Annotated in this window: 55 protein-coding genes and 3 pseudogenes (1 of these 58 running past the window's edge); 21 read left to right on the top strand and 37 right to left on the bottom strand. The window is 74.4% G+C overall.

What is annotated here, in order from left to right; genetic code table 11:
• Positions 1-142, bottom strand: a pseudogene (locus ACFZAU_RS33650) (MFS transporter); its annotated part reaches 95 nt to the left of the window's first position; the annotation flags it as partial.
• A gap of 155 nt (positions 143-297) precedes the next feature.
• Here ACFZAU_RS33650 and cpt point away from each other — a divergent pair.
• From cpt to ACFZAU_RS33635, 3 genes are all read left to right on the top strand, one after another.
• On the top strand, positions 298-852 hold the full coding sequence (cpt, locus tag ACFZAU_RS33645; RefSeq protein ID WP_500555317.1) for a chloramphenicol phosphotransferase CPT: 555 nt from the start codon (positions 298-300) through the stop codon (positions 850-852).
• 215 nt (positions 853-1067) lie between these two features.
• The gene (locus tag ACFZAU_RS33640; protein WP_500555316.1) at positions 1068-1679 is read left to right on the top strand and encodes a cysteine dioxygenase; all 612 of its coding nucleotides are present in this window, start codon (positions 1068-1070) and stop codon (positions 1677-1679) included.
• Positions 1676-2098, top strand: a complete 423-nt coding sequence (locus ACFZAU_RS33635; RefSeq protein WP_500555315.1) for a rhodanese-like domain-containing protein — start codon at positions 1676-1678, stop codon at positions 2096-2098. The genes ACFZAU_RS33640 and ACFZAU_RS33635 overlap by 4 nt, the downstream gene beginning before the upstream one ends.
• Here the strand turns inward: ACFZAU_RS33635 and ACFZAU_RS33630 are convergent.
• From ACFZAU_RS33630 to ACFZAU_RS33605, 6 genes are all read right to left on the bottom strand, one after another.
• On the bottom strand, positions 2067-2765 hold the full coding sequence (locus tag ACFZAU_RS33630; RefSeq protein WP_500555314.1) for an alpha/beta fold hydrolase: 699 nt from the start codon (positions 2763-2765) through the stop codon (positions 2067-2069). The two genes, ACFZAU_RS33635 and ACFZAU_RS33630, sit on opposite strands and share 32 nt — an antisense overlap.
• Before the next feature lie 104 nt (positions 2766-2869).
• Positions 2870-3691 (bottom strand): universal stress protein, encoded by an 822-nt coding sequence (locus tag ACFZAU_RS33625; protein WP_499607365.1) that lies wholly within the window; start codon positions 3689-3691, stop codon positions 2870-2872.
• A gap of 82 nt (positions 3692-3773) precedes the next feature.
• Positions 3774-5342 carry an acyl-CoA synthetase gene (locus ACFZAU_RS33620; RefSeq protein ID WP_500555313.1) on the bottom strand — a complete coding sequence of 523 codons (1569 nt, stop codon included), beginning with the start codon at positions 5340-5342 and terminating at the stop codon, positions 3774-3776.
• A 13-nt stretch (positions 5343-5355) separates the two neighbouring features.
• The gene (locus ACFZAU_RS33615; RefSeq protein WP_500555312.1) at positions 5356-6459 is read right to left on the bottom strand and encodes an NAD(P)H-dependent flavin oxidoreductase; all 1104 of its coding nucleotides are present in this window, start codon (positions 6457-6459) and stop codon (positions 5356-5358) included.
• 54 nt (positions 6460-6513) lie between these two features.
• Entirely contained in the window at positions 6514-6798 is a 285-nt protein-coding gene (locus tag ACFZAU_RS33610; protein WP_500555311.1) for a hypothetical protein, read from the bottom strand.
• Positions 6799-7412: 614 nt separating this feature from the next.
• Positions 7413-8330, bottom strand: coding sequence for an SDR family oxidoreductase (locus ACFZAU_RS33605; protein ID WP_500555310.1), 918 nt, complete (start codon positions 8328-8330; stop codon positions 7413-7415).
• Between the two features lie 181 nt (positions 8331-8511).
• Between ACFZAU_RS33605 and ACFZAU_RS33600 the strand changes: the two genes are divergently transcribed.
• Positions 8512-9408, top strand: coding sequence for a LysR family transcriptional regulator (locus ACFZAU_RS33600; RefSeq protein ID WP_500555309.1), 897 nt, complete (start codon positions 8512-8514; stop codon positions 9406-9408).
• 6 nt (positions 9409-9414) lie between these two features.
• Here the strand turns inward: ACFZAU_RS33600 and ACFZAU_RS33595 are convergent, their stop codons facing one another.
• The 6 genes from ACFZAU_RS33595 to ACFZAU_RS33570 form a co-directional block, all read right to left on the bottom strand.
• The gene (locus ACFZAU_RS33595) at positions 9415-11472 is read right to left on the bottom strand and encodes a serine/threonine-protein kinase (protein ID WP_500555308.1); all 2058 of its coding nucleotides are present in this window, start codon (positions 11470-11472) and stop codon (positions 9415-9417) included.
• 81 nt (positions 11473-11553) lie between these two features.
• A complete protein-coding gene (locus tag ACFZAU_RS33590; protein WP_500555307.1) occupies positions 11554-12420 on the bottom strand; it encodes an oxygenase MpaB family protein in 867 nt (288 codons plus the stop codon).
• Between the two features lie 141 nt (positions 12421-12561).
• A complete protein-coding gene (locus ACFZAU_RS33585; RefSeq protein WP_500555306.1) occupies positions 12562-13017 on the bottom strand; it encodes an SPW repeat domain-containing protein in 456 nt (151 codons plus the stop codon).
• Between the two features lie 195 nt (positions 13018-13212).
• Positions 13213-13587: a fluoride efflux transporter CrcB gene (gene crcB, locus ACFZAU_RS33580; RefSeq protein ID WP_500555305.1), complete on the bottom strand. Its 375-nt coding sequence runs from the start codon at positions 13585-13587 to the stop codon at positions 13213-13215.
• Positions 13584-13931, bottom strand: a complete 348-nt coding sequence (locus ACFZAU_RS33575) for a DUF190 domain-containing protein (protein WP_500462998.1) — start codon at positions 13929-13931, stop codon at positions 13584-13586. Before ACFZAU_RS33575 ends, crcB begins: the two co-directional genes overlap by 4 nt.
• Entirely contained in the window at positions 13928-14419 is a 492-nt protein-coding gene (locus ACFZAU_RS33570) for a fluoride efflux transporter FluC (RefSeq protein WP_500555304.1), read from the bottom strand. Before ACFZAU_RS33570 ends, ACFZAU_RS33575 begins: the two co-directional genes overlap by 4 nt.
• A 221-nt stretch (positions 14420-14640) precedes the next feature.
• Between ACFZAU_RS33570 and ACFZAU_RS33565 the strand changes: the two genes are divergently transcribed.
• Positions 14641-15132, top strand: coding sequence for a nucleotidyltransferase domain-containing protein (locus tag ACFZAU_RS33565; protein WP_500555352.1), 492 nt, complete (start codon positions 14641-14643; stop codon positions 15130-15132).
• On the opposite strand, the gene ACFZAU_RS33560 is transcribed toward ACFZAU_RS33565, so the two are convergent.
• From ACFZAU_RS33560 to ACFZAU_RS33540, 5 genes and pseudogenes are all read right to left on the bottom strand, one after another.
• The gene (locus tag ACFZAU_RS33560) at positions 15133-15525 is read right to left on the bottom strand and encodes a VOC family protein (protein WP_500555303.1); all 393 of its coding nucleotides are present in this window, start codon (positions 15523-15525) and stop codon (positions 15133-15135) included.
• Positions 15526-15666: 141 nt separating this feature from the next.
• Positions 15667-16843, bottom strand: a pseudogene (locus ACFZAU_RS33555) (acyl-CoA dehydrogenase family protein).
• 89 nt (positions 16844-16932) lie between these two features.
• The gene (locus ACFZAU_RS33550; RefSeq protein ID WP_500555302.1) at positions 16933-17796 is read right to left on the bottom strand and encodes a 5-oxoprolinase subunit C family protein; all 864 of its coding nucleotides are present in this window, start codon (positions 17794-17796) and stop codon (positions 16933-16935) included.
• Complete coding sequence (locus ACFZAU_RS33545; RefSeq protein ID WP_500555301.1) at positions 17793-18422, bottom strand: 5-oxoprolinase subunit B family protein; 630 nt, start codon at positions 18420-18422, stop codon at positions 17793-17795. Before ACFZAU_RS33545 ends, ACFZAU_RS33550 begins: the two co-directional genes overlap by 4 nt.
• Positions 18419-19183 carry a LamB/YcsF family protein gene (locus ACFZAU_RS33540; RefSeq protein ID WP_500555300.1) on the bottom strand — a complete coding sequence of 255 codons (765 nt, stop codon included), beginning with the start codon at positions 19181-19183 and terminating at the stop codon, positions 18419-18421. Before ACFZAU_RS33540 ends, ACFZAU_RS33545 begins: the two co-directional genes overlap by 4 nt.
• Positions 19184-19399: 216 nt before the next feature.
• On the opposite strand from ACFZAU_RS33540, the gene ACFZAU_RS33535 reads away from it, so the two are divergent.
• From ACFZAU_RS33535 to dhaM, 4 genes are all read left to right on the top strand, one after another.
• Positions 19400-20107: a GntR family transcriptional regulator gene (locus ACFZAU_RS33535; RefSeq protein WP_500555299.1), complete on the top strand. Its 708-nt coding sequence runs from the start codon at positions 19400-19402 to the stop codon at positions 20105-20107.
• 180 nt (positions 20108-20287) lie between these two features.
• Positions 20288-21280: a dihydroxyacetone kinase subunit DhaK gene (gene dhaK, locus ACFZAU_RS33530; RefSeq protein WP_500555298.1), complete on the top strand. Its 993-nt coding sequence runs from the start codon at positions 20288-20290 to the stop codon at positions 21278-21280.
• 22 nt (positions 21281-21302) lie between these two features.
• The gene (gene dhaL, locus ACFZAU_RS33525; RefSeq protein WP_499607409.1) at positions 21303-21974 is read left to right on the top strand and encodes a dihydroxyacetone kinase subunit DhaL; all 672 of its coding nucleotides are present in this window, start codon (positions 21303-21305) and stop codon (positions 21972-21974) included.
• Positions 21971-22369 (top strand): dihydroxyacetone kinase phosphoryl donor subunit DhaM, encoded by a 399-nt coding sequence (gene dhaM / locus ACFZAU_RS33520; protein ID WP_500463008.1) that lies wholly within the window; start codon positions 21971-21973, stop codon positions 22367-22369. Before dhaL ends, dhaM begins: the two co-directional genes overlap by 4 nt.
• Positions 22370-22393: 24 nt before the next feature.
• Here dhaM and ACFZAU_RS33515 read toward each other — a convergent pair whose 3' ends face one another.
• Together ACFZAU_RS33515 and rpmG are read right to left on the bottom strand one after the other, a co-directional pair.
• On the bottom strand, positions 22394-22651 hold the full coding sequence (locus tag ACFZAU_RS33515) for a type B 50S ribosomal protein L31 (RefSeq protein WP_500555297.1): 258 nt from the start codon (positions 22649-22651) through the stop codon (positions 22394-22396).
• Positions 22652-22701: 50 nt separating this feature from the next.
• Positions 22702-22866: a 50S ribosomal protein L33 gene (gene rpmG / locus ACFZAU_RS33510; protein WP_018561168.1), complete on the bottom strand. Its 165-nt coding sequence runs from the start codon at positions 22864-22866 to the stop codon at positions 22702-22704.
• Positions 22867-23017: 151 nt separating this feature from the next.
• Here rpmG and ACFZAU_RS33505 point away from each other — a divergent pair, with 151 nt between their 5' ends.
• Positions 23018-24109, top strand: a complete 1092-nt coding sequence (locus tag ACFZAU_RS33505) for a PP2C family protein-serine/threonine phosphatase (protein ID WP_500555296.1) — start codon at positions 23018-23020, stop codon at positions 24107-24109.
• A gap of 241 nt (positions 24110-24350) precedes the next feature.
• Here the strand turns inward: ACFZAU_RS33505 and ACFZAU_RS33500 are convergent, their stop codons facing one another.
• The 3 genes from ACFZAU_RS33500 to ACFZAU_RS33490 all read right to left on the bottom strand — a co-directional run bounded on the left by ACFZAU_RS33500 (position 24351) and on the right by ACFZAU_RS33490 (position 27701).
• Positions 24351-24893, bottom strand: a complete 543-nt coding sequence (locus ACFZAU_RS33500; protein WP_500555295.1) for a PadR family transcriptional regulator — start codon at positions 24891-24893, stop codon at positions 24351-24353.
• Positions 24894-24975: 82 nt separating this feature from the next.
• Positions 24976-26997, bottom strand: a complete 2022-nt coding sequence (locus ACFZAU_RS33495) for an FAD-dependent oxidoreductase (RefSeq protein WP_500555294.1) — start codon at positions 26995-26997, stop codon at positions 24976-24978.
• 119 nt (positions 26998-27116) lie between these two features.
• The gene (locus ACFZAU_RS33490; protein WP_500555293.1) at positions 27117-27701 is read right to left on the bottom strand and encodes a TIGR03086 family metal-binding protein; all 585 of its coding nucleotides are present in this window, start codon (positions 27699-27701) and stop codon (positions 27117-27119) included.
• A 75-nt stretch (positions 27702-27776) separates the two neighbouring features.
• Here ACFZAU_RS33490 and ACFZAU_RS33485 point away from each other — a divergent pair, with 75 nt between their 5' ends.
• On the top strand, positions 27777-28586 hold the full coding sequence (locus ACFZAU_RS33485) for a DUF6597 domain-containing transcriptional factor (protein ID WP_500555292.1): 810 nt from the start codon (positions 27777-27779) through the stop codon (positions 28584-28586).
• A gap of 78 nt (positions 28587-28664) precedes the next feature.
• Here ACFZAU_RS33485 and ACFZAU_RS33480 read toward each other — a convergent pair whose 3' ends face one another.
• Positions 28665-28904 (bottom strand): hypothetical protein, encoded by a 240-nt coding sequence (locus tag ACFZAU_RS33480; protein WP_500555291.1) that lies wholly within the window; start codon positions 28902-28904, stop codon positions 28665-28667.
• Between the two features lie 219 nt (positions 28905-29123).
• Here ACFZAU_RS33480 and ACFZAU_RS33475 point away from each other — a divergent pair, with 219 nt between their 5' ends.
• Positions 29124-29411 carry a hypothetical protein gene (locus ACFZAU_RS33475; RefSeq protein WP_500555290.1) on the top strand — a complete coding sequence of 96 codons (288 nt, stop codon included), beginning with the start codon at positions 29124-29126 and terminating at the stop codon, positions 29409-29411.
• A gap of 21 nt (positions 29412-29432) precedes the next feature.
• Here the strand turns inward: ACFZAU_RS33475 and meaB are convergent, their stop codons facing one another.
• The 5 genes from meaB to ACFZAU_RS33450 form a co-directional block, all read right to left on the bottom strand.
• Positions 29433-30416: a methylmalonyl Co-A mutase-associated GTPase MeaB gene (meaB, locus tag ACFZAU_RS33470; protein WP_500555289.1), complete on the bottom strand. Its 984-nt coding sequence runs from the start codon at positions 30414-30416 to the stop codon at positions 29433-29435.
• Between the two features lie 4 nt (positions 30417-30420).
• Positions 30421-32622: a methylmalonyl-CoA mutase gene (gene scpA, locus ACFZAU_RS33465; protein ID WP_500555288.1), complete on the bottom strand. Its 2202-nt coding sequence runs from the start codon at positions 32620-32622 to the stop codon at positions 30421-30423.
• The gene (gene mutA, locus ACFZAU_RS33460; RefSeq protein ID WP_500555287.1) at positions 32622-34517 is read right to left on the bottom strand and encodes a methylmalonyl-CoA mutase small subunit; all 1896 of its coding nucleotides are present in this window, start codon (positions 34515-34517) and stop codon (positions 32622-32624) included. The genes scpA and mutA overlap by 1 nt, the downstream gene beginning before the upstream one ends.
• A 162-nt stretch (positions 34518-34679) precedes the next feature.
• Positions 34680-35444: a potassium channel family protein gene (locus tag ACFZAU_RS33455; RefSeq protein ID WP_500555286.1), complete on the bottom strand. Its 765-nt coding sequence runs from the start codon at positions 35442-35444 to the stop codon at positions 34680-34682.
• A 107-nt stretch (positions 35445-35551) separates the two neighbouring features.
• On the bottom strand, positions 35552-36286 hold the full coding sequence (locus ACFZAU_RS33450; RefSeq protein WP_500555285.1) for a hypothetical protein: 735 nt from the start codon (positions 36284-36286) through the stop codon (positions 35552-35554).
• A 422-nt stretch (positions 36287-36708) separates the two neighbouring features.
• Here ACFZAU_RS33450 and ACFZAU_RS33445 point away from each other — a divergent pair, with 422 nt between their 5' ends.
• Entirely contained in the window at positions 36709-38769 is a 2061-nt protein-coding gene (locus ACFZAU_RS33445) for a phosphocholine-specific phospholipase C (RefSeq protein ID WP_500555284.1), read from the top strand.
• Positions 38770-38795: 26 nt separating this feature from the next.
• On the opposite strand, the gene ACFZAU_RS33440 is transcribed toward ACFZAU_RS33445, so the two are convergent.
• Together ACFZAU_RS33440 and ACFZAU_RS33435 are read right to left on the bottom strand one after the other, a co-directional pair.
• Positions 38796-39173: a nuclear transport factor 2 family protein gene (locus tag ACFZAU_RS33440; protein WP_500555283.1), complete on the bottom strand. Its 378-nt coding sequence runs from the start codon at positions 39171-39173 to the stop codon at positions 38796-38798.
• Between the two features lie 2 nt (positions 39174-39175).
• Positions 39176-39637, bottom strand: coding sequence for an Lrp/AsnC family transcriptional regulator (locus ACFZAU_RS33435; protein ID WP_500463021.1), 462 nt, complete (start codon positions 39635-39637; stop codon positions 39176-39178).
• A gap of 93 nt (positions 39638-39730) precedes the next feature.
• Here ACFZAU_RS33435 and ACFZAU_RS33430 point away from each other — a divergent pair, with 93 nt between their 5' ends.
• Both ACFZAU_RS33430 and ACFZAU_RS33425 read left to right on the top strand, forming a co-directional pair.
• A complete protein-coding gene (locus ACFZAU_RS33430) occupies positions 39731-40576 on the top strand; it encodes an LLM class flavin-dependent oxidoreductase (RefSeq protein WP_500555282.1) in 846 nt (281 codons plus the stop codon).
• 2 nt (positions 40577-40578) lie between these two features.
• A complete protein-coding gene (locus tag ACFZAU_RS33425; RefSeq protein ID WP_500555281.1) occupies positions 40579-41013 on the top strand; it encodes a nucleoside deaminase in 435 nt (144 codons plus the stop codon).
• Positions 41014-41037: 24 nt separating this feature from the next.
• Here the strand turns inward: ACFZAU_RS33425 and ACFZAU_RS33420 are convergent, their stop codons facing one another.
• From ACFZAU_RS33420 to ACFZAU_RS33410, 3 genes are read right to left on the bottom strand one after another with little or no spacing between them, the layout of a single operon-like run.
• The gene (locus ACFZAU_RS33420) at positions 41038-42084 is read right to left on the bottom strand and encodes an ABC transporter permease (protein WP_500555280.1); all 1047 of its coding nucleotides are present in this window, start codon (positions 42082-42084) and stop codon (positions 41038-41040) included.
• A gap of 2 nt (positions 42085-42086) precedes the next feature.
• Complete coding sequence (locus tag ACFZAU_RS33415) at positions 42087-43661, bottom strand: sugar ABC transporter ATP-binding protein (protein WP_500555279.1); 1575 nt, start codon at positions 43659-43661, stop codon at positions 42087-42089.
• A gap of 33 nt (positions 43662-43694) precedes the next feature.
• Positions 43695-44747, bottom strand: a complete 1053-nt coding sequence (locus ACFZAU_RS33410; RefSeq protein WP_500555278.1) for a sugar ABC transporter substrate-binding protein — start codon at positions 44745-44747, stop codon at positions 43695-43697.
• Positions 44748-44979: 232 nt separating this feature from the next.
• On the opposite strand from ACFZAU_RS33410, the gene ACFZAU_RS33405 reads away from it, so the two are divergent.
• The 6 genes from ACFZAU_RS33405 to ACFZAU_RS33380 all read left to right on the top strand — a co-directional run bounded on the left by ACFZAU_RS33405 (position 44980) and on the right by ACFZAU_RS33380 (position 50974).
• Entirely contained in the window at positions 44980-46320 is a 1341-nt protein-coding gene (locus ACFZAU_RS33405; protein WP_500555277.1) for an enolase C-terminal domain-like protein, read from the top strand.
• Positions 46317-47084, top strand: a complete 768-nt coding sequence (locus ACFZAU_RS33400) for an SDR family NAD(P)-dependent oxidoreductase (protein WP_500555276.1) — start codon at positions 46317-46319, stop codon at positions 47082-47084. Before ACFZAU_RS33405 ends, ACFZAU_RS33400 begins: the two co-directional genes overlap by 4 nt.
• Positions 47085-47098: 14 nt before the next feature.
• The gene (locus ACFZAU_RS33395; RefSeq protein ID WP_500555275.1) at positions 47099-48091 is read left to right on the top strand and encodes an aldo/keto reductase; all 993 of its coding nucleotides are present in this window, start codon (positions 47099-47101) and stop codon (positions 48089-48091) included.
• Positions 48088-48399 (top strand): L-rhamnose mutarotase, encoded by a 312-nt coding sequence (locus tag ACFZAU_RS33390; protein ID WP_500555274.1) that lies wholly within the window; start codon positions 48088-48090, stop codon positions 48397-48399. The genes ACFZAU_RS33395 and ACFZAU_RS33390 overlap by 4 nt, the downstream gene beginning before the upstream one ends.
• The gene (locus ACFZAU_RS33385; protein ID WP_500555273.1) at positions 48396-49250 is read left to right on the top strand and encodes an amidohydrolase family protein; all 855 of its coding nucleotides are present in this window, start codon (positions 48396-48398) and stop codon (positions 49248-49250) included. The genes ACFZAU_RS33390 and ACFZAU_RS33385 overlap by 4 nt, the downstream gene beginning before the upstream one ends.
• An 80-nt stretch (positions 49251-49330) precedes the next feature.
• The gene (locus ACFZAU_RS33380; RefSeq protein ID WP_500555272.1) at positions 49331-50974 is read left to right on the top strand and encodes a PucR family transcriptional regulator; all 1644 of its coding nucleotides are present in this window, start codon (positions 49331-49333) and stop codon (positions 50972-50974) included.
• Positions 50975-51011: 37 nt separating this feature from the next.
• On the opposite strand, the gene ACFZAU_RS33375 is transcribed toward ACFZAU_RS33380, so the two are convergent.
• From ACFZAU_RS33375 to ACFZAU_RS33365, 3 genes and pseudogenes are all read right to left on the bottom strand, one after another.
• On the bottom strand, positions 51012-52544 hold the full coding sequence (locus ACFZAU_RS33375; RefSeq protein WP_500555271.1) for an NCS1 family nucleobase:cation symporter-1: 1533 nt from the start codon (positions 52542-52544) through the stop codon (positions 51012-51014).
• 67 nt (positions 52545-52611) lie between these two features.
• Positions 52612-53634, bottom strand: a complete 1023-nt coding sequence (locus tag ACFZAU_RS33370) for a TIGR03842 family LLM class F420-dependent oxidoreductase (RefSeq protein ID WP_500555270.1) — start codon at positions 53632-53634, stop codon at positions 52612-52614.
• Positions 53635-53666: 32 nt separating this feature from the next.
• Positions 53667-53885: pseudogene (locus tag ACFZAU_RS33365) on the bottom strand (dihydropyrimidinase); the annotation flags it as partial.

Genomic DNA, 53885 nt, shown 5'->3' with positions numbered 1-53885 from the left:
CGTCCGGTCGGCGACCGCCCCGGCGAGCGGCATCACCAGCACCGACCGCAGCACGGAGGCGGAGACCACGTACGCCAAGTACGCACCGGCGCGGACCGGTATCCCCGAGCGGGTGGACGTGACCGTCGGGACCCGCGGCCGCGTCACGCGCAGACGATCACGGCGCACCCCGAACCCAGGCCTCCCCGCAGGGCAGGCGGCAACACGGCTCCCGCGCCCGGCGGCGCGGCGCTTCGCCCGCCCCGTCGCGGCAGCAATTCGCTCGCGACCGGCCGGGCGGCCGCCTAGCCTGGCGCGGTGGCGTACCAGGTGATCGTGCTCAACGGCGGCTCCAGCTCGGGCAAGTCGGGCATCGCGCGCTGTCTGCAGGCGGTGCTGCTGCCCGAGCCCTGGCTGACGTTCGGCACGGACACCCTGGTCGACGGCCTGCCCGCAGGACTGCGCGGCTCCGGAGCCGGGTCCGGCGCGGGCATCGGCTTCGGCGCGGACGGGAGCGTGTCGGTGGGCGACGCCTTCAAGGCGCTGGACGAGGCCTGGACGTCCGGCATCGCCGCCATGGCGCGCGCCGGGGCCAAGGTGGTGGTCGACGAGGTGTTCCTCGGCGGCGCCGCCTCGCAGGACCGCTGGCGGCGCGCCCTGGACGGCCTGGCGGTGCTGTGGGTGGGCGTCCGCTGCCCGCCCGATGTGGCGGCGGGCCGCGAGACCGCCCGGGGCGACCGGGTGGCGGGCATGGCGGCGGCGCAGGCGGAGGCGGTGCACCGGGGCGTGGTCTACGACCTCGAAGTGGACACGTCACACACCGAGTCGATGGAGTGCGCGCGGATCGTCGCCGCTCGTGTGTCACCCATGTGACGGCTGCGACGGTGGCCGCGACGGAACGGCCGGTCCTGTGCTTTCATGGCGGCATGCGCACGAACATCTGGAACCTGGGCCCCCTGTGGCCGGGACGCCGTGCGCACCACTTCGACCAGAGCTGTCGCCGGGGCTGACCTCACCCGTCCCGGCCACCCCGAGACCTGCCCCCGCCCAGCCGGGGCACGTCGTGTTCCCGCTCTGGAGCCCTTCCCATGGCCCTGCACCACCGGGCGAGCGGTCCCACCCCGCTCGTCCTCCCCCAACTGCGCGCGCTCGTCCTCGGCTACGCCGCCGCCGTCGCGGCCGGTGTCCACCTCCCCGTCCACCTGTCCGACCGCCGCTGGTACACCCGGCTGCACCAGGACCCCTACGTGGACGTCTGGCTGATCACCTGGCCCGGCGACACCTCCACCGAACTCCACGACCACGCGGGCTCGCTCGGCGCCCTGAGCGTCGTCGCCGGCACCCTCACCGAGCACCGCTGGCTCCACGACGGCCGGGGCCACGGCCGCATCGCGACCCGCGGACTCGCCGCGGGCGGCGGCGCGGCCTTCCCGCTCGGTCACGTCCACGACGTCGTCAACGCCTCCGCCGCACCCGCGGTGAGCGTGCACGCGTACTCGCCGCCGCTCACGGCGATGTCGTACTACGCGGTCGACGCCGCGCGCTCCCTGCGGCGCACGCGTACCGTGCTGACGGACGAGCCGGAGCCCTCGACGGTGCCCCGCGCCGTCCCCCTGTCACGCGGCCTGTCCGTGACCGGGTCCGCGTCCACCGCCGCGTCCACGTCCGCGTCCGCCATCTCCCCGGAGGCCGTCCGATGAACCCGCCCACCCCCGCCAGGTCCGGCATCGACCGGATGCTCGACCGCGCCCGGGCCCGGCTGCTGCGGCTCGGGCCCGAGGCCGCGGCGGCCGAGCTCGCCGCGGGTGAGGCGCTGCTGGTCGACATCCGCCCGGCGGCGCAGCGGGCCGCGGAAGGCGGGTTCCCGGACGCGCTGGTGATCGAGCGCAACGTCCTCGAATGGCGCCTGGACCCGCTCAGCGACGCCAGGATCCCTGAGGCCACCGGCCCCGGGGTGCGCTGGATCGTGGCGTGCTCCGAGGGCTACACCTCCAGCCTCGCCGCGGCCTCCCTGCTCGACGTCGGCCTGACCCGCGCCACCGACCTGGAGGGCGGTTTCCAGGCGTGGCTGCGGGCCGGGCTGCCGGTCAGCGACGGGGCGCCGGAAGGAAGGCGCTGACCTCGGCGAGGAAGTCCGCCGGGCGTTCCCGGTGGACGAGGTGCCCGGCCTCGACGGTCACCAGCCGCGCCGCCGGCACCCGGGCCGCGACGGCCGCGATCCCGTCCTGCGGGACGTGGCTGCCCGCCCCGCCGGCGAGGACGAGGGTGGGGCAGCCGATCGTCGCCAGCAGGTCCCACCAGCCCGGGTCGGGGGCGTTGCGCCAGCGGTTGACGGCCGCGATGACCCGCCAGTCGCAGGACTCGTCCCCCGCCGGGCCGGACGGCACGGCCCGCGGCGGCACCTCCGGGTCCGGCGGCACGGGCTCCTCCAGGACGAGCGCGGTCAGCCGCGGCGACCGCTGCGCGGCCACCAGGTAGGCGACGACCGCGCCCATCGAGTGCCCGGCCAGCGCCACCGGCCCGGGGCCGAGCGCGTCCAGGAACGCTGCGACGTCGTCGCGCATCGCCTCGAAGGCGTACTCGCCCGGCCAGTCGCTCGCCCCGTGGCCGCGCAGGTCGGGGGCGTACACCCGGTGGGTCGCGGCGAGGGCGGGCGCGACCGGCTGCCAGTCGGCGCCGTCCGAGCCGCGTCCGTGGAGCAGGACGAGCGGCGGCGCGTCCGGCTCGCCCCAGGTGCGGTAGGCCATCCGGATGCCGTTCACGTGCACGGTGCTGAGATCGCTCACCCGGGCGACGCTACCCGCCGGCGCGTACGTCACCCGCCCGGTCGTCGCCCGTTCCGCTGAGGGCCGATTCGTTTCGCCGTCGGCTGAGGCGGTCCGCGCCGGCGTCAGTGCGGGACGACGGCCACCGGGCAGGCCGCGTGGTGCAGCACCGCGTGCGCCACGGGGCCGAGGTGCGGGCCGACGCCGCCGGGCCGGTTGCGGCACCGCCCGACGACCAGCAGCGAGGCCCCGGCCGCCGCGTCCACCAGCGGCTGTGCGGCGTTGCCCGCGGCGACCTCCTCGGTGATCTCCACGCCGGGCGCCTCCTCACGCCACGGGAGCAGGGCGGCCTGCACCGCGTGCCGCTCCGCGGCGCAGATCTCCGCGCCGCACGTGGGGTCCATGGCCGCGGGGACGTACCCGTACGTCGGCGGGTACGACCACGCGTGGACGACCCGCAACTGCGCCCCGCGCCGCCGCGCGTCCTCCACCGCGAAGGCGATCACCTCGTCGGCGCCCTTCCGCAAGCTGAACCCGAGCACCACCGGCCGCCGGTCGTCACCGGGCTCCTCCTCCTGACCGGTGCGGACGACCACGACGGGACCCTCGGCGCGGGCCAGCGTCGTCTGCCCCACCGAGCCGAGGAGGAAGCCGCTGAGCCCGCTCAGCCCCTGCGAGCCGAGCGCCAGCAGTTCGCTGCGTCCCGCCTCAGCGACCAGTAGTTCGGCCGGCGGGGCGTCGGCCACGTCGGTCGTCACGGGCAGTTCCGGGCTGCGCTCGGCGAGCTCCCGTGCGGCGTCGCGCACGAGCGCGTCGCCGTAGGGGTGTCCCCCGGCGTGCACCAGGCGCAGCGGCACGGACCGCCGCAGCGCCTCGCCCGCCGCCCAGTGCATGGCGGCGCGGCTCTCCGGCGAGCCGTCCAGGCCCACGGTGACGGGTCGGGTCATCGGATGTGCCTCCCTCGCCTCGCCTCCACAGTAGGCGCCGCCGCCCCGCCCGGCGCCCCGGCGGGGCCGGGCGGCCGCGCCGTCACACGGGCCGTGCGCGGCCCTCCCAGTACGTGTCGCGGAGCCGGCGCTTGTAGAGCTTGCCGTTGGGGTCGCGGGGCATCTCGGCGACGAAGTCCACCGACCGCGGGCGCTTGTACCCCGCCAGGCGCTCCTCGCAGTGGGCCAGGAGGGCGGCGGCCAGTTCCGGCCCCGGTGCGTGGCCGGGGGCGGGCTCCACGACGGCCTTGACCTGCTCGCCCCAGTCGTCGTGCGGGATGCCGAAGGCGGCGGCGTCGGCGACCGCGGGGTGGCTGAGGAGGGCGGCCTCGATCTCGGCGGGGTAGACGTTGACCCCGCCGGAGATGATCATGTCGATCTTGCGGTCGCGGAGGTAGAGGTAGCCGTCCTCGTCCAGGTAGCCCAGGTCCCCGACGGTGAAGAAGTCGCCGATGCGGCTCGCCCGGGTCTTGTCCTGGTCCTTGTGGTAGCGGAAGCCGGGGGTGTTCATCTTGATGTAGACGGTGCCGAGTTCGCCGGGCGGCAGGGGCTCGCCGTCGTCGTCGTGGACGGCGATCTCGCTGATCGGCCACGCCTTGCCGACCGTGCCGGGCCTCTTCAGCCACTCGGCAGCGGAGGCGAAGGTGCCGCCGCCCTCGCTGGCCGCGTAGTACTCCTCGACGCACGGCCCCCACCACTCCAGCATGGCCCGCTTGACGTGCTCGGGGCAGGGCGCGGCGCCGTGGATGGCGTGCCGCATCGAGGAGACGTCGTGACGGCGCCTGACCTCCTCCGGGAGGGCCAGCAGCCGGTGGAACTGCGTGGGCACCATGTGGGTGTGCGTGCAGCGGTGGACGTCGATCAGCCGCAGCATCTCCTCGGGCGTCCATTTGTCCATCAGGACGACCGGGTGGCCGACGTGCAGGGCGGCGCCGGCGAACTGCAGCACCGCGGTGTGGTAGAGCGGCGAGCAGACGAGGTGGACGTTGCCGTCGAAGGGGCGGATGCCGAAGATGCCGAGGAAGCCGCCGAGGTACGTCTCCTCCGGCGGCCTGCCGGACAGGGCGCGCCGGATGCCGCGGGGGCGGCCGGTGATGCCCGAGGTGTAGTTCATGACCCAGCCGGTGGTGCGCTCCTGCGGCGGGGTGCCGGGCAGGCCGGCCGTGAGCTCCGCGTACGGGCGGAAGCCCTCGATGCCCCCGGCGCCGACGGCGTAGCGGTGCGTCCCGGGCAGGCCCGCCTCGTCGGCGGCGGCCCGGGCCTGCTCGGCGAAGCGTTCGTGGGCGACGAGCACCTTGGCGCCGGAGTCGGCGACGATCCAGGCGATCTCGGGTCCCACCAGGTGGTGGTTGACCGGGACGAGGTAGAACCCGGCCTGGAAGGCGGCGAGGTAGGCCGTGAAGAACTCGGCGCCGTTGGGCAGCACGACGGCGAAGGCGTCCCCCGTCCGCAGTCCGGCCGCGCGCAGGCCGTGGACGAGGCGGTTGCTCTCCTCGTGCAAGCGCCGCGCGCTCCACCGGTCGCCGTAGGGAGCGGTGAGCACGACGCGTTCCGGGTCGGCGCCGGCCTGGGCCCAGAATCCATTGGGGGCGCCCGATGCGGTCGAGGTCATGGGGGCCGCCTCCTCAACCGCGTCCGGCGATGCGGTTCATGCGGTCCAGGGCCCGCTCGAAGCCCCGGGTCAGGTCGTCGAAGACGGCCTGGACGCTGCGCACCTCGCGCATCTGGCCGACGATCTGGCCGACCGGCGTGCCGAGCAGCGGCTCCACCTCGTACTTCTGGATCCGGGTGATCGCGTCGGCGACCAGCAGGCCCTGCAGGGGCATCGGCAGCGCTGCGGGGCCGGCCGGGTCGTCCCAGGCGTCGGTCCACTCGGTGCGCAGCTGGCGGGCCGGTTTGCCGGTCAGGGCGCGCGAGCGGACGGTGTCGCCGGAGCCGGCCGCGAGAAGCTTGCGGACCAGGGCGGAGGAGGGCAGTTCGGCCTCCGTGGTGGTCAGCCACACCGAGCCGAGCCACACGCCCTGGGCGCCCAGCGCCAGTCCTGCGGCGGCCTGTTCTCCGGTGCCGATGCCTCCGGCGGCGAGCACGGGCAGCGGGTCGACGGCACGGACGACCTCGGGCACGAGCACCATGCCGCCGATCTCGCCGGTGTGCCCGCCGGCCTCGTAGCCCTGTGCGACGACGATGTCGATGCCCGCCTCCTGGTGGTGGCGGGCGTGCCGGGCGCTGCCGGCGAGAGCGGCGACGGGGACGCCCCGCTCGTGGGCGCGCCCCACGACGTCCGGGGGCGGGGAGCCGAGCGCGTTGGCGAGCAGGCCGATCGGGAAGTCGAAGGCGACGTCGAGCTGCGAGCGGGCCACCTGCTCCATCCAGCCCGTGATGCGCCAGCCCGTGGCATCGCCCGGCTCCAGCTCCGGCACCCCGTACTTGGCCAGCACCTCCCGGACGTAGTCCCGGTGCCCCCCGGGGATCATCGCCTCGACGTCCGCCTCGCTGACGCCCTCCACCTTCTTGGCCGGCATGACGACGTCCAGCCCGTAGGGGCGGCCGTCGGCGTGCGCCTCCAGCCACTCCAGGCTCCGGGCCAGCTCGTCGGGCGCGGTGTAGCGCACCGCGCCGAGGACCCCCATGCCGCCGGCCCGGCTGATCGCGGCCGCGACGGCGGGGAACGGCGTGAAGCCGAAGATGGCGTGCTCGATGCCCAGCCTCTTGCTCAGCTCCGTCTCCATGGGGGCAGGATGCCCGAGCGGACCTGCCGGGGGAAGAGATTTTCTGATGCTACGTCAGATTTTGACGAAGTCTCCGGCCCGCCGTCGGCCGTCGCGCAGGTCCCGGACGACCACCCGTCCGGGCCCCGCGGCCTCCGCGCAGTCCGGCGCGCGGGTATCGAGCGGGCCCCGCTGCCGGGTCAGGGCCGCGCCCGGCCCGAAGTAGCCGGCGTCCAGGGTGAATTCCCACCGCGTCCCGCTGCCGGCGGCGGGCGCCGCCCACTCACGGGGCGGCGTGGCGGGCCGCGACCCCGTCAGTTCCTGCCGGAAGCGGCGGCCACCGCACCACATCTCCACCACCGTGCGCGTGGTCAGCGCCGCGGCTGCGGCGGGCAGGTACCAGGGGGCCGAGCAGGGAGCCGAAGTACCCCGGGGCGGGCGCGTCCTGCCAGGCGTGCGGCTCGTCGAGGGTCACCGCGAAGGCGAGGTCCCCGGTGATCTCGACGAGCGCTCAGGAAACGACGGCGGCCCCGGACGTCTCCGTCCGGGGCCGCCATCGTGCCGTGTGCGGCGTCGGCCGCAGGGCCTCCTCGTCGGAGGCCGGTGACGACGACGGCGTGGACGCCCACAAGGGGCGAACGCGACCGGGGCGCCGCCCGATTCGGAACGGCCCGGCGGGACGATGCCGACCACAGCTCCGCCCGACGGCTCGGGAAGCGGCCCGGACGCGTGGGCGACCCCTGTCGCCCGGCGCGGGCCGTTCCAGCCGTGCGGCAGAGCGGCGGTACCCGGCGACGGCGGTCAGTACGGCGGTCGGCAGCCGCGGGTCGCCCTGCCCGTACCGGAAGTACGTCCCCGGCCGGGCACGCACGCCCGCGTCGAACTCCGGGAGGGTGATCCTCGACGCGTCGTACGGGTTCGCGGTCATGGCCGCAGGTCAACCGGTGGCCGTGACCGCCGGCCGCCGCCCCGGTTCAGCCCTCGGAGGGGCCGAAGTAGCGGCCCTCCGCCAGGTCCTGGAGCAGGCCGGGGTGCTCCGGGCGCCATCCCAGGAGTTCCTGGGTACGCGCGCTCGACGTCGGGTTGTCGAGCGTCACGAAGCCGGACAGGAAGCCGAAGTGCTCCCGCGCGGCCTCGCGCGGCACGCTCTTGACCGGGACGTCCAGGCCGCGGCCGATCGCCTCGGCGATCTCCCGGAAGGGGATGCCCTCGTCGGCGGCCCCGTGCAGGCGCGAACCCGCCGGCGCCGCCTCCAGGGCCAGCCGGAACAGGCGCGCCGCGTCGCGGGTGTGGACGGCGGGCCAGCGGGTGGCGCCGTCCTCCACGTACGCCGCGACGCCGTTGTCGCGGGCGAAGCCGATCAGCCGCGGGACGAAGCCGTGCAGGTCGGTGGGGCCGTGCACGGAGGGGGCGAGCCGGACGACCGACGAGCGGACCCCGCGCGCGGCGAGCGCGACCGCGGCGTTCTCGGCCTCGGCACGCGGCACCGGGGGCGTGGACGGGGCGATGGCGTGGTCCTCCGTCCCGAGGATGCCCGGTGCGACGTGCGCGAGCATCAGGGTGCCGGACGTGATGACGAAGGGGCGTCCGGAGCCCGCGAGCGCCTCGCCCATCGCCTCGACGGCCCGCAGGTCGGCGGCGACCGCGCCCACGTAGTCGGAGAAGGCGTGGTCGAAGGCGAGGTGGATGACCCCGTCGGCCTCCGCCGCGCCGCGGCGCAGGGCCTCCGGGTCCTCCAGGCTGCCGCGGTGCACCCCGGCGCCCGCGGCCGTCAGGGCGGCGGCGGAACGGTCCGAGCGGGCGAGGCCGACGACCTCGTGCCCGGCCCCGAGGAGTTCGGCGACGACGGCGGTCCCGATGTGACCCGTGGCGCCGGTGACGAAAACACGCATGCTGCGATCCTTCGATGAGGTGGTGTGGTGCCGTCCCCTCGCGCGGTGCCGGCGGCGCGCTCCGGTTCGGTCCCCATCGTGCGGGCCGGTAAGGCCCGCGGTCCAAGGCCCGTTCTGCACGGCGCAATACGTTCCGGGCATCACCCCAGGTGAACGGCGTGCGACGGGCTAGGCTGAGGCCATGAGCGACTCCTCTTCCGCTCCGCCGGACCTCGACCTGCGGCTGGTGCGCTACTTCGCGGCCGTCGCCGAGCACCGGCACTTCGGCCGGGCCGCCGAGGCCCTCCACGTCACCCAGCCGTCCCTGAGCCGGCAGGTCCGCCGCCTCGAGGAGCAGCTCGGCGCGCGTCTGCTGGACCGCACCCCGAGAGGCACCGTCCTCACCGGCGCAGGGGAGGTCTTCCTGCCCCGCGCCAAGGCGCTGCTGCGTTCCGCCGCGACCGCCGCGGCCGAGGCCCGTGCCGCCGCCCGCCCGGACGGGATCACCGTCGGCTACACCGCGGGGCTCATCGTGACCCCCGCGGTACGGGAACTGCGCGCGCGGCACCCGGAGGCCGAGGTGCGCACCCAGCACGTGCCCTGGAACGAGGCGCGCGTGGCGTTGCTCGACCACCGGGTGGACGCCGTGGTGACCCGGATGCCGTTGCCCACCGACGGGCTGCACGTGACGGCGCTCTACGACGAGCCCCGGGTGCTGGTGGTGCCGCTGGACCACCGCCTGGCGGGCAGGGAGTCGGTCACCCTCGACGACATCGCCGGCGAACCCCTGCCCCGTGTGCGGGAGTCCGACCCGTCGTGGAGCGCGTTCTGGCGCATCGACCCCCGGCCCGACGGCAGCCCGGCGCCGGACGGCCCCCTCATCGACGCCGTCGAGGACAAGTTCGAGGTGGTCGCCGCCGGGCAGGCCGTGTCCATCTCGGCGGGCGTCCGCGGCGGCCTGCGTCCCGACCTCACCGCGATCCCCCTCGAGGGCGTCGAGCCGAGCCACGTCGTGCTGGCGACCCGCGCCGGCGAGGGCAACCGGCTCGTGGCGGCGTTCGGCAGGGCGGCCCGGGCCAGGCTGACCGGCCGCCCCTGAGCCCGGTCAGTCGCGCAGGCCCAGGCGCTCACGGCAGTGGGCCCGGTCCTCGCGGCTGGCGGCCGTGTCCGGGTGGTCCGCGCCGAGGGCGCGCCGGCGTGCCTCGTACACCGCCTCGTGGAGGACCAGCGCCTCGCGCCAGTCGCCCAGCCAGCCGAGGGCCACGGCGATCTCGCGGCGGCTGACGAGCGTGTCCGGGTGGTCCGCGCCCAGCACGCGGGTGCGGACCGCCGCGACGTCGCGGGCCTCGGCGAGGGCGTCCCGCCACCGGCCCAGGCGCCCGAGGCCGACCCCGAGGCCGTGCCGGGCCCGGAGGGTGTCGGGGTGGGCGGGGCCCGAGACGCGGGTACGGAGGGCGACGAGGTCGGTGTAGAGCTCGTGCGCCTCGGCGCCGAGGCCCATCCGCCCCAGGCAGATGCCCAGTTCGTGGCGGGTGGCGAGGGTGTCCGGGTGGTCGGCGCCCAGCAGGGTCGCCCGGATCGCGGCGACGTGGGCGTAGGTGGAACGGGCCTCCGGCCAGCGGCCGAGCAGCCCGAGCAGGTGGCCGACCTCGCAGCGGGTGGTGAGCGTGTCGGGATGGGCGGGGCCCAGGACGCGGGTGCGGGAGTCCGCGACCTCGGCTGCCGAGGCGTACGCCTCCTGCGTACGGCCGAGCCGCCCGAGCGTGACCGCGAGGTTGTGCCGGCAGTGGAGGGTGTCGGGGTGGTCGGCGCCCTGCCGCCGTTCCCTCGCGGCGAGCACCGCGGCGTAGCCCTGGCGGGCCTCCTCGTGACGGCCGAGGCGGCCGAGGACGTAGGCGGCCTCCTGGCGGGCGGCGAGCGTGCCGGGGTGGTCCTCGCCCAGCGCCCGCGCCCGGGCCGCCGCCACCTCCTCGTAGGCGCGCAGCGCCTCGGCGTGGCGTCCGCCGCGGCTGAGGCACAGGGCGAGTTCGTAGCGGCTGGTGAGCGTGTCGGGATGGGTGGCGCCGAGCAGCCGCTCGCGCTCCTCGGCGACGGCGCGGTGCGACCGCTCGGCCTCGGACCAGCGGCCCAGCCGGGCGAGTCCCACGGCCGCCGTGTGCCGGCTCGCCAGCGCCCCGGTGCCGTGCACGCTGGGCGCCCCCGACTGCAGCTCCAGCCGGCGCGCCCAAGACGGCAGCCCGGGCTCGGGGCGGATCCCTGCCGGGCCGCCCGGGCCGCCGTGGGCCCCGTGCGCGCCGTCCCGGAGCGTCTTGAGCCGGCCGGCCACGTCGGCGGCGCTCTGCGGGCGGTCCTCCGGGCTCTTGGCGAGCAGGTCGAGGACGAGTCGCTCCAGTTCCCCCGGCAGGTCGGGCCGGTGCTCGCGCGGCGGCCGCGGCGGGGTGTCGCGGTGGCCGACCAGGACGGCCCAGGTGTCGTCGAGGTCGAAGGGCGGGGCTCCGGTGGCGATCTCGTAGAGCACGCACCCCAGCGAGTACAGGTCGCTGCGGTGGTCGATCCCCTCCTCGCCGCCGATCTGCTCCGGTGACATGTAGTGCGGGGTGCCCATCGCGACCCCGGTGCCCGTCAGCCGCGAGGTGAAGCCGATGTCGTGGCCGAGCCGGGCGATGCCGAAGTCGCAGATCTTGACGTCCCCGTCGGCGAGCCGCATGACGTTCGCCGGCTTCAGGTCGCGGTGCACGATGCCTCGCGCGTGGGTGTACGCGAGGGCCGCCGCGATCTGCGCGGCGATGTCGGTGACGTCGGGCAGGGGCAGCGGGCGGCCCTCGTTGTCGCCGAGCAACTGCCGCAGGTTGCGGCCGTCCAGCAGTTCCATGACGAGGAAGAGCACGCCCTCGCTCTCGCCGAAGTCGTGGACGACGGTGATGCCGCGGTGCTGGAGTGCCGCCGCGACCCGGGCCTCCCTCCGGAACCGTTCACGCAGCACCCGGTGCACGGAGGGGTCGAGGGAAGGACTCGTCGGCTTCAGGCACTTGACCGCGACCTCGCGGCCCAGCGACTCGTCCAGCGCCTTCCAGACCTCGCCCATGCCGCCGCGCCCGATGCGCTCCCGCATCCGGTAGCGCTCGCGCAGCAGTGTTCCCCCGTCGTACCGACCCGCCGTCATGGTGTACGCCGCCCCGCCCCCGGTCGTCCGCCTCTCCCCGCACCCAGTATGACCGCGGGGGGCACGGTTGGGGACCCGCCGTTACCCCCGGGAACGTGCCTGCTCGCGCAGCCGGTGGGCGGACGGGTGGGTGCCGGGGCCGAGCCGTCCGACCGCCTTGAGGATGTGCCCGGGCGGCAGCTGCCAGCGCACGTAGGAGGGGATCGTGCGCAGCAGCAGGCCCGTGCCGCGCAGCCGTCGCCCGGTGACGGGGACGGCGGGGGCGGGGCGCCCGTACAGCTCGTGGGCGAAGGGCGGCAGCGCCGCGTAGGCCAGTGCGGTGGCCCGGCCCCAGACGGCGAACCGCAGGGGCAGCAGCACCCGGGGCACGGGCGGCCCCTGCAGGAAGGCGTAGACCTCCTGGGCCTCGGGGCCGGCGGCCAGTTCGGGCCGCACCTTCTCGAAGTACGCGGCGAGCGACCCGGTGTCGTCGGGGACCTCCGCCGGGTCCAAACCCACCAGTCGTGCGGCCTCCCGCTGTTCGGCGACGTAGGCGTCGGCCTGCGCGTCGGAGAGCGGGAAGCCGGAGCGCCGCGCGACCTCCAGGTACGAGTCGATCTCCGCGCAGTGCACCCACAGCAGCAGGTCGGGGTCGTCGACGGGCAGGCGCTCGCCGCTGTCCGGGTCCGTGACGGACAGCCGGCGGTGGATGCCGCGCACCTTGGCCCCGGCCCGCTCGGCCTCCAGGGTGGTGCCGTAGGTGATCGTGCCGACGAAGTCGGCGGTGCGCAGCAGGCGCCCCCACGCGTCCCGGCGGAAGTCCGAGTTCTGCGTGACGCCGCGCACCGCGCGCGGGTGCAGCGCCTGCAGGTACAGCGCCCGTACGCCGGCGATCCACATCATGGGGTCGCCGTGCATCTGCCAGGTGACCGAGGCGGGTCCGAAGAGCCCGGGGTCGGCGTCGCGCATCGCAGCCTCCTGTCGCCGTGCGACCACGGCCGGCCCCGCCCGTGACCGGGACGGCGCCCTGCGGCCTGGTGCCCGCAGCGCCGAGCATAGGGCCGCGCGGCACGACGGGTCTGCCCCGCGTGGTCCGCCGGCGGTGGGGCCTCAGTGGACGGGCGCGGCACCGGCAGGCCTGTGGGAGCGCCTGCGCTCGATGAGGGCCAGGCTGACCGCGCCGAGCACGATCAGGGCCACCCCCGTCACGATCTGGTTGAGGGGTGCGAGACCGGCGCCCGGGTCGCCGAAGTAGCCGAAGACGAAGGGCGAGACGATCAGGCAGGCGCCGCACACGATGGTGATGACGTCGCTGCCGGGCCCCCGGGTCCTGGCCACCCGCGCGATCGCGTTGAGCAGGACGATCGTCGAGAAGACGAGGTCGACGATCCGCACGTCGTTGCCGATGGGCGTGTCGGGGTACGCCAGCGCCCAGCCGGCGGCGAACACCCATCCGCCGATCAGCAGCAGGGGCGCCGTGAACAGCGAGTCGCGGATGTCGGCCGGTGGGGTCTGGGCGTGGCCCGCCGTCTGGATCCTGGTGCTGGGACGCTGAGTCAGGGACATCGTGCCCTCCCGCGGTGGGAGCCGCGTCGCCCGGCGCCCGGCGCGTCCGCACGGCACCTGTCGGCGGGGGACACACCGCGTCCGCTCCGGGCGACAGGCCGGAGTGTGGACCTCTCCCATTTTAGGTACGTGGGGCCGGGCGTCCTGTTCGGCGGTCACCCGCCCCCGAGGAGCGCGGGCGGGTGCCGGGCCGGTTCAGGCCCACAACGCCTGGGCCACGGCGGCCCCGGTGAAGGCGGCGCCGACGCCGGCGACCACACTGGCGACGACGTTCGCCACGGCGAAGAACCGCGCCCCCGTCTCGGCCAGCCGCAGGGTCTCGTAGGAGAAGGTCGAGTAGGTGGTGAGCGCCCCGCAGAACCCCGTGCCGACCAGGAGCTGCACCGAGTGGGACGCCGCGTCGTAGGTGACGGCGCCGGCCAGCAGGCCGAGGACGAGGCAGCCGACCACGTTGACCGTGAACGTGCCCCACGGGAAGACCGTGTCGTGCCGGGCCTGGACGGCACGGTCCGTGAGGTAGCGCAGCGGCGCCCCGACCGCGGCCCCGGCGATGACGAGCAGCCAGTTCACCCGTGGTTCCCCCGTCCCACGTAGCGGATGACCTCGACCTCGTCGAGGGTGACCAGTCCTTCGGTGACCAGTTCGTCGAGCTGCGGCAGGAACGCCCGGATGCGCTCCTCGTGGTCGACGATGACGACGGCCACCGGAAGGTTGTCGGTCAGCGAGAGCAGCCGGCTGGTGTGGATCAGTGAGGAGGCGCCGAAGCCCTCGACCCCGTGGAAGACGCTGGCCCCGGCCAGGCCCGCGTCGTGGGCGCGGCGGGTGATCTCGGAGCACAACGGCTTGTGGTGCCAGGTGTCGTTGTCGCCGATCAGGATCGTCAGCCGCAGAGCGGTGCCGTGCAGCCGTGTCATGTCTGCCTCCATCCGAGAAGGCGTCGGGCCGTGTGCGCCGCACCCCACACCGCGGCCAGCGCGATCAGCGGCGTGGCGGCGAGGTACGCCAGCCCGGCGCCGGCGTGCCCGCCCTGGACCAGGCCGTGGATGTCGACGGCGTACGTGGAGAAGGTGGTGAAGCCCCCGAGGACGCCCGTGCCGAAGAACGGGCGGACGAGCCGGTGCGCGGCCCACACCTCGGTGATGGCCACCATGAACGCGCCGATCACGGCGCAGCCGAGCGCGTTGACGCCGAGGGTGGTCCACGGGAAGCCGCCGGCAGCGGTGGGCCAGACCAGGGCCGCGCCGTAGCGCGCGCAGGCCCCGAGCACGCCTCCGGCCGCGACCACGGCGACGACGGGCGCCTGCTCCCGCACCCGCGCGGATCGCGGCGGCAGGGGCGGTGGGGACTCGGCGTCGGGGGAGGCTGGGTCGCTCATCGCGGGGTGGGGGGCCGGTGAGGTCATGTGTCTCCTACTCGTGAGGCGTCCTGACCGGACGCGTTCCGTCACAAGTAGGGACCGTTGGCGGCATCCTCACCGCGGTTCGGGTACGGCGGGCCCCACCGCCGCGCGGCGGTCGCGAGGGACCACCGCTGTCTCCAGCATACTCCGGGGTTCCCTGCGTCGTGATCCGCTCCGGGTGGCACCCTGGGGGCGTCGAACCGGACGAGGGGGATGCGGCGATGATGACCGGCCGGGACGTGGTGGAGATCCTGGACCTGCTGCGGGGGGCCGGCGCGCAGGTCTGGGTCGGTGGGGGCTGGGGGATCGACGCCCTGCTCGGGAGACGGACCCGCGACCACCGGGACCTGGACCTGATGCACCGCCACGAGCAGGAGGACGCCGTCGTCGCGGCGCTGGCCGCGGCCGGCTTCGCCGAGTCGCTCGACTGGCGGCCGGTGCGCTTCGTCGTCACCGACCCCCGGGGCCGCGAGATCGACCTGCACCCCCTGGTGTTCGCCGCCGACGGAAGCGCGGAGCAGGCCTCGCCGGAGCCGGGGCGCCCGTTCGTCTACCCTGCCGCCTGCTTCGTCACCGGCGAGGTCGAACGGACCCCCGTCCCCTGCCTGTCGGCCGAGCAGCAGGTGTACTTCCACCAGGGGTACGAGCCGGCCGACCGGGACCGCCACGACATGCGCCGGCTGCGCGAGGCGTTCGGGATCGCCACGCACTTCTGATCAGGCGGTGAGCGGCGTCAGGAAGATCCACACGTGGCCGAAGGGATCGCGGAGCATCGACTGCCGCGCCCCGTAGGGCATGTCGGCCGGGGCCGTGAGCAGTTCGGCGCCGGCGGCCACCGCGCGGCCGGTCAGCGCGTCCACGTCCGGCACGTAGACGTGCAGGACGACGGAGGGTGCGGCCCCGGCGGGCGGCGGGGCCTCGGTGTCGCCGAGCATGAGGGTGGAGCCGTGGATCGTGATCTCGGCGTGCACGATGCGCCCGTCGTCGCCTTCGAGCCGGAAGGACTCCTCCGCTCCGAACGCGGCCGCGTAGAACGTGATCGCCTCGGCGGCCCCGTCGACCAACGCGTGCGGGATGACGGCGTACTTGAACTGCTCGGGGATCTCCATGCGCCGCACGCTAGGCCCGCCCGGGGCGGGCGGGCATCGAGCGCAGGTCCCGTCGTGCCCCTGCCGGTGGTCGTAGGACCGTGTCGCGGTGCGGCCGTGTCCCGCTCCGGGACGCGCCCGGCCCCGCGACGGGTCGCCTGCTCACCTGCGCACGCGCGGCATGCCCAGCCCGATCCAGGAGATGATCTCGCGCTGGATCTCGTTGTTGCCGCCGCCGAAGGTGAAGATGACGGCGCTGCGGTAGCCGCGTTCCAGCTCGCCGTGGAGGACGGCGCCCGCGGAGCCCTCCTTCATGGGGCCGAGGGCGCCGGTGATCTCCATCAGCCAGGCGTACGCGTCGCGACGGGCCTCGGAGCCGTAGACCTTGACGGCCGAGGCGTCGTGGGGGGTCAGGGTGCCGCGCTGGAGGGCGTCGACCATCTGCCAGTTGAGCAGTTTCATGGCGTCCAGGCGGACGTGCACGCGGGCGAGGCGGCCACGCACCCAGGAGAGGTCGATGACCCGGCGGCCGTCGGCCAGTTTGGTGTCGGCGGCCCAGCGGCGCACGTCGTGGAAGGCGCGGATCGCCATGGTGCCGTGGGCGGCGAGGGTGACGCGTTCGTGGTTGAGCTGGGTGGTGATCAGCCGCCAGCCCTGGTTCTCCTCGCCGACGCGGCGGTCGACCGGGACGCGGACGTCCTCGTAGTGGCTCGCGGTGGTGTCGTGGGAGGCCAGGGTGTTGATGATCGTCCAGGAGTAGCCGGGGTCGCCGGTCGGCACCAGGAGGATGGAGATGCCCTTGTGGGGCGGCGCGCCGGGGTCGGTGCGGACGGCGAGCCAGACCCAGTCGGCGGTGTCGCCGTTGGTGGTCCAGATCTTCTGGCCGTTGACGACATAGGCGTCGCCCTCCCGCACGGCGCGGGTGCGCAGCGCCGCCAGGTCCGTTCCGGCGTCGGGCTCGGAGTAGCCGATGGCGAAGTCGATCTCGCCGGAGAGGATGCGCGGCAGGAAGTACGCCTTCTGCTCCTCGGTGCCGAACTGCATGATCGTGGGGCCGACGGTGTTGCGCCATGAGCGGCAGCGGGACGCCCGCCTGAGCGGCCTCGTCGAAGAAGACGAACTGCTCCATCGGGGTCATGCCGCGGCCGCCGTACTCCTTCGGCCAGCCGACGCCGAGCCAGCCGTCGCGGCCGAGCCGCCGTACGGTGTCGCGGTAGAAGCGCTTGGCGGCGGCCCGGTCGAAGTGGCGTGCGTAGGCGTTGTCGGGCACCAGTCCGGCGAAGTACGACCTGAGTTCGGCGCGCAGCCGCTGCTGCTCCGGTGTGTGGTCCAGGTGCACGGCCCCTCCCGAGGTCCGGTCGCGTCCCTGAGCGACGACGGCGCAAGAGTAGAACGCGTTGCAGAAATTCGGAAGGGCCGAGACCGGCTTCAGCGTTGGGGCACGAAGCGCACCGGCAGCCCCGGAACGGCCTGCGCGGCCGCGGCCAGGCCGCGCTCGGGGACGACGCCGACCACCGGGTAGCCGCCGGTGGTCGGCGCATCGGCGAGGAAGACCACCGGCCTGCCGTCCGGCGGCACTTGGACGGCGCCCACCACCATGCCCTCGCTCGGCAGCTCCCCGGGGACGGCCCGCTCCAGCGCGGGCCCCGTGGTGCGCAGCGCGATGCGGTTGCTGCGGTCCGACACCTGGAAGCGGCCGGCCGCGAGGGTACGGACGGCGGCGGCCGTGAACCAGTCGTCCCGCGGCCCGAGCCGCAGCGGCAGCACGAGTTCCCGCGGCGGACCGGCGTGCGGGGCCGGTTCCGCGTGGACGGGGAGCCCGGGCGCCGGGCCCAGCGGCAGCACGTCACCGTCCCTGAGCGGTGCGGGCCCCAGCCCCGACAGCAGGTCGGTGGAGCGGCTGCCGAGCACCGCGGGCACGGCCACGCCGCCGCCGACCGCGAGGTAGCTGCGCACCCCGCGCGTGGCGGGCCCCACGTCGAGCACGGCCCCGGCCGGCAGCCGCACGGCGGTGCCCCACGGCGCGGGGCGGCCGTCGAGCAGGACCGGTGCCGGGGCGCCGGTGACCGCGACGACGGCCGGACGGGCGGCCCGCACGGCCACCCCGGTGAGCGTGGTCTCCAGCGTCGCGGCGTCGTCGGCGTTGCCCACCAGGCGGTTGGCCAGCCGGTGCGCCGGGCGGTCCAGGGCCCCGGAACGGGCGACGCCGAGGGCGGCGTGACCGTACCGCCCGAGGTCCTGGACGGTGGTCAGCGCACCGGCCCGGACGATCCGCAGCTCGCCCCCGCTCATGCGCCCGCCCCCTCGGACGCGGGGACGAAGCGCACGCGGGTGCCGGGGGCGAGCATCGCGGCCGGCTCCCTTTCCAGGTCCCACAGGCGGACGGACGTGGTGCCGATCAGCTGCCAGCCGCCCGGTGAACTCCGCGGGTAGATGCCGGTGTAGGGGCCCGCGACGGCCACCGAGCCGGCCGGCACCGAGGTACGCGGCTCGGCCCGGCGCGGCACGCCGTACCGCTCTCCCAGTCCGGTCATGTAGGCGAAGCCCGGGGCGAACCCGCAGAAGGCGACCCGGTGTTCGGTGCCGCTGTGCACCCGGGCCACGTCCTCCGCCGCGACGCCCCAGCGTTCGGCCACCACCGCCAGGTCGGGCCCGTCGTAACGGACGGGGACCTCCACGAGCGGCCCGGTGTCCGCCGGACGGGCGGTGACGGACCAGCCGCGCAACTCGGCGCGCAGCGCCGCCGCGTCCGGCACCCCGGACAGCAGCACGGTCCGCTCGCCGGGGACGATCTCGCGCACCGGGACGAGGGTGCCCTCGCCGCGGCGGCGCAGCAGCTCGGCGTGCCAGGACCACGCCTCCTCGGGGGTGGCCAGGTCGATCAGGAGCGCGTCCTCCCCGACCGTGAGGACCCTCATGCGAACGCCGCCAGCCGCACGCCCGCGTCCTCGAGCGCGGCCCGTACCCGCAGGGCCGTGGCCACCGCGTCCGGGGAGTCGCCGTGCAGGCACAGCGACCGCGCCCGCACGGTCACCCGCTCACCGGTCAGGGCCGTGGTGACGCCGTCGCGGGCGAGGGCGACGGCCTGCCGGGTGACCTCGTGGGGGTCGGCGATGAGCGCGCCCGTGGTGCCGCGGGGGACGAGCGTGCCGGCGGCGGTGTAGGCGCGGTCGGCGAAGGCCTCCCCCACCACGTCGAGCCCGGCCTCCCGGGCCGCCCGTTCCATGGCGGAGCCGGGCAGGCAGAGCACTGGGAGGGCCGGGTCCGCCCGCCGGGTGCCCGCGGCGACGGCGGCGGCCTGGTCGTCGTCGACGACGACCTTGTTGTAGAGGGCCCCGTGCGGTTTCACGTACGCCACCTGGGCCCCGGCGGCGCGGGCGAAGACCTCCAGCGCGCCGATCTGGTACGTGATCTCGTCGGAGAGTTCGTCGGCGGGCACCTCCATCGCCCGCCGGCCGAACCCCGCGAGGTCGCGGTAGGAGACCTGGGCGCCGATGCGCACTCCGCGCGCGGCAGCGGTGTCGCAGACCCGGCGCATGATGCCGGGGTCGCCCGCGTGGAAGCCGCAGGCGACGTTGGCGCTGGTGACCACGGACAGCAGGGCGTCGTCGTCGGTGAGGACCCAGCGTCCGTAGCCCTCCCCGAGGTCCGCGTTGAGGTCGATCACGAGGTCGGTCATCGGTACGGCGAACTCCTCGGGAAGGGCCGCGTCCGGTCGGGCGACGCGAGCTGCGGTGTCCGGCGGGCCGGGGCGAACGCTTCCCGGCGTCCGATCACCGTAGATTCTTGTTGAACAATCCGACAAGAGCCCCGTTGTCTTCTCCTCCGCTCTCGGATTGACTGGGCCCGCGCCGCGGGTCCGCGGCGCGCCCACGGCGCGAGAGGGGCGGGGACGATGGCGGCCGAGGTGGATCCGGCGGTCCTCGCGGGCGACCGCGCGCTGCTGGCCCGCGCCAGCACCGCCGACCGGGTCGCCGCGGTGCTGCGCACCCGGATCTCCGAGGGCCGTCTGCCGCCGGGCGGCAAGCTCGCCGAGGACGTCGTCGCCGGGGCGCTCGGCGTGTCCCGCAACACCCTCCGTGAGGCGTTCCGGCTGCTGACGCACGAGAAGCTGCTGGTGCACGAACTCAACCGCGGGGTCTTCGTCCGGGTGCTGACGGCCGCGGACGTCGCCGACATCTACCGGGTGCGCCGGGTGGTCGAGTGCTCCGTGATCCGCGGCCTCGGGGCCGGGCCGTACGACCTGTCCGCGGCCGCGGACGCCGTGGCGGAGGGCGAACGGGCCGCCGGCGGCGCGCGGTGGGTGGAGCTCGGCACCGCCGACATCCACTTCCACCAGGCGCTGGTCGACCTGGCGCACAGCCCCCGGCTGACCGGGCTGATGACCGGCGTGCTCGCCGAACTCCGGCTCGCCTTCCACACGATGGACGACCCCCGGGAGTTCCACGAGCCCTATCTGGACGGCAACCGGGAGATCCTGGCCGCCTTGGAGGCGGCCGACCCGGCGGGGGCGGAGCTGCTGCTGACCTCCTACCTCGACCGGGCCGAGGCGCAGCTGCTCGGGCGCCGCGCGCCGCTCGTCCCGGACGGGGGCCGGCCATAGGCCTTGTGCGGGCGGGCCCGGCGGCGTCCCCGGGGGAAGGCTGGTGACGACACGGACCAGGGCCTGTGCACGGTGCACAGGAGACTCGTCGGTCATCGGGACTGCCCACGGCCCGGCAGATTTGTAGTCTGATGTGACAGCGCAGCACCGCCAGACCCTGCCTTTGGACGGAGCCGTTCCATGAAGATGCTGATCAATGTCCCGGAGACCGTGGTGGCCGACGCGCTGCGGGGGTTCGCGGCCGCGCATCCGGAGCTGACCGTGGACGTGGAGAACCGGGTGGTCGTGCGCCGGGACGCGCCGGTCGCGAGCAAGGTCGCACTGCTCTCCGGGGGCGGTTCGGGGCACGAGCCGCTGCACGGCGGGTTCGTGGGACGCGGGATGCTCGACGCGGCGTGCCCCGGCGAGGTGTTCACCTCGCCCGTCCCCGACCAGATGGTGCGGGCGGCCGCGGCGGTGGACAGCGGGGCCGGGGTGCTGTTCATCGTCAAGAACTACACCGGTGACGTGCTGAACTTCGACATGGCCGCCGAGCTGGCCGAGGACGAAGGGATCATGGTCGGCAGGGTCCTGGTCAACGACGACGTGGCCGTGACCGACAGCCTCTACACCGCGGGGCGGCGCGGCACCGGCGCCACGCTCTTCGTGGAGAAGATCGCGGGCGCGCTGGCCGAGGAGGGGGCGCCGCTGGAGCGCGTCCAGGCCGTCGCGCGGCGCGTGAACGAGCTCTCGCGGAGCTTCGGGGTGGCGCTGACCGCGGTCAGCACACCGGCCAAGGGCGCGCCCACCTTCGACCTCCCGGCGGGGGAACTGGAGCTGGGCATCGGCATCCACGGCGAGCCGGGCCGGGAGCGGCGGGCGATGATGACCTCGGCGGAGGTCGCGGAGTTCGCCGTCGACGCCGTCCTGGACGACCTCCGCCCGGACGGTCCGGTGCTGCTCCTGGTGAACGGCATGGGCGGGACGCCGCTGCTGGAGCTGTACGGGTTCAACGCCGAGGTGCACCGGGTGCTCGGGGAGCGCGGCGTGACGGTGGCCCGCACACTGGTCGGCAACTACGTGACGTCGCTGGACATGGCGGGCGCGTCGGTGTCCGTGTGCCAGGTGGACGAGGAAATGCTGCGGTTGTGGGACGCGCCGGTGAGCACGCCGGCCCTGCGCTGGGGCGCCTGAGCGAGATCAAGGAGCGGGAGAGATGAGCGAGGCATCGTCCACCGGAGCGGGCCAGGTGATCGACACGGCCTTCCTCCGCCGCTGGTTCACCGCCGCGGCCTCGGTGATCGAGCGGGAGGCGGACCGGCTGACGGAGCTGGACTCCCCCATCGGGGACGCCGACCACGGCGCGAACATGCGGCGCGGCTTCATCGCGGCGCGCACCGCGGTGGAGAAGGAGCCGCCGGACTCCCCGGGCGGCGTGCTGGTGCTGGTCGGCCGGCAGCTGATCAGTACGGTGGGCGGGGCCTCGGGCCCCTTGTACGGGACGCTGCTGCGCAAGACGGGCAAGGCCCTGGGCGACGCGCACCAGGTGGCGCCCGAGCAGTTCGCGCAGGCACTGCGGGAGGGGGTCGACGGCGTGGCCCAGCTGGGCGGCGCGGCCCAGGGCGACAAGACGATGCTGGACGCGCTGGCGCCGGCCGTGGAGGCGCTGTCGTTCGCCCTCGACAAGGGTGCCGGGCTCGCGGAGGCGCTGGCGGCCGCCGCCATCGCCGCCGACGAGGGCGCGCTGGCGACGGTGCCGATGCAGGCCCGCAAGGGACGGGCGAGCTACCTCGGGGAGCGGAGCATCGGGCACCAGGATCCGGGAGCGGCCTCCTCGGCGCTCCTGCTGGGGGCCCTGGCCGGCGCCGCCCGGGAGGGCGCCGCATGACGGTCGCCCTGGTGCTGGTGTCGCACAGCGCCCAGGTGGCCGAGACGGTGGCCCGTATGGCGAAGGGTCTGAGCGGTGGCGGCGCCAAGGTTCCGGTGGCCGCCGCCGGCGGTGCGCCGGACGGCGGGCTCGGCACCGACGCCGCCAAGATCGTCGCCGCCGCGCGCTCGGTGGACGAGGGCGACGGTGTCGCCGTCCTCGCCGACCTGGGCAGCGCCGTCCTCACGGTGAAGACGCTGCTGGCCGACGAGGACGAGCTGCCGCCCGGCACGCGGCTGGTGGACGCGCCGTTCGTCGAGGGCGCGGTGGCCGCGGTGGTCACCGCGTCCGCGGGCGGCGACCTGGACGCGGTGGCCGCGGCGGCCCAGGACGCGTACACGTACCGCAAGGCCTGAGCTGCGCCGCGGCCGCCGGCGGGGTCAGCCCCGGCGGGCGCCGGTGCCGTACCGGCGCTCGAAGCGCTCGACGCGGCCGGCGGTGTCCAGCACGCGGGCGTTGCCGGTGTAGAACGGGTGGCTCGCGGAGGAGATCTCCACGTCGACCACCGGGTAGGTGCTCCCGTCCTCCCAGACGACGGTCTTCTCGCCGGTCATCGTGGAGCGGGTGAGGAAGGCGTGGTCCGCGGCGCGGTCGCGGAAGACGACCGGGCGGTAGGCGGGGTGGATCGTGTGCTGCACGGTGGGCTCCAGTCTGCAGGAGGGACGGGGGGCGTCGGCCTTCGCCGGTGTCAGCGCTCCTCGCGGAACGGCACGTGACGGCCGACGGCCGGGTCGTACTTGCTCAGGACCATGCGGTCCGGGTCGTTGCGCCGGTTCTTGCGGGTCACGTAGGCCGTGCCGGTGCCGGCGGTCGACCGGAGCGTGATCACCGGGCGCTGCTCACTGCGTGCCATGCGGGGACCTCCAGCGTCCACAATGGTTTTCATTTTCTTCGGACGTGGGGTTCAACGCGGGGGCCGTCGCGTCCATTCCCGCCGTCGTCCGTCCGGTGCGGGGAAGATGGAGGAGGGGTGTCCCGCACCGGCGACAGGAGGGCTGGCACCCATGGCCCGCGGCCCAAACAAGCACCCGGAGGTGCCCCCGCTCGCGCTGTCCCGCGGGGCGCTGTGCTTCCTGGCGTCGGCCTACATGCTGATCGCCGTGTGCATGGTCCTCGACCTGACCTCGGGCCCGCGCACGACCCTCGCCCCCGTCCTGGCGGCGCTGCCGGTGCTCGCCGGTGCGCACTCCCGCCGCGCCCGCGGCCCGCTGGTGGCGGGCGCGCTCGCGATCGGCCTGGTCTTCGTGCTCGCGGCGGCGAACCACGGGGTGCCGGCCCTGGTCCACGTGGCCTCCGCGATCACCGTGCTCGCGGTGACCTTCACCAGCACCGGCGCCGTCGTCCTGATCACCGGGCGGGAGCGGGAGCTGGCCCGGGTGCGCGGCGTCGCCGAGGCGGCGCAGAGCGCCCTGCTGCGTCCGCCGCCGCCCCGGATCGGCCCGCTGCGCGTCGCGGTGCGCTACGTGGCGGCGGAGGCGGAGGCCCGCATCGGGGGCGACCTGTACGAGGTGGTGCGGACCGACCACGGGGTGCGGGTGCTGCTCGGCGACGTACGCGGCAAGGGGCTGGCCGCCGTGGAGACCGCCGCCGACGTGCTCGGCGTCTTCCGGGACGCGGCCCGATCCGAACCGGCGCTGGCCTCGGTGGCCGCCCGGCTGGACGGCGCGCTCACCCGCAGCGGCGGCAGCGAGGACTTCGTCACCGCCGTGCTGCTGGCCGTCCCGGAGGACGGGGACTCCGCCGTGCTGGTCAACTGCGGCCACCCGCCGCCCCTGCTGCGGCGCCACGGCACCGTGACCGAGGTGGCGGCCGAGACCCCGGCGCCGCCGCTCGGGCTGCTCGCCCTGACCGGCGACCGCTACCGCGCACAGACGGTCCCCTTCCACCGCGGCGACCTGCTGCTGTTCTGCACCGACGGCGTGGTCGAGGCCCGGGACCGGCGGGGCCGTTTCTACCCGCTGGCCGAGCGGGTGCGGGAGATGCCCGAGCATGACCCGGACGACCTGCTGGACCGGGTGCTGGCCGACCTGCGCTCCTGGAGCGGCGGCGGCCTCGGCGACGACGCGGCACTGCTGGCGCTGCGCCGTACGCGCTGACGGACGGACGCCCCGCCGCTCCGGGGCCCGGGGCTGCGGCCGCACCCATGTGACGCCATTTCCGGACCCGGGCCCGGCCTCCGACCCCGGCGGCGCTCAGGGACGCCCCAACCGCAGCACCAGGTGCCGGCGCAACTCCGCCGGAAGCCACGGACGCCCCGCCGCTCCCCGGCCCGGGGCTGCGGCCGCACCTATGTGACGCCCTTCCGGTTGCGGGCCCGGCGACGACGCCGGGGGCCGCTCAGGACCGGCCCATCCCCTCGACCTCGGCGACCGCCTCGACGAGCCACCGCGACCAGAAGGTCTCCAGCTCGATACCGGCCCGCAGCACCAGGTGCCGCAGCCGGTCCTCGTCTCCGCCACGCCCCGGCGGGAAGTCACGCCCCTCGATCTCCGCGTACTCCGCCAACTGCCGCTCGTGCAACGCCAGGTGCCGGCGCAGCTCCGCCGCGAGCCCGTCGGTCCCGACGACCGCGGCGGCGCGCAGCCGCAGCAGCAGCGGGTCGCGGATGGGCCTGGGGTCCTCGGTGGCGGCGACCCAGGCGGTCAGTTCGGCGCGGCCGGCGGGCAGCACCTCGTACTCCTTGCGCTGCCCGCGGGCGGGCTGTGCGGCGGGCAGTTCCCGGATCAGGCCCGCCGCCTCCAGGCGGCCCAGCTCGCGGTAGATCTGCTGGTGCGTCGCGGACCAGAAGTAGCGGATGGAGCGGTCGAAACGGCGCGCCAGTTCCAGCCCCGACGACGGCTTCTCCAGCAGGGCGGTGAGGATGGCGTGCGGCAGCGACATGCCCGCATCCTACGGACGGTCCGAGGTCACAGGGCCGAGGTCACCGGGCCGAGGTCACAGGGCCGAGGTCACCGGGCCGAGGTCACAGGGCCGCGGCCAGTTCGGTGCCCTGGCGGATGGCCCGCTTGGCGTCCAGCTCGGCCGCGACGTCGGCGCCGCCGATGAGGTGCACGGAGTGGCCGACCGCGCGCAGCGCCTCGTACAGCTCGCGGCGCGGCTCCTGACCGGTGCACAGGACGACGGTGTCGACGGGCACGGTGCGCCGCTCGCCGTCCACGGTGATGTGCAGGCCCTCGTCGTCGATGCGTTCGTAGACAGCGCCCGCGACCATGGTGACGCCGCGGTGCTTGAGCTCGGTGCGGTGGATCCAGCCGGTGGTCCTGCCCAGACCCGCGCCGACCTTGGTGGTCTTGCGCTGCAGCAGGTGAAGGGTGCGCGGCGGCCGCGGCCGTTCGGGCGTCCGCAGCCCGCCGGGCCCGCGGTACTCGGTGTCGACGCCCCAGTGGCGGAAGTACGTCTCGGGGTCCCGGCTCGCGCCCTCACCGCCGTCGGTGAGGAACTCGGCGACGTCGAAGCCGATGCCGCCCGCGCCGACGACGGCGACCCGCTCGCCGACCGGGGCGCCGTCGCGCAGTACGTCGAGGTAGCTGAGCACGCTGGGGTGGTCGGCGCCGGGGATCTCCGGGGTGCGCGGGGTGACGCCGGTGGCCAGGACGATCTCGTCGAAGCCCCGGTCCGCCAGGAACTCGGCCGTGACGTGGGTGTCCAGGCGCAGCTCCACGTCCTCCTCGGCGAGCCGGGTGCGGAAGTAGCGCAGCGTCTCGTCGAACTCCTCCTTGCCCGGCACCTTGCGCGCGACGTTGAGCTGGCCGCCGATCCGGTCGGCGGCGTCGAAGAGGGTGACGGCGTGGCCGCGTTCGGCGGCCGAGACGGCGCAGGCGAGCCCCGCGGGCCCGGCGCCGACGACGGCGACGCGCTTGCGCAGCCGGGTGGGGAGCAGGACGAGCTCGGTCTCGTGGCAGGCACGGGGGTTGACCAGGCAGGAGGTGAGCTTCCCGCTGAAGGTGTGGTCCAGGCACGCCTGGTTGCAGCCGATGCAGGTGTTGATGGCGTCGGCGCGGTCCTCGCGGGCCTTCGCGACGAAGTCCGGGTCGGCGAGCATCGGACGGGCCATCGACACCATGTCGGCGGCTCCTTCGGCGAGCAACCGCTCGGCCACCTCGGGGGTGTTGATCCGGTTGCTGGTGACCAGCGGCACCGAGACCGCCCGCATCAGCCGCTTCGTCACCCAGGTGTACGCGGCGCGCGGGACGGAGGTGGCGATGGTGGGGATGCGCGCCTCGTGCCAGCCGATGCCGGTGTTGATGATCGTGGCGCCGGCCGCCTCGACCTCCTTGGCGAGGGAGACGACCTCCTCCAGGGTGGAGCCGCCGGGCACCAGGTCCAGCATGGACAGCCGGTAGACGATGACGAAGTCCGGGCCGACCCGTTCGCGGGTGCGGCGGACGATCTCCAACGGGAAGCGGGTGCGGTTCTCGTAGGAGCCGCCCCAGCGGTCGTCGCGGTGGTTGGTGGCGGAGGCGATGAACTCGTTGATCAGGTAGCCCTCGGAGCCCATGATCTCGACGCCGTCGTAGCCCGCCCGCCGGGCGAGCCCGGCCGCCCGGACGAAGTCCTCGACGGTCTCCTCGACCTCCTCGTCGGTGAGGGCGTGCGGGACGTAGGGGCTGATCGGCGCCTGGAGCGCGCTGGGGGCGACCAGGCCGGGGTGGTAGGCGTACCGGCCGAAGTGCAGGATCTGCATCGCGATGCGGCCGCCGGCGCGGTGCACGGCGTCCGTGACGACGGTGTGCTGCGCCGCCTCGTCCTCGGTGGTCATCCGGGCCCCGCCCGGGTAGGGGCGGCCGCGGTCGTTCGGGGCGATGCCGCCCGTCACGATGAGGCCGACCCCGCCGCGGGCCCGGGCGGCGTAGAACGCGGCCATCCGCTCGAAGCCGCCCTCGGCCTCCTCCAGCCCGATGTGCATCGAGCCCATGAGCACCCGGTTCGGGAGGGTGGTGAAGCCGAGGTCGAGCGGGCTCAGCAGGTGCGGGTACGGGCTCATCGCGGGGTCTCCTCGGGCGGCGGCGCGCGGTGTCGTCGCGACTTTTGTAGACCACCCCGGCCCGATTGTGCAACCAGTTGCAAAAGTGTTCCGCGCTACGCCAGCGTGTCCGCGCGCCGCTACACCGCCGGGCGGCTCCAGCGCGGATCGCGGCCCGTGGCCGCCAGCAGCGCCTCGAAGGCGGAGGCCCCGGCGGGGACCGGCGCGGGCTCGCCGAAGACCCCCATCCTGCGGGCGGTCGGCCCCATGGCGGCCACGAGCTCCTCCAGCGCCCGCAGCCCCTCGGCGTCCGGCGGGTACGGGAGCCCGGTGGCCCGGGCCAGGTCCCAGGGGTGCACCGTCAGATCGAGCAGCGCCATGGCGCCGACGATGCGCGCCGGCAGGTTCATCGACCCGGCCACGCCCTCGTCGGCGCCCGGTGCCGCCCAGGCCTCGACCAGCAGGTCGGTCTCCTTGGCGAAGCGCTCCCGCCACCCGTCGCCGTAGGCGGACAGCCGGTCCGGGGTGACGGAGAAGTCGGCCTCCTCCCGGGCTGCGAGGGCCTGGAAGCCGACGACCACGTGGAAGAGGTGGTTGAGCAGGTTCCGCACGTCGTACTCGGCGCACGGCGTCGGCGCGTCCAAGGCGTCGTCCGGCAGCGCCCGCACCAGGGGCAGCGCCCGGTCACGGGCCGTGGCGAGCAGTTCACTGGTCCTCGTCGTCATGGCACCGACGCTAGGGCGCGGAAGGCCGCTGCGGCTTGAAGAAATGCGACAGGGGCGCCCCGTAGGATCGCGGGTATGGCAGGTCCGGACAGCCCGCGCCGCGACACCCGGGGCATCGTCGACGCCCCGGAGCTGCTGGCCCGCGTCCGTTTCCGGCGCCGGGCGCCCGCGCCCGCGCTGCGGCCGTACCTGGAGCACTACTGGCTGATCGACTGGGACCTCGCCGAGCCGTACGCCTCGCACGTCGTGCCGCACCCCTCGGTCAACATCGTCTTCCAGCGGCACGGCACCGCCCCGGACGCCGGCGAGGTCGCGGGCATCGGGCTGGAACTGTTCACGCAGAAGCTGGAGGCCGCCGGACGCGTCTGCGGCATCCAGTTCCGGCCGGGCGGATTCCGGCCGTTCGCGCCCACGGTGCCGGTGTCCCACTGGACGGGCCGGCGGGTCCCGCTCGACGACGCGCTGCCGGGCCACGAGGCCGTACCGGGCGCGGTGCTCGGCCCCCGGGACGAGGACGCCCGCGTGGCCGCCCTCGACGCGTTCCTGCTGTCGCTCTCCCCCGCGCCCGACCCGCAGGCGGCCCTCGCGACGGCCCTGGCCGACCGTGTCCGGCACGACCGGACCATCCTGCGGGTCGAGGACTTCGCCCGCTCCGAGGGCATGTCGGCACGCTCCCTGCAACGGCTGTTCGCGGCGTACGTCGGCGTCAGCCCGAAGTGGGTCATCCTCCGCTACCGCATCCACGAGGCCCTGGAGCGTGCCGAGTACGGGACCTCGGTCGACTGGTCCGCCCTCGCCGCTGAACTCGGCTACAGCGACCAGGCCCATCTCGTCCGGGACTTCACCGCGACCGTCGGCGTGCCGCCCACCGCCTACGCGGGCTGAGCGCCGGGTACCGACGGCCCGCACAGGTGCCGCCGGGCCCGGGCCGTCACCATGGCGGCGTCCGCGAACCCCGCCGCGTCACTCGCCGCGCTCGGAACCCGCCTCCATGACGGCCCGCAGTTCGGCGAAGCGCCGGGCCTGCGGTGTACCAGCGGCCGGCTCGCTGAGGGCGTACGCCCTGGTCTTGAAGCCGTCCCCATGGTGGAACTCCGCTCCCCAGGCGCCCAGTCGCACCGCGACCACCTCGTCCTGCGCGAGATGCTGGGTGCCCCACGGGTTGACGGCCACGATCCCGGCCGGGCCGACCTCGAGCCGCACCCTGAAGACGTTCCACCACAAGAAGAGCGTGACGCCGACGGCGAATGCCGACCACAGCCCGGCCGACCGGGCCGCGGTCGGTTACCAACTCCTGACCTTCGCACATGCGTCGGAGACGGCCACCGCGGGGCATAACGACATCGAGTGCGCGCAAAACGGCCCCATCCCCCCACACGCACACAGGTCACGTCGCCTCACGCGGCACAGGAGGCCTGCCCCATGACCGATCCCATCACGCCCCGGCTCACCCCGATCCCCGTCGACGGCATGACGCCGTGCGGCCGAGTCGCCACCGGCGCGGCGGACCCGTGCGGGGAGGCCGCCCGGTGGCACATCCAATGGCTGCCCGGGCACGGCTCGTTCGCGTGCGCGGCGCACATGGCCGAGGCGCGGCGGCTGTTCGCGTACGTCGACCGTCACCAGGTGGGCCCGGACTGCAACATGCCGGGGGCGCTGTGGGCGGCGGGGCGCTGCGCCGTGGCCCGGGGCCAGGCGCGGGCGGCCTGACCCCGACGGCGGACCCCGGGCTCAGCCCGAGAAGGCGTCGAGGATGCGCGCGGCGGCCAGCGTGGGCGTCAACGTGCCCTCGCGGACCTGCCGTTCGATCTCCGGGGTCAGCCTGCGCACCTCGGGGTGGCCACGGAGACGGCCCAGCAGTTCCTCACGGACCATGCTCCAGGCCCACTCCATCTGCTGGTCGCGGCGCTTGGCCGCCAGCCGTCCCGTGGAATCCAGCAGCGTGCGGTGCTGCTCCAGCCGCTCCCACAGCGTCTCCAGGCCGGTGCCCTCGCGGGCGCTGCAGGTCAGCACGGGCGGGGTCCAGGCGGCGTCCACCGGGGTCATCATCCGCAGGGCGCCGGACAGTTCCCGCGCGGCGGCGCGGGCGTCGCGCTCGTGCGGGCCGTCGGCCTTGTTGACGGTGATGACGTCGGCGAGCTCCAGCACGCCCTTCTTGATGCCCTGGAGCTGGTCGCCGGTGCGGGCCAGGGTCAGCAGCAGGAAGGTGTCGACCATGCCCGCGACCGCCGTCTCGGACTGGCCGACGCCCACGGTCTCCACGAGCACCACGTCGTAGCCCGCCGCCTCCACGACGACCATGGACTCCCGGGTCGCCTTGGCCACGCCGCCCAGCGTCCCGGCCGACGGCGAGGGCCGCACGAAGGCCGAGGGGTCCACCGCCAGCCGCTCCATCCGGGTCTTGTCGCCCAGGATGGAGCCGCCGGTCAGCGTGGACGACGGGTCGACGGCGAGCACCGCGACCCGGTGGCCGAGGCGCGTGAGCAGGGTGCCGAAGGCGTCGACGAAGGTGGACTTGCCCACCCCCGGCACCCCACTGACGCCGATCCTGCGGGCCTTGCCGGCGTACGGCAGCAGCTCCGTCAGGAGCCGCTGGGCGAGCTCCCGGTGATCGGGCCGCGACGACTCCACCAGGGTGATGGCGCGGGCGATCCAGGCCCGTGAGCCGTCGAGCACGCCCTTGACGTACGCGTCCAGGTCGATGGTGGGAGGCATGGGCTCACAGTTCGTGGCCGAGCGCGGCGGCGAGCCGCGTGACCAGGTCGTACGCCGAGTCGGGGATGACGGTGCCGGGCGGAAAGACCGCGGCCGCGCCCATGCCGAGCAGCTCGGGGACGTCCTGCGGCGGGATGACGCCGCCGACCACGATCATGATGTCCTCCCGGCCCTCGGCCGCCAGTTCCTCGCGCAGCGCGGGCACCAGCGTGAGGTGGCCGGCGGCGAGCGAGGAGACGCCGACGATGTGCACGTCGGCCTCCACCGCCTGCCGGGCGACCTCGGCGGGGGTCTGGAAGAGCGGCCCGACGTCCACCGTGAAGCCCAGGTCGGCGAAGGCGGTGGCGATCACCTTCTGGCCGCGGTCGTGGCCGTCCTGGCCCATCTTGGCGACGAGGATGCGCGGGCGCCGGCCCTCCGCTTCCTCGAAGCGTCCGACCAGCGCGCGGGTGCGGTCCACGGACGGCGACTCCCCTGCCTCGTTCCGGTACACACCGGAGATCGTACGGATCTGCCCGGAGTGCCGGCCGTACACCTTCTCCAGGGCGTCGGAGATCTCGCCCACGGTGGCCTTGGCGCGTGCCGCGTCCACCGCCAGCGCCAGCAGGTTGGCCTCCAGGCCCTGGCCCGCGCCGCGTTCAGCGGCGGCGGTCAGCGCGGCGAGAGCGTCCTGGCAGGCGCCCTCGTCGCGCTCCTCGCGCAGCCGGCGCAGCTTGGCGATCTGCTGCGCGCGCACGGAGGAGTTGTCGACCTTGAGGACCTCGATCTGCTCGTCGCTGTCCACCCGGTACTTGTTGACGCCGATGACCGGCTGGCGCCCGGAGTCGATGCGCGCCTGGGTGCGGGCCGCGGCCTCCTCGACGCGCATCTTGGGGATGCCCGCGTCGATCGCCTGCGCCATGCCGCCGGCCTTCTCGACCTCCTGGATGTGCTGCCAGGCGCGCCGCGCCAGGTCGTACGTCAGCTTCTCGACGTAGGCGGAGCCGCCCCACGGGTCGATGGCCCGGTTGGTGCCGGACTCCTGCTGCAGCAGCAGCTGGGTGTTGCGGGCGATCCGCGCGGAGAAGTCCGTCGGCAGCGCCAGCGCCTCGTCGAGGGCGTTGGTGTGCAGCGACTGGGTGTGGCCCTGGGTTGCGGCCATCGCCTCCACGCAGGTGCGTGTGACGTTGTTGAAGACGTCCTGCGCGGTCAGCGACCAGCCGGAGGTCTGCGAATGGGTGCGCAGGGAGAGCGACTTGTCGTTCTCCGGCTCGAACTGCCGGACGAGCTTCGCCCACAGCAGCCGGGCCGCGCGCAGCTTGGCGACCTCCATGAAGAAGTTCATGCCGATCGCCCAGAAGAAGGACAGCCGCGGCGCGAAGGCGTCGACGTCCAGGCCCGCGCCGAGCCCGGCGCGCAGGTACTCCACGCCGTCCGCGAGGGTGTAGGCCAGCTCCAGGTCGGCCGTGGCCCCGGCCTCCTGGATGTGGTAGCCGGAGATGGAGATCGAGTTGTAGCGCGGCATCTTCTGCGAGGTGTACGCGAAGATGTCGGAGATGATCCGCATCGAGGGCTTGGGCGGGTAGATGTAGGTGTTGCGGACCATGAACTCCTTGAGGATGTCGTTCTGGATGGTCCCCGCCAGCTTCTCGGGCGGTACGCCCTGCTCCTCCGCGGCCACGATGTAGAGCGCCAGCACCGGCAGCACGGCGCCGTTCATCGTCATCGACACGGTCATCCGGTCCAGCGGGATGCCGTCGAAGAGCTGGCGCATGTCGTAGATCGAGTCGATGGCGACGCCCGCCATGCCGACGTCACCGGTGACGCGCGGGTGGTCGCTGTCGTAGCCGCGGTGGGTCGGCAGGTCGAAGGCGACGGACAGGCCCTTCTGGCCGGCGGCCAGGTTGCGCCGGTAGAAGGCGTTGGACTCCTCGGCGGTGGAGAAGCCCGCGTACTGCCGGATCGTCCAGGGCTGGTTGACGTACATCGTCGGGTAGGGGCCGCGCAGGTACGGCGCGATGCCCGGGTAGGTGCCCAGGAAGTCCAGGCCCTCCAGGTCGCGGCCGGTGTAGAGCGGCTTGACGCCGATGCCCTCGGGCGTCTCCCACACCAGGTCCTCGGCGCCGCGGCCGGTGGTCTCCTTGACCGCCGCGCGCCACTGCTCCTCGGTGGCGCCGTTCCCGGCGCCCGGTCCCAGCTCGATCTCCGAGAAGTCCGGGATCCGCATCAGGCCACTCCCATCCGGTCGAGGACCGAGGTCAGGACGGCGACCGCGTCGCCGCCCGCGAAGACGAAGCCGTCGACGCCCGCCGCGGTCCAGGCGGCCTCGCGCTCGCCGGGGCGGCCGGCCAGGAACACCCGGCCCGCTCCCGCCTCCTTCAGTGCCGCGGCGACGTCCGCGGCGTGCTCCTCGTAGAGCGCGTCGCTGGAGCACAGGCACGCGGCCTGCGCGCCGCTTCGGGCGAAGGCCCCGGCCGCGGTCGTGGCGTCGACCGTCACCGGGTCGTGGACGGGCTCGACGCCGCCGGCCTGGAAGAGGTTGGCGGCGAAGGTGACCCGTCCGGTGTGCGCGGCGGCCGGGCCGAGGGCAGCCAGGAAGACCTTCGGGCGGGACCCGGTCGCGGCCAGGTGGGCGTCCGAGCGTGCGCGCAGGGCCTCGAAGGCCTCGTCCCGGCGGACCTTCGGGAGGCCGCCGGAGGGCGCGGCCGGCGCCGGGTCACGCTCGACGGGCGGCTCCGACAGCAGCGGGAACTCGCTGACGCCGGTGATCGGCTCGCGCCGCCTGGCCAGGGCCCGTGTGCGCTCGGCCCAGGTCGTGGCGAGGCGGTCGGCGACCAGGCCGGAGGCGAGGGCGGCGGCCTGCCCGCCGGAGCGCTCCAGCTCCTGGAACCAGGCCCAGGCGGCCCCGGCGAGTTCGTCCGTGAGCCGCTCCACGTACCAGGAGCCGCCCGCCGGGTCGACGACCCGGGCCAGGTGGGACTCCTCCATGAGGATGGTGGAGGTGTTGCGGGCGATGCGGCGCGCGAAGGCGTCGGGCAGGCCCAGCGCGTGGTCGAACGGCAGCACCGTGACGGAGTCCGCGCCGCCGACGCCGGCGCCGAGCGTGGCGACGGTGGTGCGCAGCATGTTCACCCACGGGTCGCGTCGGGTCATCATCACCGGCGAGGTGACGGCGTGCTGGCGCTGCCCCGCCGCGGTCGCGGAGGCGCCGCAGACCTCGGCGACGCGGGCCCACAGCCGGCGCGCGGCGCGGAGCTTGGCGATCGTCAGGAACTGGTCGGCGGTGGCGGCGTAGCGGAACTCCAGTTGCGCGCAGGCCGCGTCGACCGGCAGCCCGGCCTCGGTCAGCGCCCGCAGGTAGGCCACCCCGGTGGCGAGGGACGCGCCGAGTTCCTCGGCGGCCGAACCGCCCGCCTCGTGGTACGGCAGGGCGTCCACGGTCAGCGCGCGCAGCCCCGGGTAATCCTGGTGCGTCCGGCGGGCGAGCGCCACGGCAGCGGCGGTGTGCGCGGCGAGCGCGTCCGCGTCACCGGTACGGGCGACGAGGCCGAGGGGGTCGGCGCCGAGGCTGCCGCGCGCGGCTTCGCGGGCCACGCCCCGTTCGTCGTGGAGCGCGAGCAGCGCCTGGCCGGCCGCCTCGAAGTCCGCGCCCGCGTCGAGCACGACGGGGGCGAGGTCGAGGTAGACGCCGTCCAGGACCGCGCCGAGCGAGGGCACCGGGATGCCGGCGTCCCCCAGGACGAGCCAGAGGGAGGTGACGCCGTTCTCCAGGTCGGCGAGCACGGCCTCGTTCGTGCGGGCCGCGTCGGGCCGCGCATGGCGCTGGCGTACGTCCCAGCCGCCCAGGACGCCGCCCGCCGGGGCACCGCCCCGGGTGAAGGGCGCGAAGCCGGGGAGGCCGACGCCGTCGCCGAAGGCGTCGGGCGCGTCGGGCGCGGTGTACAGCGGGCGCGTGATGAGCCCGTCTTCGAGGGAGGTGGACAGCGCGTCCTCCGCCGCCTGACCCGAGACGTCCTTGCCCGCTTTGCGCAGGACGCCCTCTACGAGGCGCCGCCACTGCTCGTGGGTCGCATCCGGGAATTCGGCGGCCAGGGAGAGCCCGTCGTCAGGCAGGACCGTCATGCTCACAGAGGCTAGTGCCCGTCAGCAGGTGAGCAGCAGGGGGCACACCTGTGACCTTGCCCATTCCGGTGGACCCTTGATCCGTTCGGACGCGATGCTCTATCCGGCGGCGGCCCCACGACCCGCCCGGGAGGTCTCCGGCGGCGCTCCTCGACGGCACGGTCAGCGCCGCTCGGCGGCCTGTCCGGACGCCCCGGGGCGGGTGCCGGTCGTCGCCTCCGTGAGGTCGGCGACCTGCCGGCGCAGCTCACGGACCTCGCGCAGCAGTTCCTCGGTGACCTCCTGGACGCGCCGGTTCTCCTCCTCGTCCTCCTGGAAGCGGGCCAGGAACCAGGCGGCGATGTTGGCGGTGACCACACCGAGCAGGGCGATGCCCGAGAGCATCAGCCCCACCGCGATGAGCCGGCCGACGCCCGTGGTCGGGGCGTGGTCCCCGTAGCCCACCGTCGTCATCGTGGTGAAGGACCACCACAGGGCGTCGCCGATGGTGCGGATGTTGCCGTGCGGCGAGTTGCGCTCGGCCTCGAGGACGGCGACCGACCCGAACGCCAGCAGCCCGAGCACGGCGCCTACGACGTAGGTCGTCAGGCGCACCTGGGCCGCCAGCCGCACCCGCTGGCCGACCAGGAAGAGCGCGGACACCAGGCGCAGCAGGCGCAGCGGCTGGAGCAGCGGGAGGACGACCACGGCGAGGCTGAGCGGCTGCCGCTTGACGAACTCCCAGCGCCGCTCGCTCAGGGCCAGCCGGACCGCGTAGTCGGCGGCGAACAGGGCCCAGACCGTCCGCTCCGTCCAGTGCGCGGTGGTGATGAGCGCGGGGTCGGCCGCCGGCACCAGGATCGGCAGGGCGTAGGCGGCACCGAACACCACGGCCAGGGCGAGCAGCGCCGCCCTGGTCTGCTGCTCCCAGCGTTCGAGACGGTTCATGGGGGCAGTATCCCCCGCGGCCCCGGCACCCCGGTGGGGCCGATCCACGTCCGCGGGACGCGGCTGACCTGCGGCGACGGCGGTCCTGCGGCACCCGGACCGGTCGCTCAGGGGTTCACTGGCGCGGTGGTCCGCTCGGGCGGGCCGAACCGGGAGAGCGTCACGACGGTGCGGACCGTCGTCCGGTCGTCCCTGACCAGCCGCCGCTCGAAACGCACGACGCGCCCCTGCGCCGTCACCCAGATCTCGCAGTCGAACGAGCCGGCGTGAGCGGCTGTCATGTCGCCGTGGACGTCCGGGTCGAGCTTCGCCAGTTCGCCGGTGGTGACGGTTCCCTCGAGCGGGTGGACGGCGAGGCCCGCGGTCCGCTCCGGCCCCCTGTCCGCGCCGGGGCGTCCGGCCAGGAGGGTCGCGTAGCCGCCCAGATGGCCGAGGTGGAGGCGCCCGCCGACGGGCGCCGGCAGCGCGTTCCGGCGGCCGGGCCGCCCGTCGTCCTGGCGGAAGCGGACGTAGGCGCGTTCCCCGGTGCAGAGCGCGTCGGACACCCCGTTGTGCGGGTCGCGCACCGTGAGCCGGCCGGTTTTCGGGCCGTTCAGGTTGACCCGGCCCCGCGACACGGTGGGCGGCCCGGCGACGGTGGTCGTCAGGGCCACGGCCGCCGAGTAGGGCGCCGGGTCCGCACGGGCCAGGGCCGTCGCGACGTCGAAGTCGGCGGCGCCGGCACGCTCACCCGCCCCCTCGGCCCCGTCGCCGGAACCGTGCCCGCACCCGGACAGGCCGGCGAGGAGCAGGAGGACGGTGGTCGCGAGCAGGGCGGAGCGGGCGGCGGTCGGCTGAGGCATGGCGGAACGGTGCTCCCCCGTGGACGGTTGTCGTCGAGCAGGGGCGGAGGCTACCGGGCCGTCGCCCGGGTCCGCGAACGGATTCCCCCGGCCGCGGGCGGGACACCGGTACCGACGTCGTCCTGCCGGCCCCCGGTCGAGCCCCGGCCCGGGACCGAACCGCCGTGGTCCGAGGCCGCGTTCCCGGCCGCCCCCACCGCCCGGCCCGCGCGGTCCCGTGGAAGACCCGCGGCGCGACACCCCAACGCCCGCCCGGCCGCGCCGCTTTGCCCCGTCCGGGCGGATCCGGGCGGGCGGGCCGTGGCGGATTGGCGCAGCCTTCGCGGGGGCTTCCCCTGGCCGCCGCCCGGTGTTCGCGCACGCGGGGAGAGACTGGCCGCCGCCCCCGTACTGCCGCGGACCACCCCGGAGACAGGCCTGCCATGAACCACATCGACCGCAGACGCTTCATGCAACTGGCGGGCGGTACCGCCGCGTTGTCGGCGCTGCCCACCAGCATCGCCCGCGCGGCGGAGATCCCCGCGGACCGCAGGACCGGCTCGCTGCGCGACATCGACCACATCGTCGTGCTGATGCAGGAGAACCGTTCCTTCGACCACTACTTCGGCACGCTGCGCGGAGTGCGCGGCTTCGGGGACCCGCACCCGGTGGCCCAGCCGAACGGCAAGCCGGTCTGGTACCAGTCCGACGGCACCAAGGACGTGCTCCCGTTCCACCCCGACGCCGACGACCTGGGGCTGGCGTTCCTGCAGGACCTGCCGCACGGCTGGAACGACGGCCAGGCCGCCTTCAACCGGGGCCGGTACGACCGCTGGGTGCCGCAGAAGTCCGCCACCACCATGGCGCACCTGACCCGCGAGGACATCCCCTTCCACTTCGCGCTCGCCGACGCCTTCACCATCTGCGACGCCTACCACTGCTCGTTCATCGGCTCCACCGACCCGAACCGCTACTACATGTGGACGGGCCACACGGGCAACGACGGCAAGGGCGGCGGCCCGGTCCTCGGCAACGAGGAGCTGGGCTACTCCTGGACGACCTACCCGGAGCGGCTGGAGGCGGCCGGGGTCTCCTGGAAGATCTACCAGGACGTCGGCGACGGCCTGGACGCCGCGGGCGGCTGGGGCTGGATCGGCGACGCGTACCGCGGCAACTACGGCGACAACTCCCTGCTGTACTTCGACCAGTACCGCGACGCGAAGCCGGGCGACCCGCTGTTCGACAAGGCCCGCACCGGCACCGACGCGCGCAAGGGCGAGGGCTTCTTCGACCTCCTGCGCGCCGACGTCAAGGCCGGGAAGCTCCCCCAGGTCTCGTGGATCGTGGCCCCCGAGGCCTTCACCGAGCACCCGAACTGGCCCGCCAACTACGGTGCCTGGTACATCGCGCAGGTCCTCGACGCCCTCACCTCGAACCCCCGGGTGTGGAGCAGGACCGCGCTGTTCGTCACCTACGACGAGAACGACGGCTTCTTCGACCACGTCGTCCCGCCGTTCCCGGCCGGCTCCGCGGCGCAGGGCGGCTCCACCGTGGACGTCGCCGGCGACCTGTACGCCGGTTCCGGCTCCCGCCCGGCGGGCCCGTACGGGCTCGGCCAGCGTGTGCCGATGTTCGTGGTGTCGCCGTGGAGCAAGGGCGGCTACGTCTGCTCGCAGACCTTCGACCACACCTCGATCATCCGCTTCGTGGAGCGTCGCTTCGGCGTGCACGAGCCGAACATCTCCCCCTGGCGGCGCGCCGTCTGCGGCGACCTCACCACGGCCTTCGACTTCGGGCACAAAGACACCAAGCCCCCGAGGCTGCCCGACACCCGCGGCTACCTGCCGCCGGACGGCGACCGGCACCCGGACTACGTGCCCGCGCCGCCCGCCCACCCGTCGCTCCCCCGCCAGGAGCGCGGACTGCGTCCGGCCCGCCCGGTCCCCTACGACCTGTCGGCGGACGGCCGGATCAGCACCAGCACCGGGACGCTGCGCCTGGACTTCGCCTCGCACGCCTCCGCCGGCGCGCACTTCCTGGTGACCTCCCCGACGCACACCGAGGGCCCGTGGTCGTACACGGTCGCGGCCACGCGCTCCCTGGCGGACACCTGGCCCGTGGACGCGGACGCCCACGGGGCGTACGACTTCACCGCGCACGGGCCGAACGGCTTCTTGCGCCGGTTCGCGGGCCGGGCGAGCCAGGCCGGTCCCGAGGTCAGCGCCCGGCACGACGGCGAGCGCGGCTCCGTACGTCTCGTCCTGACCAACGACGGGCCCCGCACGGTCGAGCTCACCGTCAAGGACGGCTACGGCAAGGAGCACCCGGTGGCCTACCGGCTGCGTCCGGGCGCCCGTGCCGTGCACGTGGCCGGGACGCACCACAGCCACGGCTGGTACGACCTGTCGGTGACCTCCGACCTCGACGGCACCTTCCGGCGCCGGCTGGCCGGCCACGTCGAGACGGGCCGGGACAGCACGAGCGACCCGGCGATCGGCGGCTGACCCGCACGGGAGCCGGCGCGCGCCCGCTACATCGGCTCGACGTAGCGGGCGCGCCACTCCGGGCGGGGGTCGGCGCCCGGGCTCGTCCAGTACTCGCGGCCGGCGACGACCCGTCCGTCGCGGACGGTCCAGAACGACGCCGCGTGGAAGAGCCCGAGGTCCGTGTGCGGCACCTCCACCTCCGAGACGGCCTGGTCGCCGTCGGCCACCACCCTGAGCACCCGGATCGACCAGCCCTCCGGGTACTCGCTGTTGACCGCCAGGAAGTTGGCCCTGCCGACGATGCGCTCGCCGCTCACCGGCCACTCCACCACGGCGTCCTCGGCGATCAGTTCACCGGCACCGGCCCAGTCGCGCGCCTGGATCCGTTGCCACAGCTCTTCGACGACCTTCGCAGAGTCCATGCTCACAGCATGCCGGACGGCGCCCGACCGGGACCCCGGTACGGCAGGGTCTGCCGGTAGACCACGCTGGTCGTCACGCTCCCGAACCGCGCCAACTCGTCCATGACCTCCTCCAGGTGCCCCATGGAGGCGGCGGCGACCTTCAGGACGTAGCACTCCTCCCCGGTGGTGCGCAGGCACTCCAGGATCTCCGGTCGCTCGCCGAGCAGCCGGTGCAGGGGCTCGTGCCGGCTGCCGGGGTACTTCAGGCGGACGACCGCGAGCACCGGGTAGCCGGCCCTGCCGAGGTCGACCTCGGCGCGGTAGCCGGTGATGACGCCCAGGCCCTCCAGCCGGCGGACCCGCTCGGCGGTCGCGGAGGCGCCGAGGCTGACCCGGCGGGCCAGTTCGGTGAAGGGGACCCGGCCGTCGCGCTGCAGCTCCGTGAGGATCGCCCAGTCGGTCGCGTCGAGATTCTCGGCCATACGGCGAAGATACCGGGGTATCCACGGCCGGGCGCCGCCCGGACCGTGGGGAACGCCTTCCTGGCGGGACGGCCCGCTGGATAGCCTGACGGGGTGCGAATCGGTGTGAACGTCCCGAACTTCGGGCCCGGAACCGACCCCGGCGTGCTGCGCGACTGGGCGCGGACGGTGGAGGGGCTGGGCTTCGACCTGCTGATGGTCTCCGACCACGTCGTCATCACCCCGGACGTGGCGGAGCAGTACCCGGCGCCCTTCTACGAGCCGTTCACCACCCTGTCGTGGCTCGCGGGCGTCACCGACCGCATCCGGCTGGGGACGACGGTGCTGATCCTGCCGTACCGGCATCCGCTGCTGACGGCCCGGATGGCGGCGAACCTCAACATGCTCAGCGGCGGACGGCTGGTCCTCGGGGTCGGCGTCGGCTGGGCGCGGGAGGAGTTCGCCGCGCTGGGCGTCCCGTTCGAGCGGCGCGGAGCGCTGACGGACGAGCACCTGACGGTCCTGCGCGAGGCGTGGAAGGACGGGGCGGACTACGCCGGCGCCCCGGTGCCGCTGTGGATCGGCGGCAACAGCGCGGCGGCCCGCCGTCGCGCGGTCCGCGTCGGCGACGCCTGGCATCCGCTGCGGTTCACCGTGCCGTGGCTGCGCGAGGCCGTCGGCGGGCTCGGCGCGCAGGCACGTGAGCAGGGGCGGCCGGTGCCCGCCCTGGCGCCGCGCATCGCGCTGCGGCTCACGGCGGAGCCGCTGACCGGTCCTGACCGGCTCGCCGGTCAGGGCACCCTCGAACAGGTCACCGCCGACCTCGGCGAACTGCGGGCGCTCGGCGCGGACATTGTCGTCCTGGACCCCTTCAACGGCGATCCCCGCGAGATCCTGCGCCCGCGGACGGCGTGGCAGGCGCTCGCGGCGGTCGCCGCCCACCGCCCACGATCGGAGTGACGATGACCGACGAGATGACGACCCGCCTGCTGCGCCGGGCGGTCGAGCTGGCCGCCGAAGCCCGCGCGTCCGGGAACCCGCCCTTCGGCTCGCTGCTGGCCGGCCCGGACGGGACCGTGCTCGCCGAGGACCGCAACAGCAGCCTGAGCGACGACGACATCACCGCCCACCCCGAGCTGAAGCTGGCGCGGTGGGCGGCCCGGGAGCTCGATCCGGCCACCGCGGCCGCCACCACCATGTACACCAGCTGCCAGCCCTGCGGGATGTGCGCGGGCGCCCTGGAGCGCTCGGGGCTGGGCCGGGTCGTCTACGCGCTCTCCACCGACCAGCTCACCGGGCTCAAGTCGCCCGCGGCCAAGGCCGGTTTCCCGCAGGTGCCGCAGGAGGGGCCGGCCCTGTACGACGAGGCCCGCGTCCCGGTCGAGGGCTACTACTGATCCGGCCGGCCCCTCCCGGCCCGATCACTCCTGCTTCTCGCCCGAGGCGAAGCGGGAGATGATCAGGGCGACGATGATGATGGCCCCGTTGAGGAACTGGTTCCACAGCGGGGGCACGCCCGCCAGGGTCATCACGTTGACGACGAGCTGCAGGGTCAGGACGCCGGTCAGCGCCCCGAAGAGCGTGCCGCGGCCGCCGTTGAGGCTGACGCCGCCGATGACGGTCGCGGCGAAGACCTGGAAGATCCAGCCGCTGCCCTGGTCCGCGGAGATCGAGCCGTAGTGCCCGCTGTAGAGCACGCCCGCGAAGGCCGCGAGCACACCGCCCACGATGAGCACCACCCAGGTGATCCGGTCCACCCGGATGCCGGCGGTGCGCGCGGCCTCGGGGTTGCCGCCGATCGCGTACAGCGCCCGGCCGTGCCGCAGCCAGGCGAGTGCGCAGCCGCCGACCGCGAAGAGCAGGGCGCAGATCCAGATCGCGGCGGGCACCCCGGCCCAGGAGGCGTGGCCGAGGTAGCTGAAGGAGCCGGGCAGTTCGACGATGGAACGGCCCTCGGAGATGGCGATCTGCAGTCCGCGCAGCATGGTGAGCGCGCCGAGGGTGACGATGAAGCCGTTCAGCCGCAGCTTGAGGATGAAGAAGCCGTTGACGGCGCCGATGACCGCCCCGACCAGCAGGCACACCGGTATCGCCGTCCAGACCGGGAGCAGTTCCAGTCCGGTGAAGCGGCCGCCGGATGCGGGCAGCACGAGCCAGATGGCGATGACCGGCGCGACGCCGATGGTGGACTCCAGCGACAGGTCCATCCGGCCCGCGATGAGGATCAGCGCCTGGGCCAGCACGAGCAGGCTGAGCTCGGTGGACTGCTGGGCGACGCCGATGAGGTTGTCGGAGGTGAGGAAGGCCGGCGAGACGATGAAGCCGATGACGCCCAGCACCAGGATGGCGGGGACGAGGGACAGCTCGCGGAAACGGGCGAGTCCGCCCGGTACGCGGCGCGGCGTCCCCGGCGCGGCCGCCTCGGCGGCGGGCACCGGCGGCTCGGTGACGTCAGTGGTGGTGGACATGGCTACCTTTCCTGTTCCTCTCCCTGCTCGGTGTCCCGCTCCCGCGCGGCGGGACGGGCGGCCACGCCCTCCATGGCGGCGACCAGTTCCTCGTCCCGCCAGCCCCGGCCGAACTCCGCGACCACCCGGCCGTGGAACATGGCCACGACCCGGTCGCACGCCCTGAGGTCGTCCAGTTCGTCGGAGACGACCAGCGCCGCCCGCCCGTCGTCGGCGACCTTGCGGATCCTGCCCAGCAGGAACTCCTTGGAGCGCACGTCGACCCCGTTGGTGGGACGCACGGCGACCAGGACGTGGGGGTCGGTGGCCAGGGCGCGGGCGACCACCACCTTCTGCTGATTACCGCCGGACAGCGCGGAGACGGGGGTCCCCGCGCCCGGTGTCCTGATGTCGAGGTCCTTGATCATGCGCTCGGCGAACTCGCGGGTCCGCGAGGGCAGTACGGTTCCGTACGGCCCGAGCTGGTCGGTGACGGTGAGGGTGGCGTTCTCGGCCACGCTGCGCGTGCCGACCAGGCCCTGGTGGTGGCGGTCCTCGGGGACCAGGCCCACCCCGGCGGCCAGCGCGGCGGGCACCCCGGACGCGCGGAGCTCGCGTCCGGCCACCGTGATCCGCCCCGCGTCGGCGCGGTGCAGCCCTGCGAGGGTCTCCGCCAGCCGGACGTTGCCGCTGGCGGTGGCCCCGGCGAGGCCGACGACCTCGCCCGCGCGGACCTCCAGGGAGACCTCCGCGTAGGCGTCGCGCAGGGTCAGGCCGGTCACGTCCAGGACCGGTTCGCCCGTGGCGGGCGCGGAGGGGCCGGGAGCCGGGGCGCCCGCCGCGGGCGCGGCGGCGCTCTCCCCGGTCATCGCCTCGACCAGGGCGTCGTGCCCCAGTTCGGCGACGGGGGCGGTGAGGATGTGGCGGGCGTCCCGGTAGACGGTGACGGTGGTGCAGAGGTCGTAGACCTCCTGCAGGTGGTGCGAGATGAAGAGGAAGGCCACGCCCTGCCGTTGCAGGTCGCGGAGCTTGTCGAAGAGCCGGGCGATGCCGCGGGCGTCGAGCCGGGCGGTGGGCTCGTCGAGGATGATGAAGCGCGCGCCGAAGGAGAGGGCGCGCGCGATCTCGACGAACTGCCGCTGTTCGACGGTGAGGTCGCGGGCGCGGACGGACGGGTCGATGTCCACCCCGTACTCGCCCAGCAGTTCCGCCGCGCGGCGGCGCAGCGCCGTCCACCGGATGGGGCGCAGCGGGCCGGGGCTCTGCCGGTTGAGGAAGAGGTTCTCGGCGACGGAGAGTTCGCCGATGACGGTGGAGCGCTGGTAGACGCAGGCGACCCGGGTGCGCCAGGCGTCGGTGTCGCCGACGGAGGGCGCCGGTTCGCCCGAGAAGCGCAGGGTGCCGCTGTCGGGCTGCTGGAGGCCGGTGAGGATGCCGACGAGGGTGGACTTGCCGGCGCCGTTGCGGCCCACGAGGGCGTGCGACTCACCCGGGGCGACCGAGATGCCCGCGTCGCGCAGCGCCACGGTGGCGCCGAAGCGCTTGCCGATCCCGGTCGCCTCGGCCACGGCCGGCGGCGCGGTGGCGGGGTCCGCCATGGTGGTTTCCGTTCTTCTCGTGCGGACGGGCGGTCAGCCGATGTTGTTGCCCCACAGGGCCTTGTCGTCGACGTTGTCCTTGGTCACCAGTGGCGCGGGGAGCTGGTCCTCCAGGCCGTTGGGGATGCTGATGATCGTCGAGTCGTGGTCGGTGGGGCCGGGCTTGAAGGTCTTCCCCTCGGCGGCGGCCTTGGCGTAGTACAGCGCGTACTTGGCGTAGAGGTCGGCGGGCTGGGAGACGGTCGCGTCGATCTCGCCCTTGCGGATGGCGTCCAGCTCCTGCGGGATGCCGTCGTTGGAGACGATGGTGATGTGGCCCTTCTGCCCGGCCGGCTTGAGCAGGCCCTTCTGCTTGAGCAGGGCGAGCGTCGGCTGCAGGAAGACACCGCCGGCCTGCATGTAGATGCCGTTCAGGTCTCGGTGCTGGGCCAGCAGGCTCTGCAGCTTGGCGGAGGCGACGTCGCCCTTCCAGTCGGTGGGCAGCTCGAAGACCGTGATGCCGGGGAACTTCTCCTTCATGCACGCCGCGAACGCCTCGGAGCGGTCGCGCCCGTTGATGGAGTCCAGGGCGCCCTGGAACTCGGCGACCTTGCCCTTGCCGCCCAGTTGCTCGCCGAGGAACTCGCAGGCCTTGGTGCCGTACGCCTTGTTGTCGGCGCGCACGACCATGTAGACGTCGCCCTTGTCGGGGCGGGTGTCCACGCTGACCACCGGGATCTTCTTGCCGGCGAGGGTGTCGAGGGTGGAGGCGATGGCGCCGGTGTCCTGCGGGGCCATGACGACGGCCTTGGCGCCGGTGTTCTGGAAGACCTGGACGTTCGCGACGAGCTTGGTGATGTCGTTCTGCGAGTTGCTCCGCGGGAGCGCGTTCAGCCCGTCGTCCTCGATGCCCTTCTCGATGTACTGCGCGTAGGAGTTCCAGAAGTCGGAGTCGGAGCGCGGCAGGTCGACGCCGATGGCGGGCTTGTCGTCGCCGGAGCCGGCGGCGGTGCCGGTGCTGCCGCGGTTGCAGGCGGTGGCGAGGGCGGCCGTGACGAGCACGGTCGCGGCGATCGCGGCGGTGGAGCGCGTGCGGGCGGGCTTCATGCCGTGTTCTCCCTGTCCGGGTGAGCCGGGGCTATTCATCCGAGGTATCCCGGACGAGAGGAAGGTAAGTCCGTCCCGCGACCCTGACAACCCCCTATACGGACACGATCGAATGGAGTTCGACCGACGAGACATCCGAGGAATGGATTGCCAGTCCCGTCCCGGGGGCCTAGAGTCACCGTGGCGCGAGACCTCCGATGTCTTGGCCAGGCCGAGCGTGAAAGGCAGCCACTTGTCCGCAACCTCCGCCCGCATCACCGCGATCGACACCCATGACATCCGCTTCCCGACCTCCCGGGAACTGGACGGCTCGGACGCGATGAATCCGGATCCCGACTACTCCGCCGCGTACGTGGTGCTCCGCACCGACGCCGACGACGGCCACGAGGGGCACGGCTTCGTCTTCACCATCGGCCGGGGCAACGACGTCCAGGTCGCGGCGATCGAGGCACTCCGCCCCCATCTCCTCGGCCGGCCGGTCGAGGAGCTGTGCGCCGACCCCGGCTCCGTGGCGCGCGACCTGACCGGCGACAGCCAGCTGCGCTGGCTGGGGCCCGAGAAGGGCGTGATGCACATGGCGATCGGAGCCGTCGTCAACGCCGTGTGGGACCTGGCCGCCAAGCGCCGGGGCCTTCCGCTGTGGCGGCTGCTGGCCGAGGCCGACCCGGAATGGCTCGTCTCCCAGGTCGACTTCCGCTACATCGACGACGCCCTCCCCCCCGGGCGCGCGCTGGAACTGCTGCGCGCGGGCCGCGCCGGCGCCGCTGGACGCACCGCCGGACTGCTGGACCGCGGCTACCCCGGCTACACCACCTCGCCCGGCTGGCTCGGCTACTCCGACGAGAAGCTGACCCGGCTCGCCGAGCAGGCCGTGGCCGACGGCTTCACCCAGATCAAGCTGAAGGTCGGCGCCGACCTCGCCGACGACGTACGGCGCATGCGCGCGGCCCGTGCCGCCGTGGGCCCGGACGTCCGCATCGCGATCGACGCCAACCAGCGGTGGGGCATCGCCGAGGCCGTCACCTGGGTCACCGCCCTGGCCGAGTTCGACCCGTACTGGATCGAGGAGCCCACCTCCCCCGACGACGTCCTCGGCCACGCCGCGATCCGCAAGGCGGTCGCCCCGGTCCGGGTCGCCACCGGCGAGCACGTGCAGAACCGCATCGTCTTCAAGCAGTTGCTGCAGGCCGGCGCGATCGACGTGCTGCAGATCGACGCGGCGCGGGTCGGCGGGGTCAACGAGAACCTGGCGATCCTGCTGCTGGCCGCGGCCTTCGACGTCCCGGTGTGCCCGCACGCAGGCGGCGTCGGGCTGTGCGAACTGGTGCAGCACCTGTCGATGTTCGACTTCGTGGCGCTGGCCGGGACGACCGAGGACCGCGCCATCGAGTACGTGGACCACCTCCACGAGCACTTCGCGACACCGGTCGTCATGCGCGGCGGCCACTACACCGCCCCCACGGCACCCGGCTTCTCCGCGCAGATGAGACCGGAATCGATCGACGCGTACCGCTACCCCGACGGTACGTTCTGGGTGGCGGACCGGGCACGGCAGGAAGGTGGGACGGCATGAGCGAGGAGTTGCGCGACCTGGAGGGCCTCGGCGCCCTGGTGACGGGCGGCGCCTCCGGGATCGGCCTGGCGACCGCGCGGCTGCTGGCCGCGCGCGGCGCCCGGGTCGCCGTCCTGGACCTGGCGCCGGACGGGCTGCCCGCGCAGCTGACCGGCTTCAAGGCCGACGTCTCCGACGACGCCTCCACCCGGGCCGCCGTGGACGCCGCGGCGGAGGCCCTCGGCGGCCTCGACGTCCTCGTCAACAACGCGGGCATCGGGGCGGCGGGCACCGTCGAGGACAACCCCGACGAGCAGTGGCACCGCGTGCTCGACGTCAACGTGCTCGGCATGGTGCGCACCACCCGCGCAGCCCTTCCGCACCTGCGGCGCTCGGCCCGGCCCGCGATCGTCAACACCTGCTCCATCGCCGCCACCGCGGGGCTCCCCCAGCGCGCCCTGTACAGCGCCAGCAAGGGAGCCGTGCTCTCGCTGACCCTGGCGATGGCCGCCGACCACGTCCGCGAGGGCATCCGGGTCAACTGCGTCAACCCCGGCACCGCCGACACCCCGTGGGTGGCCCGGCTGCTGGACGCCGCCGACGACCCCGAGGCGGAACGCGCCGCCCTCAACGCCCGGCAGCCGATGGGCCGTCTGGTGACCGCCGACGAGGTCGCGGCCGCGATCGTCTACCTGGCGAGCCCCGCCGCGGCCTCCGTCACGGGCACCGCGCTCGCCGTGGACGGCGGCATGGCCGGACTGCGGCTGCGCCCGGCCGGGCAGTGAGGGACCGGACCACGATGCGCACCACCACCCTGGGCCGCAGCGGCGTCGCCGTCACCGAGCTGGGCTTCGGCGCCGCCCCGATCGGCAACCTCTTCACCCCGGTCGACGACGACGCCGCCCGCGCGGCGGTGGACGCCGCCTGGGATGCCGGCGTCCGCTACTTCGACACCGCGCCCCACTACGGGCTCGGCCTGTCCGAACGCCGCATCGGCGCCGCCCTGCGCGACCGGCCCCGGTCGGCGTACACCGTCTCGACCAAGGTGGGACGGCTGCTGGAACCCGGCGGGCCCGGCGGGGACGACCTGGCGAACGGCTTCGCCGTGCCCGCCACGACGCACCGGGTCTGGGACTTCAGCGCCGACGGCGTGCGCCGGAGCATCGAGGCCAGCCTGGAACGCCTGGGCCTGGACCACGTCGACCTGGTCTACCTCCACGACCCCGACGACCACGCCGAGGAGGCCTTCGGCCAGGGGTACCCGGCGCTGGAGCGGCTCCGCGCGGAGGGCGTCGTCCGCGCGATCGGCGCGGGCATGAACCAGACCGCCATGCTCGCCCGCTTCCTGCGGGACACCGACGTCGACGTGGTGCTGATGGCCGGCCGCTACACGCTGCTGGAGCAGGAGGGCCTGGCCGAGGTGCTGCCGCTGGCGGCGTCCCGCGGCGCGAGCGTGGTCGTGGGCGGCGCCTTCAACTCGGGCCTGCTGATCGACCCGGGCGAGGGCGCCACGTACGACTACGCCCCCGCCCCGGAACCCGTGCTCGCCCGCGCCCGGCGGCTGCGCTCGGTGACCGGCCGGCACGGCGTGCCGCTGCGGGCGGCCGCGCTGCGCTTCCCCGCGGCCCATCCCGCGGTCGCGAGCACGCTGGTGGGGCTGCGCTCCGCCGACGAGGCGCGGGACAACGCCGCCGTGCTGCGGCTGCCGCTCCCGGCCGCGATGTGGGCCGACCTGCGCGCCGAGGGCCTGCTCGGCGCGGACGTACCCGTACCGGACGAGGAGCCGACATGAGGGTCGCCCTGCACACGAGGGTGCGTACGGACCGGATCGCCGCGTACGAGGAGGCGCACCGCGAGGTGCCCCCCGAGCTGACCGCCGCCATCCGCGGCGCGGGCGTACGGGAGTGGACGATCTGGCGCAGCGGCGCCGACCTCTTCCACCTGCTGGACGTCGACGACTACCCGGCGATGCTCGCCGCGCTGGAGCGGCTGCCCGGCAACATCGCTTGGCAGGCACGGATGGCGGAGCTGCTGGAGGTCGCCCACGACTACTCCGCCGACGGCGCCGGGGCGCCGCTGCCGGTGGTGTGGCAGCTGTGACCGTGCCGGAGGGCGTCGTCGACGCGCACCACCACCTGTGGGACCTGTCCGTCCGCGACCAGGACTGGATCACCGGGGAGCGGCTGGCCCCGCTGCGCCGCGACTTCACCCTCGCCGACCTGGAACCGGAGGCGAAGGCCGCGGGCGTCACCGCGACCGTCCTCGTCCAAACCGTCACGGTGGCCGCGGAGACCCCGGAGTTCCTGGCCCTGGCCGCGGGCAGCGACCTGGTGGCCGGGGTGGTCGGCTGGACCGACCTCACGGACCCCGCGGTCGCCGACCGGCTGGCGGCCCTGCGCGAACTGCCCGGCGGGCAGCGCCTGGTGGGAATCCGTCACCAGGTGCAGGGCGAACCCGACCCGGAGTGGCTGCTCCGCCCCGACGTGCTGCGCGGGCTGCGCGCGGTGGCCGACGCCGGACTCGTCTACGACCTGGTGGTGCTCCCCCACCAGTTCCCGGCGGCGACCCGCGCGGCGGCCCTCGTACCCGAGCTGGTGTTCGTCCTCGACCACCTGGGCAAGCCGCCCATCGCCGAGGGCGCCACGCAGCCGTGGAGCGCGGACGTGCGGGCGCTGGCCGCCCGGCCCAACACCGCCTGCAAGCTGTCCGGCATGGTCACCGAGGCCGACTGGGACACCTGGACGACGGCCGCCCTCGCGCCTTACGCCGGCACCGTGCTCGACGCGTTCGGGCCCGGCCGCCTGATGTTCGGCTCCGACTGGCCCGTGTGCCGGCTCGCCGCCTCCTACGCCGAGGTGGTCGACGCCGCCCGCGTCCTGACCGGCCGGCTGGACGACGCGGAGCGGCGGGAGGTCTTCTCCGGCACGGCACGGCGCGTCTACGGTCTCTGAGCACCCGCGCGGACGGCGCCGGGCGGGGTGCGGGTGATTAGACTCCCACCCCTGGCGGCACGAGGAACGGGCGTGGGCGCGTGAGCGACGGCAGACCGGACACACCCCCGGCGAGCACGGCGGGGCGGCTCACCGTGCGCGACGTGCTCGACCTGGACCTCGTCACCCCCTGGGTGCCGGAGGTCGTGGCCGGTTCCGCCCATCTGCACCGCGCGGTGCGCTGGCTGCACGTGGCCGAGGCGCTGGACGTCGGCGTCATGCTCAGCGGCGGGGAGATGGTGCTGACCACCGGTCTGCTGCTGGCGGGCGACGAGCGGGCGCAGCGCGAGTACGTCGAGTCGATGCAGCGGGCCGACGTCGCGGCGGTCGTCCTGGGTCTCGGCCGGGCGTTCCGCACCACGCCCGAGCCGATGCGGCGGGCCGCCGAACGCTGCGGGGTGCCGCTGATCGTGCTGCACCGGCCGGCGCCGTTCGCGCGGCTCACCGAGGAGGTGCACGCCCGCCTGGTGCACGGCCGGTTCGCCGCGCTCGACCTCTCCGACCGGGTCCGCTCCTCGCTGACCGCCCTCAACCTCTCCGGCGCCGGCCTCCAGCAGGTCCTGGACGAGATCGCGGCGCACAGCGCCTGTCCGGCCGTCGTCGTCAACCTCGCGCAACGCGTGCTGGCCTCGGCCGGGGACAAGGGCTCGCTCAACGACCTGCTGCGCGACTGGGAACGGGTCTCCGGCCAGGTCGCCGAACTGGCCGGCAGCGGCGCCGTGACGGTCGGCCCGGACGGCTGGGTCGTCGCACCGCTGGAGGCCCGGGGCCGGCAGTGGGGGCGCCTGGTGCTCTTCGGCCACCGCGGTCCCGAGGAGTTCGGCCGGGTGCTGGGCGCCCGCGCCTCGGAGGCGCTGGCGATGCACCGCCTCCTCGGCGACCAGGACCGGGGCTGGGAGGACCAGGCCGCCGAGTCCCTGCTGCACGACCTGGCGACCGGCACGGCCCGCCCCGAGCAGTTGGTGACGCGGGTGCGCGCGGCGGGCCTCCCGGTCAACCGGCGCACCTTCGTGCCCGTCGTGGTCCGCCCCCTCGGCCCGCCGCCCGGGGGCCGCGACGACATGCCGGAGCTGATCGAGCACGTGCTGGCCGAACATCCCGGCGTCGCGGGGCTGGTGGCGCGGACCGGCGCCGCCGGCACGGCGGTCCTGCTGAGCATCCCCGCCGGTCAGGACGCCGACGCCGCCGTGCACAAGGTGGCGCTGCGGGTGCACGAGGAACTGGCCGGGCGCGGCCGTACGGCGGTGGTGGGCGCGGGGTTCGGCTGCGGGGAACTCGACGAGGTCCGCCGTTCCTTCGTGGAGGCGGTGCACGTGGCGGACGCGGCGGTCGCCGGCCCCCCGGACGCGCCGGTGGCCCGGCTGCGCGACGTACGGCTGCGCGGCCTGGTGCGCCTGCTGCGCGACGAGCCCGAGCTGCAGGCCTTCATCGGGCGGGAGCTGGGCCCCCTGCTGGGGAACCCGGCGCTGCTGGAGGTGCTGCGCACCTATCTGGCGGCGGGCCGCAACAAGTCGGCGGCCGCCCAGGTGCACCACGTCAGCCGGCCCGCCCTGTACCGGCGGCTGCAGAGCATCGAGGCGCTGCTCGGCATCGACCTGGACGACTGGGAGCAGCTCACCTCGCTCTACGTGGCGCTGCTCGCGCACGAGGCGCAGAGCGCCGCGGGGCCCGGGTCCGGCCGCTGAGCGTGCCGGGCCCGGGCCCCGCGGGTGCGGCGCCGGTTCAGTCCTCGCGCTGGGGCGCGAGCCGGCTGAGCAGGGCGTACACGAGGAGGGAGGCGGCGAGGCCGACGGCCCACCCGTAGTCCGCGAGCGGCTTCAGGAAGGGGATCAGTCCGTCGACCGGGAACGGCCCCTGCTTGACGCCCTTGGCGTCGAGTCCCGAGTGCGAGCCGCCGATGGCGAGGACACCGCCGACGACGAAGGCCGCCAGTGCCCGCCAGTTCCAGCCGCCGTCGTACCAGTAGCGGCCCTCGGACCTGTAGAGGTCGGCGAGTTCCAGCCGTGTGCGGCGCAGGATCCAGTAGTCGGCGATCAGGATGCCGGCCACCGTGCCCAGCAGGCCGCCGACGGTGCCGAGCCAGGTGAAGATGTACGCCTGCGGGCTGGCCAGCAGCTTCCACGGGAAGATGACGACGCCGACGACCGCGGTGATCAGCGCGCCGGTGCGGAAACTGATCCTGCGCGGCGCGATGTTGGACAGGTCGAAGGCAGGCGAGACCACGTTCGCCGCGATGTTCACCGAGAGCGTGGCCACCAGGACCGTGATCAGCGCGAAGAGCACCGCGGCCCAGTTGTCGAGCTTGGCCGCCAGCGCCACCGGGTCCCAGATCGGCTCGCCGTACACCGCCTGCGAGCCGGAGGTCACCAGCACCGACAGCAGCGCGAACAGCGTCATCGTGGTGGGCAGCCCGAGCGACTGCCCCCACAGCTGGGCACGCTGTCCGGCCGCGTAGCGGGTGAAGTCGGGGATGTTGAGGGAGAGCGTCGACCAGAAGCCGATCATGCCCATGAGGGCGGGGAAGAAGACCTTCCAGAAGTCACCGCCCCAGCCGAGGGCGGAGGGCTGGTCGAGCAGCGGGCCGAGGCCGCCGGCCTTGTTCGTCATCCAGATCAGCAGCGCGATCGCGCCGACGATGACGAAGGGGGCCGCCCAGTTCTCGAACCGTCGCACCATCTCCATGCCGCGCACGATGATCGCGACCTGGATGATCCAGAAGACGACGAAGGACAGCCACTGCGTCCACGGGTATCCGCCGATCGTCCCCGCGTTCGCCCACGAGTCGCCGAAGAGCTTCCCGGCGAGCAGGAAGATGCCGGAGCCGCCGATCCAGGTCTGGATGCCGAACCACACGCAGGCGACCGCCGCCCGGACCAGTGCGGGCAGGTTGGCCCCGCGCACCCCGAACGACGCCCGGGCGAACACCGGGAAGGGGATGCCGTACTTGGGGCCGGCGTGGCCGGTGAGCAGCATCGGCACCAGCACGAGGACGTTGGCGAGGGCGATGGTGAGCACCGCCTGCTTCCAGTCCATGCCGAGGGCGACCAGGCCCGAGGCGAGGGTCCAGGAGGCCACGTTGTGGGCCATGCCGACCCACAGGGCGGTGAAGTTGTACGTGGTCCACTTCCGCTGGGCGAGCGGTACGGGGAGCAGGTCCTCGTTGGCGTAGGGGCCGGTCGGGACGGCGTCGGGCGAGAGCTCGACGCGGCCCTCGGCCCCGGCTCTTCCGGCGGGGGGTGGAGCGGTGGCTGTCATGGCAGCCCCCTTCGTTCGAGGGGTACGGGGATCGAACGTGCCGTGCGGGGGGATGGCGGGCCGGGGATCAGGCGCGGAGCGCGGGGATGACGGTGGAGCCGTAGACGTCGATCACGGACTCCTTGGCGTCCTGCATGTCGTACAGGGCGAACTGGTCGACACCGAGGGCCTGCAGGGCACGCAGCTTCTCGACGTGCTGCTCGGCGGTGCCGATGAGGCAGAAGCGGTCGACGATCTCGTCGGGGACGAACGCGGTGTCGGGGTTGCCGGTGCGGCCGTGGTGCGAGTAGTCGTACCCCTCGCGGGCCCGGATGTAATCCGTGAGCTCCTGGGGGACGGCGCTGGACACCTCGCCGTACTTGGAGACGAGGTCGGCGACGTGGTTGCCGACCATGCCGCCGAACCAGCGGCACTGCTCGCGGGCATGGGCCAGCGCCTGCGGGGAGTCGTCCTCGGTGACGTACGCCGGAGCCGCCACGCACACCTTCACCTCGGCCGGGTCGCGTCCGGCGGCGACCGCGGCGTCCCTGACCGCCTTGACCATCCACTCCGTCAGGTACACGTCGGCGAGCTGCAGGATGAACCCGTCCGCCTTCGCCCCGGCGACCGCCAGCGCCTTCGGCCCGTACGCCGCCATCCACACCGGGAGTTCGGCACCGGGCCGCACCCACGGGAACTTCACCACCGCCCCGCTGCCGAGGTCGGCCTCGCGGCCCTCGGCGAGCTCGCGGATGACGTGCATCGCCTCCTCGATGCGCGCGAGGGTGTTGGGCCTGCGGCCCGCCACCCGCATCGCCGAGTCGCCCCGGCCGATGCCGCAGATCGTCCGGTTGCCGAACATCTCGTTCAGCGTGGCGAAAGTCGAGGCGGTCACCTCCCAGGTCCGGGTGCCCGGGTTGGTGACCATCGGGCCGACGACCAGACGTTCGGTGTTCGCCAGGATCTGGCTGTAGATGACGAACGGCTCCTGCCACAGCACCGTCGAGTCGAAGGTCCAGCCGTGGCTGAAGCCGTTGCGCTCGGCGCGCCGCATCAGCTCCACGACCCCCGCGGCGGGCGGGTCCGTCTGCAGGACGAGACCGAAATCCATTGCTGCGCTCCCTGGGTGGCTCGACGGTGTGGCTAGACGAGGTACTGGCAGGTCTCACGGGTCTGGTAGCGGCCGTGGCCGGCCCGGCCCAGGTAGCGGTCCTGGTCGACGACGACGGTGCCGCGGGAGATCACGGTGCGGGCTTTGCCGCGTACGCGCTTGCCCTCGTAGGCCGAGTAGTCGACGTTCATGTGGTGGGTGGCCGCGGAGATGACCTGCTCCACGCCCGGGTCGTAGACCACGATGTCGGC

This window comes from Streptomyces sp. NPDC008238 (assembly GCF_042956445.1).
In the GTDB taxonomy this organism is placed as follows: Bacteria; Actinomycetota; Actinomycetes; order Streptomycetales; family Streptomycetaceae; genus Actinacidiphila.
This window is presented reverse-complemented; position numbering and strand designations above follow the sequence as displayed.

Bases quoted from the DNA above. Each gene is read 5' to 3' on its own strand.
- dhaL (WP_499607409.1), top strand. From the start codon at position 21,303: ATGAGCGAGGCATCGTCCACCGGAGCGGGCCAGGTGATCGACACGGCC.
- dhaM (WP_500463008.1), top strand. From the start codon at position 21,971: ATGACGGTCGCCCTGGTGCTGGTGTCGCACAGCGCCCAGGTGGCCGAG.
- ACFZAU_RS33410 (WP_500555278.1), bottom strand. From the start codon at position 44,747: ATGAAGCCCGCCCGCACGCGCTCCACCGCCGCGATCGCCGCGACCGTG.
- ACFZAU_RS33625 (WP_499607365.1), bottom strand. From the start codon at position 3,691: ATGACCCGACCCGTCACCGTGGGCCTGGACGGCTCGCCGGAGAGCCGC.
- ACFZAU_RS33615 (WP_500555312.1), bottom strand. From the start codon at position 6,459: ATGGAGACGGAGCTGAGCAAGAGGCTGGGCATCGAGCACGCCATCTTC.
- ACFZAU_RS33595 (WP_500555308.1), bottom strand. From the start codon at position 11,472: ATGACGGCGGGTCGGTACGACGGGGGAACACTGCTGCGCGAGCGCTAC.
- ACFZAU_RS33620 (WP_500555313.1), bottom strand. From the start codon at position 5,342: ATGACCTCGACCGCATCGGGCGCCCCCAATGGATTCTGGGCCCAGGCC.
- dhaK (WP_500555298.1), top strand. From the start codon at position 20,288: ATGAAGATGCTGATCAATGTCCCGGAGACCGTGGTGGCCGACGCGCTG.
- ACFZAU_RS33600 (WP_500555309.1), top strand. From the start codon at position 8,512: ATGAGCGACTCCTCTTCCGCTCCGCCGGACCTCGACCTGCGGCTGGTG.
- ACFZAU_RS33435 (WP_500463021.1), bottom strand. From the start codon at position 39,637: ATGGCCGAGAATCTCGACGCGACCGACTGGGCGATCCTCACGGAGCTG.
- ACFZAU_RS33640 (WP_500555316.1), top strand. From the start codon at position 1,068: ATGGCCCTGCACCACCGGGCGAGCGGTCCCACCCCGCTCGTCCTCCCC.
- ACFZAU_RS33395 (WP_500555275.1), top strand. From the start codon at position 47,099: ATGCGCACCACCACCCTGGGCCGCAGCGGCGTCGCCGTCACCGAGCTG.
- ACFZAU_RS33535 (WP_500555299.1), top strand. From the start codon at position 19,400: ATGGCGGCCGAGGTGGATCCGGCGGTCCTCGCGGGCGACCGCGCGCTG.
- ACFZAU_RS33590 (WP_500555307.1), bottom strand. From the start codon at position 12,420: ATGCGCGACGCCGACCCCGGGCTCTTCGGACCCGCCTCGGTCACCTGG.
- ACFZAU_RS33485 (WP_500555292.1), top strand. From the start codon at position 27,777: ATGGCAGGTCCGGACAGCCCGCGCCGCGACACCCGGGGCATCGTCGAC.
- ACFZAU_RS33375 (WP_500555271.1), bottom strand. From the start codon at position 52,544: ATGACAGCCACCGCTCCACCCCCCGCCGGAAGAGCCGGGGCCGAGGGC.
- ACFZAU_RS33450 (WP_500555285.1), bottom strand. From the start codon at position 36,286: ATGCCTCAGCCGACCGCCGCCCGCTCCGCCCTGCTCGCGACCACCGTC.
- ACFZAU_RS33505 (WP_500555296.1), top strand. From the start codon at position 23,018: ATGGCCCGCGGCCCAAACAAGCACCCGGAGGTGCCCCCGCTCGCGCTG.
- ACFZAU_RS33420 (WP_500555280.1), bottom strand. From the start codon at position 42,084: ATGTCCACCACCACTGACGTCACCGAGCCGCCGGTGCCCGCCGCCGAG.
- ACFZAU_RS33540 (WP_500555300.1), bottom strand. From the start codon at position 19,183: ATGACCGACCTCGTGATCGACCTCAACGCGGACCTCGGGGAGGGCTAC.
- ACFZAU_RS33570 (WP_500555304.1), bottom strand. From the start codon at position 14,419: ATGACCTCACCGGCCCCCCACCCCGCGATGAGCGACCCAGCCTCCCCC.
- rpmG (WP_018561168.1), bottom strand. From the start codon at position 22,866: ATGGCACGCAGTGAGCAGCGCCCGGTGATCACGCTCCGGTCGACCGCC.
- mutA (WP_500555287.1), bottom strand. From the start codon at position 34,517: ATGACGGTCCTGCCTGACGACGGGCTCTCCCTGGCCGCCGAATTCCCG.
- ACFZAU_RS33560 (WP_500555303.1), bottom strand. From the start codon at position 15,525: ATGGAGATCCCCGAGCAGTTCAAGTACGCCGTCATCCCGCACGCGTTG.
- ACFZAU_RS33425 (WP_500555281.1), top strand. From the start codon at position 40,579: ATGACCGACGAGATGACGACCCGCCTGCTGCGCCGGGCGGTCGAGCTG.
- ACFZAU_RS33490 (WP_500555293.1), bottom strand. From the start codon at position 27,701: ATGACGACGAGGACCAGTGAACTGCTCGCCACGGCCCGTGACCGGGCG.
- ACFZAU_RS33565 (WP_500555352.1), top strand. From the start codon at position 14,641: ATGACCGGCCGGGACGTGGTGGAGATCCTGGACCTGCTGCGGGGGGCC.
- meaB (WP_500555289.1), bottom strand. From the start codon at position 30,416: ATGCCTCCCACCATCGACCTGGACGCGTACGTCAAGGGCGTGCTCGAC.
- ACFZAU_RS33445 (WP_500555284.1), top strand. From the start codon at position 36,709: ATGAACCACATCGACCGCAGACGCTTCATGCAACTGGCGGGCGGTACC.
- ACFZAU_RS33545 (WP_500555301.1), bottom strand. From the start codon at position 18,422: ATGAGGGTCCTCACGGTCGGGGAGGACGCGCTCCTGATCGACCTGGCC.
- ACFZAU_RS33400 (WP_500555276.1), top strand. From the start codon at position 46,317: ATGAGCGAGGAGTTGCGCGACCTGGAGGGCCTCGGCGCCCTGGTGACG.
- ACFZAU_RS33390 (WP_500555274.1), top strand. From the start codon at position 48,088: ATGAGGGTCGCCCTGCACACGAGGGTGCGTACGGACCGGATCGCCGCG.
- ACFZAU_RS33455 (WP_500555286.1), bottom strand. From the start codon at position 35,444: ATGAACCGTCTCGAACGCTGGGAGCAGCAGACCAGGGCGGCGCTGCTC.
- ACFZAU_RS33415 (WP_500555279.1), bottom strand. From the start codon at position 43,661: ATGGCGGACCCCGCCACCGCGCCGCCGGCCGTGGCCGAGGCGACCGGG.
- ACFZAU_RS33575 (WP_500462998.1), bottom strand. From the start codon at position 13,931: ATGACACGGCTGCACGGCACCGCTCTGCGGCTGACGATCCTGATCGGC.
- ACFZAU_RS33605 (WP_500555310.1), bottom strand. From the start codon at position 8,330: ATGCGTGTTTTCGTCACCGGCGCCACGGGTCACATCGGGACCGCCGTC.
- ACFZAU_RS33440 (WP_500555283.1), bottom strand. From the start codon at position 39,173: ATGGACTCTGCGAAGGTCGTCGAAGAGCTGTGGCAACGGATCCAGGCG.
- ACFZAU_RS33635 (WP_500555315.1), top strand. From the start codon at position 1,676: ATGAACCCGCCCACCCCCGCCAGGTCCGGCATCGACCGGATGCTCGAC.
- ACFZAU_RS33550 (WP_500555302.1), bottom strand. From the start codon at position 17,796: ATGAGCGGGGGCGAGCTGCGGATCGTCCGGGCCGGTGCGCTGACCACC.
- ACFZAU_RS33585 (WP_500555306.1), bottom strand. From the start codon at position 13,017: ATGTCCCTGACTCAGCGTCCCAGCACCAGGATCCAGACGGCGGGCCAC.
- ACFZAU_RS33495 (WP_500555294.1), bottom strand. From the start codon at position 26,997: ATGAGCCCGTACCCGCACCTGCTGAGCCCGCTCGACCTCGGCTTCACC.
- scpA (WP_500555288.1), bottom strand. From the start codon at position 32,622: ATGCGGATCCCGGACTTCTCGGAGATCGAGCTGGGACCGGGCGCCGGG.
- ACFZAU_RS33475 (WP_500555290.1), top strand. From the start codon at position 29,124: ATGACCGATCCCATCACGCCCCGGCTCACCCCGATCCCCGTCGACGGC.
- ACFZAU_RS33500 (WP_500555295.1), bottom strand. From the start codon at position 24,893: ATGTCGCTGCCGCACGCCATCCTCACCGCCCTGCTGGAGAAGCCGTCG.
- ACFZAU_RS33370 (WP_500555270.1), bottom strand. From the start codon at position 53,634: ATGGATTTCGGTCTCGTCCTGCAGACGGACCCGCCCGCCGCGGGGGTC.